This window comes from Photobacterium sp. GB-50, from assembly GCF_003026755.1.
Classification (GTDB): Bacteria; Pseudomonadota; Gammaproteobacteria; order Enterobacterales; family Vibrionaceae; genus Photobacterium.
On sequence record NZ_PYNX01000001.1, the window covers coordinates 115,344 to 173,014 of the forward strand.

The 57,671-nt window shown below is 39.6% G+C and carries 50 protein-coding genes (1 of these 50 only partly in view); 25 read left to right on the plus strand and 25 right to left on the minus strand.

All coding sequences use genetic code 11. The annotated features are described in order from the left end of the window. Positions 1 to 17 precede the first annotated feature (17 nt). Positions 18 to 1,532: a fumarate hydratase gene (locus tag C9J41_RS00525; RefSeq protein ID WP_045083029.1), complete on the minus strand. Its 1,515-nt coding sequence runs from the start codon at positions 1,530 to 1,532 to the stop codon at positions 18 to 20. Positions 1,533 to 1,706: 174 nt separating this feature from the next. On the opposite strand from C9J41_RS00525, the gene pabB reads away from it, so the two are divergent. The 5 genes from pabB (at position 1,707) to C9J41_RS00550 (ending at position 8,077) form a co-directional block, all read left to right on the plus strand. Continuing rightward, positions 1,707 to 3,107: an aminodeoxychorismate synthase component I gene (gene pabB, locus C9J41_RS00530; protein WP_199189312.1), complete on the plus strand. Its 1,401-nt coding sequence runs from the start codon at positions 1,707 to 1,709 to the stop codon at positions 3,105 to 3,107. 81 nt (positions 3,108 to 3,188) lie between these two features. After that, on the plus strand, positions 3,189 to 3,797 hold the full coding sequence (locus tag C9J41_RS00535) for a CoA pyrophosphatase (RefSeq protein WP_107205728.1): 609 nt from the start codon (positions 3,189 to 3,191) through the stop codon (positions 3,795 to 3,797). Positions 3,798 to 3,984: 187 nt separating this feature from the next. Continuing rightward, positions 3,985 to 5,238: an amino acid permease gene (locus C9J41_RS00540; RefSeq protein ID WP_107205727.1), complete on the plus strand. Its 1,254-nt coding sequence runs from the start codon at positions 3,985 to 3,987 to the stop codon at positions 5,236 to 5,238. 237 nt (positions 5,239 to 5,475) lie between these two features. Beyond that, positions 5,476 to 6,837, plus strand: a complete 1,362-nt coding sequence (locus C9J41_RS00545) for an L-serine ammonia-lyase (RefSeq protein WP_107205726.1) — start codon at positions 5,476 to 5,478, stop codon at positions 6,835 to 6,837. A gap of 358 nt (positions 6,838 to 7,195) precedes the next feature. Next, positions 7,196 to 8,077 carry an AraC family transcriptional regulator gene (locus C9J41_RS00550; RefSeq protein WP_107205725.1) on the plus strand — a complete coding sequence of 294 codons (882 nt, stop codon included), beginning with the start codon at positions 7,196 to 7,198 and terminating at the stop codon, positions 8,075 to 8,077. Positions 8,078 to 8,178: 101 nt separating this feature from the next. On the opposite strand, the gene C9J41_RS00555 is transcribed toward C9J41_RS00550, so the two are convergent. Then, entirely contained in the window at positions 8,179 to 8,769 is a 591-nt protein-coding gene (locus C9J41_RS00555) for a GPR1/FUN34/YaaH family transporter (protein WP_107205724.1), read from the minus strand. A gap of 718 nt (positions 8,770 to 9,487) precedes the next feature. Between C9J41_RS00555 and C9J41_RS00560 the strand changes: the two genes are divergently transcribed. From C9J41_RS00560 to C9J41_RS00580, 5 genes are all read left to right on the plus strand, one after another. Further along, positions 9,488 to 10,441: a porin gene (locus C9J41_RS00560; protein ID WP_107205723.1), complete on the plus strand. Its 954-nt coding sequence runs from the start codon at positions 9,488 to 9,490 to the stop codon at positions 10,439 to 10,441. A 176-nt stretch (positions 10,442 to 10,617) separates the two neighbouring features. After that, on the plus strand, positions 10,618 to 10,881 hold the full coding sequence (locus C9J41_RS00565; protein ID WP_008986743.1) for a GrxA family glutaredoxin: 264 nt from the start codon (positions 10,618 to 10,620) through the stop codon (positions 10,879 to 10,881). 266 nt (positions 10,882 to 11,147) lie between these two features. Next, entirely contained in the window at positions 11,148 to 12,830 is a 1,683-nt protein-coding gene (locus C9J41_RS00570) for an aspartate:alanine antiporter (RefSeq protein ID WP_045083035.1), read from the plus strand. 289 nt (positions 12,831 to 13,119) lie between these two features. After that, positions 13,120 to 13,794 (plus strand): response regulator, encoded by a 675-nt coding sequence (locus C9J41_RS00575; protein ID WP_005367047.1) that lies wholly within the window; start codon positions 13,120 to 13,122, stop codon positions 13,792 to 13,794. Beyond that, the gene (locus C9J41_RS00580) at positions 13,791 to 15,140 is read left to right on the plus strand and encodes an ATP-binding protein (RefSeq protein ID WP_107205722.1); all 1,350 of its coding nucleotides are present in this window, start codon (positions 13,791 to 13,793) and stop codon (positions 15,138 to 15,140) included. Before C9J41_RS00575 ends, C9J41_RS00580 begins: the two co-directional genes overlap by 4 nt. Positions 15,141 to 15,486: 346 nt before the next feature. Here the strand turns inward: C9J41_RS00580 and fabV are convergent, their stop codons facing one another. The 3 genes from fabV to C9J41_RS00595 form a co-directional block, all read right to left on the minus strand. Continuing rightward, a complete protein-coding gene (fabV, locus tag C9J41_RS00585) occupies positions 15,487 to 16,689 on the minus strand; it encodes an enoyl-ACP reductase FabV (RefSeq protein WP_107205721.1) in 1,203 nt (400 codons plus the stop codon). Between the two features lie 187 nt (positions 16,690 to 16,876). Then, positions 16,877 to 19,153 (minus strand): acyl-CoA dehydrogenase, encoded by a 2,277-nt coding sequence (locus tag C9J41_RS00590; protein ID WP_107287016.1) that lies wholly within the window; start codon positions 19,151 to 19,153, stop codon positions 16,877 to 16,879. Between the two features lie 66 nt (positions 19,154 to 19,219). Next, on the minus strand, positions 19,220 to 19,879 hold the full coding sequence (locus C9J41_RS00595) for a TetR/AcrR family transcriptional regulator (RefSeq protein ID WP_107205928.1): 660 nt from the start codon (positions 19,877 to 19,879) through the stop codon (positions 19,220 to 19,222). Between the two features lie 845 nt (positions 19,880 to 20,724). On the opposite strand from C9J41_RS00595, the gene C9J41_RS00600 reads away from it, so the two are divergent. Beyond that, positions 20,725 to 21,978 (plus strand): OFA family MFS transporter, encoded by a 1,254-nt coding sequence (locus C9J41_RS00600; protein WP_107205719.1) that lies wholly within the window; start codon positions 20,725 to 20,727, stop codon positions 21,976 to 21,978. Positions 21,979 to 22,709: 731 nt separating this feature from the next. On the opposite strand, the gene C9J41_RS00605 is transcribed toward C9J41_RS00600, so the two are convergent. Next, on the minus strand, positions 22,710 to 23,528 hold the full coding sequence (locus tag C9J41_RS00605; protein ID WP_107205718.1) for a sugar nucleotide-binding protein: 819 nt from the start codon (positions 23,526 to 23,528) through the stop codon (positions 22,710 to 22,712). A 371-nt stretch (positions 23,529 to 23,899) separates the two neighbouring features. Between C9J41_RS00605 and C9J41_RS00610 the strand changes: the two genes are divergently transcribed. Both C9J41_RS00610 and pyk read left to right on the plus strand, forming a co-directional pair. Further along, on the plus strand, positions 23,900 to 24,757 hold the full coding sequence (locus C9J41_RS00610; RefSeq protein ID WP_005367039.1) for a MurR/RpiR family transcriptional regulator: 858 nt from the start codon (positions 23,900 to 23,902) through the stop codon (positions 24,755 to 24,757). Between the two features lie 238 nt (positions 24,758 to 24,995). Next, on the plus strand, positions 24,996 to 26,441 hold the full coding sequence (pyk, locus tag C9J41_RS00615; RefSeq protein ID WP_107205717.1) for a pyruvate kinase: 1,446 nt from the start codon (positions 24,996 to 24,998) through the stop codon (positions 26,439 to 26,441). Between the two features lie 66 nt (positions 26,442 to 26,507). Here pyk and rimJ read toward each other — a convergent pair whose 3' ends face one another. Then, a complete protein-coding gene (gene rimJ / locus C9J41_RS00620) occupies positions 26,508 to 27,104 on the minus strand; it encodes a ribosomal protein S5-alanine N-acetyltransferase (RefSeq protein WP_107205716.1) in 597 nt (198 codons plus the stop codon). Between the two features lie 75 nt (positions 27,105 to 27,179). On the opposite strand from rimJ, the gene C9J41_RS00625 reads away from it, so the two are divergent. After that, entirely contained in the window at positions 27,180 to 27,761 is a 582-nt protein-coding gene (locus tag C9J41_RS00625; protein ID WP_181316921.1) for a methylated-DNA--[protein]-cysteine S-methyltransferase, read from the plus strand. Positions 27,762 to 27,840: 79 nt separating this feature from the next. Here C9J41_RS00625 and tyrR read toward each other — a convergent pair whose 3' ends face one another. From tyrR to C9J41_RS00640, 3 genes are all read right to left on the minus strand, one after another. Then, positions 27,841 to 29,379, minus strand: coding sequence for a transcriptional regulator TyrR (tyrR, locus tag C9J41_RS00630; RefSeq protein ID WP_107205715.1), 1,539 nt, complete (start codon positions 29,377 to 29,379; stop codon positions 27,841 to 27,843). 290 nt (positions 29,380 to 29,669) lie between these two features. Continuing rightward, on the minus strand, positions 29,670 to 30,821 hold the full coding sequence (locus C9J41_RS00635; RefSeq protein WP_107245462.1) for a DUF1501 domain-containing protein: 1,152 nt from the start codon (positions 30,819 to 30,821) through the stop codon (positions 29,670 to 29,672). Between the two features lie 10 nt (positions 30,822 to 30,831). Continuing rightward, positions 30,832 to 32,193: a DUF1800 family protein gene (locus C9J41_RS00640; protein WP_107287018.1), complete on the minus strand. Its 1,362-nt coding sequence runs from the start codon at positions 32,191 to 32,193 to the stop codon at positions 30,832 to 30,834. 189 nt (positions 32,194 to 32,382) lie between these two features. Here C9J41_RS00640 and C9J41_RS00645 point away from each other — a divergent pair, with 189 nt between their 5' ends. Next, positions 32,383 to 32,889 carry a hypothetical protein gene (locus C9J41_RS00645; RefSeq protein WP_107294087.1) on the plus strand — a complete coding sequence of 169 codons (507 nt, stop codon included), beginning with the start codon at positions 32,383 to 32,385 and terminating at the stop codon, positions 32,887 to 32,889. An 80-nt stretch (positions 32,890 to 32,969) separates the two neighbouring features. On the opposite strand, the gene C9J41_RS00650 is transcribed toward C9J41_RS00645, so the two are convergent. The 5 genes from C9J41_RS00650 to pspA all read right to left on the minus strand — a co-directional run bounded on the left by C9J41_RS00650 (position 32,970) and on the right by pspA (position 36,882). After that, positions 32,970 to 33,995 carry a YcjF family protein gene (locus C9J41_RS00650; protein WP_107205711.1) on the minus strand — a complete coding sequence of 342 codons (1,026 nt, stop codon included), beginning with the start codon at positions 33,993 to 33,995 and terminating at the stop codon, positions 32,970 to 32,972. Further along, positions 33,992 to 35,389, minus strand: a complete 1,398-nt coding sequence (locus tag C9J41_RS00655) for a YcjX family protein (RefSeq protein WP_107294088.1) — start codon at positions 35,387 to 35,389, stop codon at positions 33,992 to 33,994. Before C9J41_RS00655 ends, C9J41_RS00650 begins: the two co-directional genes overlap by 4 nt. 157 nt (positions 35,390 to 35,546) lie before the next feature. After that, on the minus strand, positions 35,547 to 35,933 hold the full coding sequence (pspC, locus tag C9J41_RS00660; RefSeq protein ID WP_005367018.1) for an envelope stress response membrane protein PspC: 387 nt from the start codon (positions 35,931 to 35,933) through the stop codon (positions 35,547 to 35,549). Then, positions 35,933 to 36,160 carry an envelope stress response membrane protein PspB gene (pspB, locus tag C9J41_RS00665; protein ID WP_006646015.1) on the minus strand — a complete coding sequence of 76 codons (228 nt, stop codon included), beginning with the start codon at positions 36,158 to 36,160 and terminating at the stop codon, positions 35,933 to 35,935. Before pspB ends, pspC begins: the two co-directional genes overlap by 1 nt. A 56-nt stretch (positions 36,161 to 36,216) precedes the next feature. Further along, complete coding sequence (gene pspA, locus C9J41_RS00670) at positions 36,217 to 36,882, minus strand: phage shock protein PspA (protein ID WP_107205709.1); 666 nt, start codon at positions 36,880 to 36,882, stop codon at positions 36,217 to 36,219. Positions 36,883 to 37,091: 209 nt separating this feature from the next. Here pspA and pspF point away from each other — a divergent pair, with 209 nt between their 5' ends. The 6 genes from pspF (at position 37,092) to C9J41_RS00700 (ending at position 43,538) form a co-directional block, all read left to right on the plus strand. Then, positions 37,092 to 38,117, plus strand: coding sequence for a phage shock protein operon transcriptional activator (gene pspF, locus C9J41_RS00675; protein ID WP_107245471.1), 1,026 nt, complete (start codon positions 37,092 to 37,094; stop codon positions 38,115 to 38,117). A 137-nt stretch (positions 38,118 to 38,254) separates the two neighbouring features. Next, positions 38,255 to 39,874: an ABC transporter substrate-binding protein SapA gene (gene sapA / locus C9J41_RS00680; RefSeq protein WP_107294089.1), complete on the plus strand. Its 1,620-nt coding sequence runs from the start codon at positions 38,255 to 38,257 to the stop codon at positions 39,872 to 39,874. Positions 39,875 to 39,877: 3 nt separating this feature from the next. Further along, entirely contained in the window at positions 39,878 to 40,840 is a 963-nt protein-coding gene (locus C9J41_RS00685) for an ABC transporter permease subunit (RefSeq protein WP_107205706.1), read from the plus strand. Beyond that, positions 40,827 to 41,714 carry a putrescine export ABC transporter permease SapC gene (gene sapC, locus C9J41_RS00690; RefSeq protein ID WP_107205705.1) on the plus strand — a complete coding sequence of 296 codons (888 nt, stop codon included), beginning with the start codon at positions 40,827 to 40,829 and terminating at the stop codon, positions 41,712 to 41,714. The genes C9J41_RS00685 and sapC overlap by 14 nt, the downstream gene beginning before the upstream one ends. Position 41,715: 1 nt before the next feature. After that, complete coding sequence (locus C9J41_RS00695; RefSeq protein WP_107205704.1) at positions 41,716 to 42,717, plus strand: oligopeptide/dipeptide ABC transporter ATP-binding protein; 1,002 nt, start codon at positions 41,716 to 41,718, stop codon at positions 42,715 to 42,717. Beyond that, entirely contained in the window at positions 42,714 to 43,538 is an 825-nt protein-coding gene (locus C9J41_RS00700; RefSeq protein WP_107205703.1) for an ATP-binding cassette domain-containing protein, read from the plus strand. Before C9J41_RS00695 ends, C9J41_RS00700 begins: the two co-directional genes overlap by 4 nt. A 67-nt stretch (positions 43,539 to 43,605) precedes the next feature. Here the strand turns inward: C9J41_RS00700 and pyrF are convergent, their stop codons facing one another. From pyrF to aroA, 7 genes are all read right to left on the minus strand, one after another. Continuing rightward, complete coding sequence (pyrF, locus tag C9J41_RS00705) at positions 43,606 to 44,316, minus strand: orotidine-5'-phosphate decarboxylase (protein ID WP_107245472.1); 711 nt, start codon at positions 44,314 to 44,316, stop codon at positions 43,606 to 43,608. Positions 44,317 to 44,468: 152 nt separating this feature from the next. After that, on the minus strand, positions 44,469 to 45,638 hold the full coding sequence (lapB, locus tag C9J41_RS00710; protein ID WP_107205701.1) for a lipopolysaccharide assembly protein LapB: 1,170 nt from the start codon (positions 45,636 to 45,638) through the stop codon (positions 44,469 to 44,471). Between the two features lie 6 nt (positions 45,639 to 45,644). Beyond that, positions 45,645 to 45,929 (minus strand): LapA family protein, encoded by a 285-nt coding sequence (locus tag C9J41_RS00715; protein WP_107245474.1) that lies wholly within the window; start codon positions 45,927 to 45,929, stop codon positions 45,645 to 45,647. A gap of 129 nt (positions 45,930 to 46,058) precedes the next feature. Then, complete coding sequence (gene ihfB, locus C9J41_RS00720; RefSeq protein WP_008986714.1) at positions 46,059 to 46,349, minus strand: integration host factor subunit beta; 291 nt, start codon at positions 46,347 to 46,349, stop codon at positions 46,059 to 46,061. A gap of 79 nt (positions 46,350 to 46,428) precedes the next feature. Continuing rightward, positions 46,429 to 48,099 carry a 30S ribosomal protein S1 gene (gene rpsA, locus C9J41_RS00725; protein ID WP_005370867.1) on the minus strand — a complete coding sequence of 557 codons (1,671 nt, stop codon included), beginning with the start codon at positions 48,097 to 48,099 and terminating at the stop codon, positions 46,429 to 46,431. Positions 48,100 to 48,222: 123 nt separating this feature from the next. Further along, positions 48,223 to 48,900: a (d)CMP kinase gene (gene cmk / locus C9J41_RS00730; protein WP_107205700.1), complete on the minus strand. Its 678-nt coding sequence runs from the start codon at positions 48,898 to 48,900 to the stop codon at positions 48,223 to 48,225. Between the two features lie 216 nt (positions 48,901 to 49,116). After that, positions 49,117 to 50,397 carry a 3-phosphoshikimate 1-carboxyvinyltransferase gene (gene aroA / locus C9J41_RS00735; protein WP_107205927.1) on the minus strand — a complete coding sequence of 427 codons (1,281 nt, stop codon included), beginning with the start codon at positions 50,395 to 50,397 and terminating at the stop codon, positions 49,117 to 49,119. A 162-nt stretch (positions 50,398 to 50,559) separates the two neighbouring features. On the opposite strand from aroA, the gene C9J41_RS00740 reads away from it, so the two are divergent. Beyond that, positions 50,560 to 50,985, plus strand: a complete 426-nt coding sequence (locus C9J41_RS00740; RefSeq protein WP_107205699.1) for an NUDIX hydrolase — start codon at positions 50,560 to 50,562, stop codon at positions 50,983 to 50,985. A gap of 43 nt (positions 50,986 to 51,028) precedes the next feature. Here C9J41_RS00740 and C9J41_RS00745 read toward each other — a convergent pair whose 3' ends face one another. Continuing rightward, positions 51,029 to 52,168 carry a DUF5666 domain-containing protein gene (locus C9J41_RS00745; protein WP_107287021.1) on the minus strand — a complete coding sequence of 380 codons (1,140 nt, stop codon included), beginning with the start codon at positions 52,166 to 52,168 and terminating at the stop codon, positions 51,029 to 51,031. A gap of 91 nt (positions 52,169 to 52,259) precedes the next feature. Here C9J41_RS00745 and C9J41_RS00750 point away from each other — a divergent pair, with 91 nt between their 5' ends. The 3 genes from C9J41_RS00750 to C9J41_RS00760 are packed head-to-tail and all read left to right on the plus strand — an operon-like array spanning position 52,260 to position 54,685. Beyond that, positions 52,260 to 52,931 carry a response regulator transcription factor gene (locus C9J41_RS00750; RefSeq protein ID WP_005370856.1) on the plus strand — a complete coding sequence of 224 codons (672 nt, stop codon included), beginning with the start codon at positions 52,260 to 52,262 and terminating at the stop codon, positions 52,929 to 52,931. Next, entirely contained in the window at positions 52,900 to 54,150 is a 1,251-nt protein-coding gene (locus C9J41_RS00755; RefSeq protein ID WP_107294090.1) for a HAMP domain-containing sensor histidine kinase, read from the plus strand. Before C9J41_RS00750 ends, C9J41_RS00755 begins: the two co-directional genes overlap by 32 nt. Positions 54,151 to 54,160: 10 nt before the next feature. Beyond that, positions 54,161 to 54,685, plus strand: coding sequence for a lipocalin family protein (locus C9J41_RS00760; protein WP_107259492.1), 525 nt, complete (start codon positions 54,161 to 54,163; stop codon positions 54,683 to 54,685). Between the two features lie 31 nt (positions 54,686 to 54,716). Here C9J41_RS00760 and C9J41_RS00765 read toward each other — a convergent pair whose 3' ends face one another. Both C9J41_RS00765 and serC read right to left on the minus strand, forming a co-directional pair. After that, complete coding sequence (locus tag C9J41_RS00765) at positions 54,717 to 56,732, minus strand: EAL domain-containing protein (protein ID WP_107294091.1); 2,016 nt, start codon at positions 56,730 to 56,732, stop codon at positions 54,717 to 54,719. A gap of 193 nt (positions 56,733 to 56,925) precedes the next feature. Next, positions 56,926 to 57,671: the 3' portion of a 3-phosphoserine/phosphohydroxythreonine transaminase gene (gene serC / locus C9J41_RS00770; protein WP_107287025.1), read on the minus strand. The gene runs 337 nt beyond the window's last position; only the last 746 of its 1,083 coding nucleotides appear in the window; the start codon falls outside the window, past its right edge; it ends in the stop codon at positions 56,926 to 56,928.

Here is a 57,671-nt window from a genome sequence, read left to right on the forward strand (position 1 = left end):
AGATATGCTTATATAGCTTACTTTTCCATTTCAGCGATATTTACACGCCATGTATCAGGGCCTGTTTGATGAGCATTAGTTCCATTAGAATCAACAGCTACTGTTACTGGCATATCTTCGACTTCAAACTCATAAATCGCTTCCATACCCAGATCTTCAAACGCCACGACACGTGATTTTTTAATCGCTTTGGCAACTAAATAAGCAGCGCCACCCACAGCCATTAAGTAAACAGCTTTATGCTGCTTGATTGACTCGATCGCCGCCGGACCACGCTCAGCCTTACCAATCATTCCGGTTAGACCCGTTTCACCTAACATCATGTCGGTAAATTTATCCATACGCGTTGAGGTTGTAGGACCCGCAGGACCCACGACTTCATCCCCTACTGCATCAACAGGACCAACGTAGTAAATGAAACGATTATTAAAATCAACGCCTTCAGGTAAACCTTCACCTTTGGCTAACATTTCTTGAATTCGTTTATGCGCTGCATCACGACCAGTTAAAATCTTACCAGACAGTAAAACAGTCTCACCTGATTTCCACTCTTGCACATCTGCTTTCGTAACCGTATCTAAATTTACACGACGAACGCTATCACCCACTTCCCATGTCACTTCAGGCCAATCTTCTAACTTAGGTGGTGTTAATTCTGCAGGACCAGTACCATCTAAAGTAAAGTGCACGTGACGTGTTGCGGCACAGTTAGGGATCATACAAACAGGCTTCGATGCCGCATGTGTTGGTGCGGATTTAATTTTTATATCAAGAACTGTTGTTAAACCACCTAAGCCTTGTGCACCAATACCGAGTTTGTTAACACGATCAAAGATATCTAAGCGTAATGCTTCTTCTGTTGTTTGTGCCCCACGCTCTTTCAACTCATGAATATCAATTGATTCCATTAATGATTCTTTCGCAAGCACAGCCGCTTTTTCTGCGGTTCCGCCGATACCAATACCCAACATGCCAGGAGGACACCAGCCAGCCCCCATCAGTGGTACTGTTTTTTCAACCCACTCAGCAATATCATCAGATGGGTTTAACATCACCATTTTGGTTTTATTTTCAGAGCCACCACCTTTAGCTGCTAACTGAATTTCAACCTTATCACCTGGCACCATATCAATATGAACAACAGCTGGTGCATTATCTTTCGTATTAATACGACGACCTGCAGGATCCGCAACAACCGATGCACGTAACGGGTTATCTTGGTTGGTATAACCTTGACGCACACCTTCATCAATCATTTGTTGTACAGTAAGATCGCTATCCCACTGTACGTTCATACCAATCTTCACGAAACAGGTAACGATCCCTGTGTCTTGACAGATTGGACGATGCCCTTCGGCAGACATACGAGAGTTTATTAAAATTTGTGCGATCGCATCTTTTGCGGCTTGGCTTTGCTCTTTGTTATAGGCTTTTTCTAAAGCTTGCACAAAATCCAGTGGGTGGTAGTAAGAAATATATTGTAATGCATCTGCCACACTACTAATTACGTCTTCTTTGCGGATGACAGTCATAGTTGCCCTCGTTGAGTTATATCATTCCATAGCGCCCGAAATTTACTTTCAATTTTGTAGGGACGATGTTCACATTAAGTACATGCACATCTTTGGGCGTCGTTATCTGAATATGATACTCTTGCACTTATTATTGCGCTACGCGCCAATCAAACTCTTGTCACAAAAAAGAAAATGATTTGTAAATCACACCCAAAATTAAGCATTACGTCGCTCGCCTACTCAAAAGATGCGGCATTGACATGGTTTGCACCACTCTCTGGTTTGCCATGGGCAATGCTATTACGCTCGGCAGCAGAAAATCATCCAGATAACCGTTTTGACATTATCGTTGCTGATCCTTTAGCCACTATTGAATCAGAAAATGGGATTAGCAAGGTCTGCTATGCAAATGGTGCAGAAGAAACGTACACCGATGATCCATTTGCATTAGTACAAACATTACAAGCGCAGTTATTACCTGCAGTTAGCCCAATGATGACACTGCCATTTATTGGTGGAGCATTAGGCTACTTTAGTTACGATTTAGGTCGTCAGGTTGAAAATATCTCAACAATTGCTGAACATGACATTCCGCTACCTGATTTAGCATTAGGGATCTATGACTGGGCATTAATTGTGGATCATCAAGAACAAACGGTAACGCTAGTAGAGCCAAAAGAGACTAAGCGTCAAACATGGCTTGAACAGCAGCTTACGACATTCTCACAACAACAACCCGCAACAGATTTAAACCTTGTTGATAGCTTTTCTTTAACATCTGATTGGTCATCCAATATGACTAAAGAGGATTACTGTAACAAATTTAACAAAATCCAAGATTATCTATTGTCTGGCGATTGTTATCAAATCAACTTGGCGCAACGTTTTTCTGCCAATTATACCGGCGATGAATGGCAAGCATATCTAACTCTTGAAACAGAAAACGGAGCGCCATTCTCTGGTTTTATTCGTTTAAAACAAGGTGCGATTTTATCGGTATCTCCAGAGCGTTTTTTACAACTTCGTGATGGACTGATTGAAACTAAACCGATTAAAGGGACTCGACCACGTAGCAAAAATACCGCTCAAGACAATGCCAATGCTTTCGCTCTTCAAAATGCTGAAAAAGATCGTGCAGAAAACTTAATGATTGTCGATTTACTGCGTAACGATATTGGTCGCGTTGCCACACCCGGTACCGTACGAGTACCGCATCTTTTTAAAATAGAAAGTTTTCCTGCCGTACATCACTTAGTGAGTACCGTCTCAGGCGAATTACCAGCAGATCACAATGCGACAGATCTATTAAAAGCATGTTTCCCCGGTGGTTCAATAACAGGTGCTCCGAAAGTACGAGCGATGGAAATTATTGAAGAGTTAGAACCGCACCGCCGCAGTATTTATTGTGGCAGCATCGGTTATATCAGCCGTTGTGGCACAATGGATACCAGTATTACGATTCGTACATTGGTGGCTAATGAACAAAAAATTCATGCGTGGGCTGGAGGCGGGATTGTTGCTGATAGTGATCCAGATAGCGAATATCAAGAAACACTCGACAAATTGAGTAAGATTCTGCCAACCTTACAATAGGTACAGATAAATACATCATAATGATATTTAAAATAAAAAGTATTTAAGATGAAAGCACTTTCATTTGACTAACGAGGTTTTATGGTTGGACAGCAGCAAATTTTAAGTCGATTTCTTCTTGCACCAAGTCTTCAATATGATCAAAACCATCAAGATCGAATTCGACAGCACTGGGAAGACGCATCCCTATTTAAACAAGCTGCTGTTTTGATCCCTCTCGTTTATCGCGAAAATGGCTTTAATGTCGTATTAACGCGAAGGGCAAAACACCTTAAACACCACCCAGGACAAATTGCTTTTCCTGGTGGACGATTTGAACCGACAGATGAGGATTTAATCGCAACCGCTATTCGTGAAACATTTGAAGAAACGAATATTACTTGTTCTCGCAATGATGTACACGGTTGTCTTTCTACCTTACCGACCATGAGCGGGTATATGGTCACGCCTTTTATCGCCACAATAGATCCAGATTACATCCCTATCGCAGATCCCAATGAAGTCGATTGCATTTTTGAAGCGCCTCTGAACCATTTGCTTAACCCAAACAATATTCGCCAATATAAATTCCTACTTAATGGCAATAATCACAATGTATATAACATCCCGTTTAAGAATTATTCTGTATGGGGAGCAACCGCTCAAATGATAAAACTACTTTCAGATCAAATTTGGCATGATGATTTATAGGCTATTAGCTGTTTTTTTAGCTTCTACCAAATTTAAAACTGTGAGCTAAGTCTTCTTTATTTGTACAACAAATAAAGACAGCTTACATAACGCGATCTTTATCATTGTAATCCCGCCATAAATAACGAGAATGCACGTGTTCCTAAAACAACGTTCCGTTCCGTTCCTTTTTTTTGGATGACAAAAAATGCAAAACACATCGACCGCAGTACAAACTGATGTAGCAAAATCACGTTGGACTTACAAAGATTTCACATGGGCATTGTCTCTATTCGGCACAGCTGTAGGTGCAGGTGTTCTATTCCTTCCAATTAAAGCAGGTGCGGGCGGTTTCTGGCCGTTAGTTATTTTAGCACTGATTGCAGCACCAATGACTTGGCTTGCACACAAAGGCTTAGCACGTTTTGTTCTTTCAGCTAAAAATCCAAACGCTGACATTACTGATACCGTTGAAGAACACTACGGTAAAACAGGTGCCAACCTTATTACATTCGCTTATTTCTTTGCTATCTACCCTATCGTTCTTATCTATGGTGTAGGTATTACCAACACTGTTGACTCATTCATGGTGAACCAACTAGGTATGGATTCTGTTCCTCGTTGGCTTCTATCAGGCGTCCTTATCTCGCTAATGACAGCTGGCGTTGTATTTGGTAAAGAACTAATGCTTAAGGCAACATCAGCAATGGTTTACCCTCTGGTTATCATTCTGCTTGCTCTGTCTATTTACCTAATTCCTGATTGGAACATGTCAATGGTGTCTGTGGCACCTGATTGGTCATCAATGCCTACTGTTATTTGGCTAGCAATTCCAATCATCGTGTTCTCTTTCAACCACAGCCCAATTATCAGCCAGTTTGCAAAAGAACAACGTCATGTATACGGTGACGATGCAGTAAAGAAAACTGACATGATCACTGGCGGCGCAGCAATGATGCTAATGGGCTTTGTCATGTTCTTTGTATTCTCTGTTGTACTGTCTATGACACCAGAGCAGTTGAACATGGCAAAAGAACAAAATATCTCTGTTCTTTCTTACCTAGCAAACATTAAAGATTCACCAGCAATTTCTTACTTAGGTCCACTGGTTGCATTTGCTGCTATTACTTCAAGCTACTTCGGTCACTTCCTAGGTGCACATGAAGGTCTTGTTGGCCTAACGAAATCTCGTAGCAAAATGCCGGTTGGTAAAATTGAAAAACTATCTCTAGCATTTATTGTTGTGACAACATGGATTGTAGCAATCATCAACCCAAGCATCCTTGGTATGATTGAAACAATGGGCGCACCAATGATTGCAGCAATTCTGTTCCTAATGCCAGTTGTTGCGATGCAGAAAGTACCAGCAATGGCGAAATACAAAACCTCTGTTGCTGCACGTATTTTCACTGCTCTGTGTGGTGTGGCTGCGATTACTTCAGTAATTTACGGCGCTTTTTAATAGCACTTGAACCAGGCGCGATACAAACACAAAAATACTTCTTTTTTGAAGCATAAAGTGCAAGAAAAGGTATAGCGTTCTGGTACAATAAACGCAATCTATACGATAATTAAGAGCAGGATGCTAAGCGCCCTGCTCTTGTTTTTTAAGTACGCTCGCCAAGGAAGGGGCGAGTCATAAAACGCATACAGTCTTGGCCGGAGGCAAGAATCGCTTCCCCCGACTGAGGTAATAAACATGATCAGTGTTTTTGATATTTACAAAATCGGTGTGGGCCCTTCCAGCTCACATACTGTTGGCCCAATGAAAGCAGGTAAAGAGTTCATCGATGATTTACGTGCCATGGGTAAATTACGTGACATAACTAAAATTACCGTTGACGTATACGGCTCTCTTTCTCTTACAGGTAAAGGACACCATACTGATATTGCAATCATTATGGGTCTTGCTGGTAACAGCCCTGAACATGTTGATATCGATAGTATTCCAAGCTTTATTGCCCGTGTTGAAGAAACCGAACGTCTACCTGTTGGTATGCATTGCCACACAGTAGATTTCCCACGTGATGGTGGTATGAATTTCCATACGACTAACCTTTCACTGCACGAAAACGGCATGTCTATTCATGCTTGGATTGGTGATGAGAACGTTTTCTCTAAGACTTACTACTCTATCGGTGGTGGTTTTATTGTTGATGAAGAAAACTTTGGTAAAACGCAAGAATCAAGTGTTGTTATCCCTTACCCTTTCAACTATGCCTCTGAACTTGTTGAACAATGTAAAGAGCACGGTTTATCAATCAGCTCTTTAGTTATGGCTAACGAACGTGCAATGAACGCTGAAGATGAGATTAGTAATTACTTTGCTAACATCTGGAAAACAATGCGTGATTGTATGGAACGTGGTATGAACGAAGAAGGTATCCTACCGGGTCCTCTACGTGTTCCTCGTCGTGCAGCAGCACTTCGTCAACAGCTAATAACATCTGAAAAGCTAAGCAACGATCCAATGACGGTTGTTGACTGGGTTAACATGTTTGCTTTTGCTGTAAACGAAGAAAATGCAGCAGGTGGTCGTGTTGTAACCGCACCGACAAACGGCGCATGTGGCATTATTCCAGCAGTACTTGCTTACTACGATAAGTTTGTTCAGTCAGTTGGCCCTAAAGAATACACCCGCTACTTTGCAGCTTCTGGTGCTGTTGGTGGTCTTTACAAGCGTAATGCTTCTATCTCTGGCGCTGAAGTAGGCTGTCAGGGCGAAGTTGGCGTGGCATGTTCTATGGCTGCTGCTGGTCTTGCAGAACTTATGGGGGGTAGCCCTGAACAAGTATGTATGGCTGCAGAAATTGCAATGGAACATAACCTTGGTCTAACGTGTGATCCTGTTGCTGGCCAAGTTCAGGTTCCATGTATCGAGCGTAACGGCATTGCAGCAGTTAAAGCAATTAATGCTACACGTATGGCACTTCGCCGCTCATCTGATCCCCGTGTTTCACTTGATAAAGTCATTGAGACAATGCTTGAAACAGGTAAAGACATGAATGCTAAATACCGTGAGACATCTCAAGGTGGTCTAGCGATTAAGGTTATTTGCTAATCTTTAAGCGTAAACTTGTTAGAAAAGCTGCTTTCAAAGCAGCTTTTTTTATGCCTTTCATCTATAACAGTAGCGTGATAAATAGCATAATATCCCGTATATAGAGCATAAGACCTAAATTACTTAAATTCACATATCAAGATGTATCCATTTTATATAGATAAACATACTCAATATGATCAATAACAAAAGTTGAGTAGATTTCATCTATTCAACCGTTTCTTTTAGTCCTATACTCACACGCATGTACCTTGGTATCAGCATATTCCAACATAGAATACCGGTACATATAGGACGGCCGCCTAATTATGGTGTGTAATGAAGGATTTATTTCCACTTTTAGAGAAGCAGTACTGGTATGAAATATAAGCGTATCCTCTCTCAGAGCCACGTAGTTCTAAAAGAGTTTTATGTCGACCACCACTTAATTGTAAAATTATCAAATGTTCAAGGTGATGTTCACATCAACGGTCATGCTATTGAATTAAAAAATAATAGTACTTTTGTCGTTCCTAAGTTCAGTCATATCTCTTGTTCTATTAATCAACTTAATAGCCAAGAAAATATTGAATTACAATTGTTGATGATCGATGAAGAATCTATCACTGAAGCATTCAAATATATCAGTGCGTTAAAACAACCCACTTTCCCAACGGCAAGTTGTTCTCCTGTCTACACGATTCCAACCCCTGCAATTGTGGATCAAAACTTCGTTCTATTTAATAAATTACTGCCTTCGATATGTGGCTCTTCCATGGAAAAAACGCTGCTAAGCCAGTGTTTAGTCTTTATTTTAATGGCATTAAATGAAGCAGGTATTGATGTATTCAACGTTTACCGCTTCAACTATGATGAGCCTAAAGAGCGAACTATTGCGCGTTTGATTACCCAAGATCCTCAACGCAAATGGAGTGTCGACGATATGGCGAAAGCGCTCTTTACAACGCAATCTACACTGCGTCGACATTTGGCAAAAGAAGGGGTTTCATTTAGCCAATTATTACTTGATGTTAGAATGGGTTTAGCCTTGAACTACCTTACTTTTTCAAATTATTCTATTTCACAAATAGGTAATCGATCTGGTTTTGGTAGTGCTGCATATTTTTGCGATGCATTTAAACGTAAATATGGCATTACGCCTTCTCAGTTTAGAACAACATCACGTCAAGAAAATGATGTTAGCCCTGAAGGCCACTTTACCTTTAAACCTAACATTCAAATTACTGAATCTTGCATCTAACTATTATTTTTCTCCCATGTGATAACGTTATTTTCATAGATTTCAGATATAAAAAAACCTCGTTAATTAACGAGGTTTTTTTGTCTCAATACTTCGCAAAATTAAGCAGCAGCTTTTAGGCTTACTTGCTCAGTCTTCAGCTCACCAACAGGTAAGATTGTACGACCGTATTCAGCATTTAATACCTGAGCCATTGCAAAGTAAATTGCACTTAGACCACAGAAAATACCTTCTATACCCGCGATGAAACCAATTGTCGTATTCCCCGTAAAATCACGAGCCGCTAATAAGAAGAATAAAATAGTTAGAGAACCAAATACTACTTGTTTAGCACGAGGGTAACGTAAAGAACCGATAAACATAAATGCAGTAAATAGGCCCCAAAGTGTTAGGTACCAAGCCATGAACGGTGCAGGGCTTGCTGCAAACCCCATCTTCGGTAATGCAATAAGACCGACTAGCGTTAACCAAAATAAGCCATAAGAAGTAAACGCTGTTGTTCCAAACGTATCACCACGCTTAAAGCACATCATGCCTACAAGAATTTGACCTAGACCACCATAGAAAATACCCATCGCTAGGATCATTGAATCCAATGGAAAAAACCCAGCATTATGAATGTTTAAAAGAACGGTAGTCATACCAAAACCCATTAAGCCTAAAGGCGCTGGGTTCGCTAATTTCGTAGACATGTATTTCCCCTGCAGGAGTAATTCAACAAAAGTGATAAATTTTAAAATATAGATGCATGCTAAATGCGCCGCGAATTCTAATTGATGGTGCGATCCAGATCAATGGTTAACCACGGAAAAAGGCAATAAAGTGAGAAAAAGTGCGAAAACATTCTATTTTGTAAAGAATTTTAATAATAACATCTAATGAATTTTGTTAGAGAATATGAATTTATGAATAACTATATTCCATAATGGAATAATAATACCTTATGTAAATTCAAGATATTGATTTAATTGAATTAAATAAAGATAAAAAATTAAAAATTTCATTCCATATAATTCAACAAAACAAGCGCCATATAATTTTCCAATGCCAAACATCATCTATTTGTCATACGAATGATCATATTTAACTAGAAATAGATGACTAAATGGCACTTTCATCACGATTTATGCTTAAAAGCGATATAAATCGCATTATTAAACAATGCTTATATTCAACATCATGATGATCATATTGTTAACTTATTTAATAGTGATGAGTCTCCCCTCTCTTTTACTAAATATTACCTTTAACAAAATACGTAGCAGTTCACATAAAACACCTACTCAATTCATTGATATATGTAATAAAAGTAACTTTTTACTTACACATAACTTTAACATTCATGCACTAATCTGCTCTCATTCAAGAGGCAATGAAGCCCAAATAACATTCTTTCTAGGGGATTAGAAAATGAAAAAAGTAGCATTGGCATCGGCAATTTTAGCGTCATTAACAGCAGGAACAGTAAACGCTGCAACTGTTTATCAAGATGATGATAAATCACTTAGTATTGGTGGTCGTGCTGAAGCGCGTTTTAACCTATCTGATGCAAATAAAGGTGCAGATGGCACTGGTAATGCTTTTAAAGATAAGAGCCGTGCCCGTATTAATCTAAAAGGTAAAGCAAAGATTTCTGATCAAGTTATTGCTTTTGGTAAATATGAAGCTGAAATCTCTGATAGTAGTGACTCTACTGTTAAGAGTCGTTACGTATATGCTGGATTTGATACTCAGGCAGGTGCTTTCTCTTATGGTAAGCAAGATTCAGCACAGGTTATGCTGACAGATTACACAGATATTCTTGCTACTTTCGGTGGTGACGGTGTTGATCTTGTTGATGGTAACAAAGATAAGCGTGAAAATAACTTTTTATACGCTGGTGAATTCAATAACTTCACAGTTTCAGCTAACTACATTGCTGAAAACAATAATGCATTAAAAGATTCAGACAGTTATGGTATTGCAGCACAATATGCCTTCCCATTCGGCTTAGCTTTAGGTGCGGGTTATGTACGTGGTCATGACGGTGTTGACGTTGATGCTAACCAATACAACTTAGCAGCAAGCTACGAATTCAATAATTTTTACGCAGCTGGTACTTATGCGAGTGGTAAAAACGGTAATACCGATCTAACTGGCTATGAATTAGCAACGGCTGTTAAAATGGGTAAATTTATTGCTCAAGCAGCATACAACTTTAAGCAATCTAAAGACGGCGGCGTAAAAACTGACAATGTAAATTACTTTGCGTTAGATGGCGTCTATAAGTTCAATAAAAACCTACGTACTTATGCAGGTTACCTATTTAACCGAATTGAAGGTGAAGATAACGAATTACAAGTGGGTATTCGTTACGACTTCTAAGTTAATCTAATCGGTAATACAAGCCAAGCCTCGTGCTTGGCTTTATTCTTTGCCGTCATCACTTCTTGATATATAACCCACCATCGATTTTCTCTATTGCTCTAACAGGCAAATCCCCCTTTCTCTATCAATAAACACACGTTATAGTAACAACATAATTTTGCAGGAGAGATTTTATGTTCGTAGTTATTTTTGGTCGCCCAGGTTGTCCATTCTGTGTACGTGCTAAGGAATTAGCAGAAAAAATTAAAGCAGAGCGCGACGACTTTAACTTCCGTTACGTTGATATTCATGCGGAAGGCATCAGTAAAGCGGATCTGGAAAAAACGGTAGGTAAACCCGTTGAAACAGTACCACAGATCTTTGTTGATCAAGAGCACATTGGTGGCTGTACTGAATTTGAAGCTTACTCTAAAGAACATAATCTACTGTTCCAATAAGAAAAGAATTCAGTTTATGAAAGGTCGATATTGTTCGGCCTTTTTTTATCTCTATTTTTTACTAACTGACAACGTAAATGAACAGTATTTTTAACGTACAGTAATCCGTTATATTTCCGCTTTTATCCCTTCAGATAAAGAATACACACTCAGAAGTTATTAATACTAACTTTCAACATTTTTTTAGAATATACGCTATAACAGTCTGCAAAAATCAGCTAGAATTTGATAACTCTTACTTCTCCACTATTGTCGGAAATTCTGTTGTGAACATTGATGTAGCAGCACTTCTACACCATAATGATATTCTATTACTTTTTGTTGTTCTTGCCGTAGGTTTAAGTATTGGCAAAATACGCTTTGGTAAGATGAGCTTAGGTAATTCTATTGGCGTTTTAGTCACAGCACTGCTGTTTGGTAATGCTGGTTTTACTTTCGATACTGACGCTTTAAATATTGGCTTTATGCTGTTTATTTTTTGTGTGGGTATAGAAGCGGGTCCAAACTTTTTCGGCATCTTTTTTCGAGACGGTAAGCACTACCTTTTACTTGCGCTCGTCGTTTTGCTTTCCTCCATCGCGATAACCATGACAATGGCGCATTATCTACATATGGATATTGGCCTTGCGACAGGTTTAATGGCGGGGTCATTAACTGCAACCCCAGTATTAGTGGGCGCTAAAGACGCATTAAATACTGGGCTTTCAGGTATTACCGATCCAACAATGATTAAACAGCTTACAGAAAGTTTAAGTGTTGGTTATGCGATGTCCTATTTAGTAGGTCTAGTGAGCTTGATATTCCTCGCGAAGCTCATGCCTACACTACAAAAACAAAATCTAGCTGAATCATCACAACAGATCGCACGTGAACGTGGTATTGGTGAAGTGGCACAGCGAAAAGTATATTTACCCATTATTCGCGCATACCGTGTTGGACCTGAACTGATTAATTGGATTGATGGTCGTAACCTTCGTGAGTTAGGTATCTACCGCCAAACAGGATGCTATATCGAACGCGTTCGTCGTAATGGTATTTTAGCTAACCCTGATGGTGATGCAATTTTACAAGAAGGTGATGAAATTGCGCTAGTGGGTTACCCCGACAGCCACGCTCGTCTTGATCCTAGTTTCCGTAATGGTAAAGAAGTGTTTGATCGTGATTTATTAGATCTTCGCATCATTGAAGAAGAAATCGTGGTAAAGAACGATGGTATTGCCGGTAAACGTTTATCTGAATTGAACCTGTCAGAGTACGGCTGTTTTTTAAACCGTGTGGTTCGTGCTCAAATCGAAATGCCGATGGATCACAACATTCTGTTAAACAAAGGTGATATTCTGCAAGTTAGTGGCGAGAAAAGTCGTGTTCATGGTTTAGCTGAACGTATTGGCTTTATTTCAATCCACAGCCAGATTGCAGATTTATTAGCTTTTTGTTGTTTCTTCATCATAGGTTTACTGCTTGGTTTAATTACCATGAAATTTGGTCATATTGCGTTTGGTTTAGGTAGTGCTGCAGGCCTTTTAATTGCAGGTATTACACTTGGATTTTTACGTGCAAACCACCCAACTTTTGGTTATGTCCCTCAAGGGGCGTTAAATATGGCAAAAGATTTAGGCTTAATGGTCTTTATGGTTGGTATCGGCTTAAGTGCAGGTTCTAACCTTTTTGAATCCATTGCTCATATCGGTTTAACTGTTTTTGTCACCAGTTTAATGGTGAGTGTGATCCCTGTCGTATTAGCCTATCTATTCGGTGCTTATGTACTGAAAATGAACCGTGCACTACTTTTTGGTGCCATCATAGGCGCGCGTACTTGTGCCCCAGCTATGGATATGATCAACGCTCATGCGCGTAGTACTATTCCTGCTTTAGGTTATGCAGGTACTTATGCTATCGCCAACGTATTGCTCACTATTGCAGGTACGTTAATTATTATTCTAAAGTAATTATTGGCTTGAATGCTGCTCTTTCTAATAAGGGCTGGCTAATGAGTTCTCTTATGAGTCAGCCCCTATTCAGTCAAGATACCTACACTAAGACCTGTAGCGTTAATTTGTTATTAATCAAACATTTTATTTAGTTAATAGCACACATAGCAATCTGACTTATAAATACCCATTCTGCTATAACGCTCAAATATTAAGTTTATGGCAATGATAAATAATGCGGATAATTGCAATATTTCGTACCATAGATATTTATAACTATAATCAGCAACCTTGGGTGCTTTAATTTATGCGAATTCTTATTGTCGAAGACGATGCAATCCTTAGCCATCACTTAAAATCTCAACTCAGTGAATTAGGCAACCAAGTTCAGTGTGCAAATACGGCAGAAGAAGGTTTATTCTTTGCTGAAAACTACCCCAATGATATTGCGATTGTTGATATTGGTTTACCCGACCGCGATGGGATTAGTTTAATTAAAGACATGCGAAAAAAGGGGCTTCGTCTTCCCATTCTTATTCTTACTGCGCGTTCAAATTGGCAAGACAAAGTAACAGGCCTTGAAGCTGGTGCTGATGACTACCTCGTTAAGCCATTCCAAAAAGAAGAAATGGTTGCTCGCTTAAGTGCACTCGTTCGCCGAAGCGCTGGTTTTGTAAAGCCGGAAATGACCGCAGGTGATATCCGTGTAGATCTCCTCGCGAAACAAGTTTATGTTCATGAAACATTATTAGAGTTAACCGCTTTTGAATATGACTTACTTGAATATCTCATGCGCCATAGCCGTCAGGTTGTATCAAAACAACGCCTACTCGATGTGTTATATGAAGATCAAGAAGGTGATCCAAATACAATCGAAGTTATGATTAGTCGTTTACGTAAAAAATTCACTAAAACAGGTCAAGATAACCCAATATCAACCATTCGTGGTCAAGGGTATATTTTTGAACTTAATGCCCAATGAATAAACTTATACAGCCGCGTTTAAGACGTCGAGTTTTAATCACCTCTGTCGCTATTATTGCTTTAGTCACATCGGCCTTAGCAGGTGTGATTAATAAGCTTTATTCTCAAAGCTATATGGCTTCATACTCTTCAGAGCTTGTCGCTCAAATGCCAATGGTTGTTGCTCAACTTAATCGTGCTGGCTTAATCAAAGATGTTGATAAGTGGATTGACTCTCTTGACCCATCAGACACCGATTATATTGCCGTCGTGTGTGATCAAGCTGATAACACCACATGGTTATCTCATGAAGCCAATAAAGCGAATTTAAAAAATGTTTGTCGTTATTTGCCTGAAAATATACCGACGCCTACCCTTATAAAAATGGGTGATAACAAAGGCTATATCGCTTATAACCTCAGTCGAGATAAAGAAAATGGCAACATTTATCAACTCGTTGTATTACGTTCAGCAAATGATTATGAAAAATCATTAGAAAAACTCCATCAACGTACCGCATTTTATCTCGGTCTTTTTGTACTTATTGCTGTTGCATTTCTCATTGCCGCCTTTCACTGGGGATTTCAGCCGTTACGCAAGTTAGCCTCTCAACTCGATCAAATGGCGGAAGCGAAACGAGAAAAACTCGATAATGATTACCCAATGGAGCTGCAAGAAGTCACTAAAGCAGTTAACCGATTAAACCGTATAAGTAGTGATCAAAAAGGACGTTACCGCCATGCGATGGATGATCTTGCTCATAGTTTAAAAACCCGTTTAGCGGCAACAAATGCATTATTGGATGATAAAACGTTAGAGCGCCACGAGCTAAATCAACGTATTATGGAGCAAATCAGCCAAATGGATGATCTTGTCCAATATCAGTTAAAACGGGCAATGGTAGGTCAACAAGGGCTACAAAAAAGTAATTCTCAATTAATGCCGGTTGTGAATAGCCTTAGCTTAATGCTTGGCAAAATTTATGCGGATAAACAAGCTAAACTGCATTATCACTTCAATGAAGATATTATGTTGCCGCTAAATAAAGATGATTTAATGGAATTATTTGGCAATATGCTTGAGAACTCATTCCGTTTTTGTATCAGCCAAGTGCATATTACTGTGATAGAAACCAACACTCACTTTACCATTAAGATTGAAGATGACGGTCCAGGTGTAAAGCTTGATATGAGAGAAGCGATATTTCAACGAGGGGTACGTTCAGATCAGCTAAACCCAGGCCAAGGTATTGGTTTATCGGTATGTAATGAAATTATCGATAGCTATCAAGGAACGATCTATGTTGAAGATTCGCCATTAGAAGGGGCTGCATTTATTATTACACTGCCAAAACTTAATGACTGATAAATATTAGAAATTTATGGTAAACCGAATAATTGAATGTACATTGCTGAAACGCCAAAAATTTGACAGTCATTGGTAGACATTAATTTTATAATATTTAAAACTATCACTAGTAATTTATTAATAGCTAGGAGAGTTAATAAATGCAGTGCGAAAAATGTGCTAGTTTTGATGTGGGAAGAATAAAGCGAAAACTATGGCATAAGTTTTACATTAGAAGAATTTATCTCTGCAACCAATGTGGTTGGATTCATAAACAAAAAAAATAACAAATAGACTAACTTGATGAATCAAAACAATATAATAAAAAAACCGCCTTTCGGCGGTTTTTTTATTTTGTTGTGAATTAGATGTCTTTCACATCAAATTCAACAACCGGATTCACATCTGCATCATAATCAACAGTGTCAATACCAAAACCAAATAGCTTTAAAAACTCATCTTTATATTGCTGATAGTCAGCGACATCAAATAAGTTTTCATTGGTTACGTTTGGCCATAAATCACGACAATGTTTCTGGATATCTTCGCGAAGTTCCCAATCATCTAGACGTAGACGGTTTTCGCCATCAACTTCAGGTGCCATGCCATCTGCTTTAAATAAGCGTTGATTGAACATACGTAAAATCTGCTGCATACAACCTTCGTGTACACCTTCTTCACGCATCTTCTTAAATACCATCGCAATATAAAGTGGCATAACAGGAATTGCTGCGCTAGCTTGCGTGACCACACTCTTAAGCACAGCAACATTTGCAGAACCGCCAGTTTTCGCTAGCTTCTCGTTTAGCTCTTTTGCTGCACGATCAAGATCCATCTTCGCTTGACCTAGCGCACCGTGCCAATAGATTGGCCAAGTAATTTCAGTACCAATGTAGCTATAAGCAACCGTCTTACAACCATCGGCTAAAACACCTGCATCAGATAGAGCATCAATCCAAAGTTCCCAATCTTGGCCGCCCATTACCGTTACAGTATCTGCAACTTCTTGCTCTGTAGCTGGCTCAATACTTGCTTCGATTAATACATCTTTATTGGTATCTACTGCTGTTGCTGTGTACGTCTCACCCATTGGTTTTAAGCATGAGCGAATAACTTCACCTGTTTCAGGTAATTTACGTACAGGTGATGCAAGTGAGTAAATCACCATATCAACCTGACCAAGATCTTCTTTGATCAAATCAATGGTTTTTTGTTTTGCTTCGTTAGAGAAAGCATCACCATTCAAGCTTTTTGAATAAAGACCTTCTTCTTTCGCAAACTTGTCAAATGCTGCTGAGTTATACCAACCTGCAGTACCTGGTTTTTTCTCTGTACCTGGTTTTTCAAAGAACACACCAATAGTTGCAGCACCACCACCGAATGCCGCAGCAATACGAGACGATAGGCCATAACCACTTGATGAACCAACGACTAGCACACGCTTAGGTGCGTTCGCAATGGGACCTTGTGCTTTTGTGTAAGCAATTTGCTCTTTTACGTTCTCTTCACAACCCACTGGGTGCGTTGTTGTACAAATAAATCCACGAGTTTTAGGTTTGATGATCATCTTCAACTTCCCTTACATAGTTGTTGATAGGATAAAAGGTTAGCGTCAAAATCGCATTAAATTTATGACAGAAAATGATAAAAACCGTAGTGGTTGGAGGTGTTACAGATATTTCTGGTCAAAAAAAGTGCCACGCTAAGCGTGGCACATGGGAGATTCCAGGTTTATATATCACTAACTAAGCTACCTAAGCTGCTTTTCCTGGTAGTATGCGAGCTTTTTTAAAATGGTCTGCACAAAAATGATCAACTTGAACCGCTTTTTGTCTTAGCTGTTCAGCATTTTCTATTTTTTTCTTCTCTGCTTCTGTGATTATTCCCACATCTAATGCAACTTGTAATTTATTTGTTAATGAAGCTTTGCGCGGGATCTCACCTCTACGTGTTGCTTTCATCAGTTTACGCTCTAAAGGTTTGATCTCGTGCATAGCTAAAAAAGCACGTTCCATAATCGCAACAGGATCATCCTCTTTATTACCAACATAGCAAAGGTGTGTTAATCGCTCACGATGTACACCAGGAGTCATTAATGCTTCTGCAATATCGATAGCGATCACATCTGATGGTGCATGGTAATGAATACCTAACGGGAAATTAATGGTACGTAATAGACGTCCAACTCCTTTACGAGGGAAGTTATTAAACACATCATTAAAAGCAATACCACACTGATGTAAACAATGTTCTACGCCATATTTCACCATTGATAAATCTTGCTGTTGACGTCCTTCGTCTTCATAGCGTTTTAATACTGCCGAGGCTAAATAAAGATGACTTAAAACATCGCCTAAACGTGCAGAGACTAATTCACGACGTTTTAACTCACCACCAAGGCTTAACATCGCAAAATCCGCACTCACCGCCAATGCCTTAGACATTCTTGCTAAATGACGATAATAAGGTGCAGTTTCACCACTCACTGGTACTCGATTAAAACGAGATCCAGAAAATGCATTCAGTAATGATTTGCTGACATTACCAATAGCAAAGCCTATATGTTTTGATAGCAACTTATCGAAGTCTTTTTCACCTTGCTGTTCATCTGGATTGGCAGCGGCTTCCATTTCACTCAGTACATAAGGGTGACAACGTGTTGCACCTTGACCAAAAATCATTAGGTTTCGAGTTAGAATATTCGCGCCTTCAACTGTGATTGCAACTGGCATACCAAAGTAGTGATGGCCTAAATAGTTCATTGGACCAAGCTGAATAGCACGACCAGCATGCACATCCATTGAATCATTGAGGATCGTTCGGCCCATTTCAGTCATATGGTATTTGGCAATCGCTGTAACTATCCCAGGGGTTTGCCCCATATCTAATGACGTCGTGGTTAAGGTACGAGCCGCTTCTAGCATATAGGTATAACCACCAATTCGACCTAAAGCTTGTGCAACACCTTCAAAATTACCAATTGAAGTACCAAATTGCTTACGAACAACGGAATATGCGCCTGTCGTTTTCGATGTTAAATGGCCAAAGGCAGCCCCTAATGCTGGAAGGGAAATACCACGACCTGCTGATAAACACTCCACCAGCATGCGCCAACCTTTTCCTGCATATTCTTGACCACCTATTAGCCAATCCATTGGAATGAACACATCATTACCACGTGTAGGTCCATTCATAAAAGCCATATTTAATGGGTCATGGCGTTCACCAATTTCAACACCAGGATGATCGGCGGGAATTAATGCACAGGTGATCCCTAATTCTTTTTTATCACCAAGCAGACCATCAGGATCTTTCATTTTGAAAGCCAGACCTAATACTGTTGCAACGGGTGCCAAGGTAATATAACGCTTGTTCCATGTTAGGCGTAAACCTAATACTTGTTCACCTTCATGCTCGCCATAACAAACAATACCTTCATCAGGAATACTACCGGCATCTGAGCCAGCTTCTGGCCCTGTTAATGCAAAACATGGAATATCTTTCCCGTTAGCTAAACGGGGTAACCAATAATTCTTCTGCTCTTCAGTTCCGTAATGAGTCAATAATTCACCCGGCCCTAGGGAATTAGGAACCATGACGCATACCGCAGCACTCAAACTCCGAGTTGCAATTTTGGCAACTATGGTTGAATTCGCATGCGCTGAAAAATTAAGGCCGCCGTATTCTTTACCAATAATTAACGAGAAAAACTTTTCATCACGTAAGTACTGCCACACCTCTGGCGATAAATCTTTATCTTCTTGAACAATCTGATAATCGTTTATCATGGCCAATAAGGTTTCTAGCTTAGTGTCGATAAACACTTGCTCTTCATCAGTAAGTTTTGGCTTAGGGTAGGTTAATAAGGTATTCCAATTAGGTTGCCCACTAAATAACTCACCGTCCCACCATACACTTCCCGCTTCCATTGCCTCGCGTTCTGTTTCAGATAACGGTGGCAACACTTTTTTAAACACCTTAAAGGCGGGATCGCTGAGATATCGTTTTCGCATTACAGATAAAGTGCTCATAGTTCAGATCCTTTTGCTTCGATTATTTTTATAATGACTACGTAGGTATACATTCGTTATTTAGTTTTAGACTTGCTTAACCAGAGAAATATTCGTTTCTATTGGCGCCCCAACCCCTGCTGCGAGATAAGGAACAAGACGATCAATTAAATCTTCAGTTTTCACATGATTCGAAAAATCGTTTTCTGCTATTTCACATAAAGCAGCGCTTGATGCCATCGTGAATACTGATGCACCTAATGTGAAATGTAAGCGCCAGAAAAGAGTTTCTGGATCTAAGGATGGATTAGCACGGCATACGGCAGTGACAAAAAGAGAGAGGACTTTGTCGTAACGGGTAACAATAAACCACCGTAAATGTCCCTGTACGTCAGTATAACCTCGCCCTAGTAATGACATAAAAACCGTCGCACCATTAGTTCGACAATCATTAAGGCTAACTAACGGTGACTTAGTACAGTGAAAGACATCTTCCATCGTAAAATCATCACGGGTTAAGAGTCTTTCTAATTCACTTTGCAACGCTGGCATAAAAATATCAAGGTAACGGCTGAGTACTGCACGTACCAATGTTTTCTTATCACCATAATGGTAATTAACAGAAGCAAGATTGACTCCAGCTTTACTTGTTATGGTCCGCAGCGACGTTTCGTTAAAACCATGCTCGGCAAATAACAGCTCAGCGGCATCTAGAATGCGACTTTTAGTTTCACCTTTTCCAGCCATTTTCATTCACCCGTATTAAACACATGTTTAAATACTACAACTCGTTAACACTTTTAACAAGTTTGCTATCTCATTTTGAGAGGTGAAATTTCAATAGCTCTTAAAGACAGATAAAGTAAAAATTAGACATTAAATATCAACAAGTTAAAACAAACTACCATAACCAAGGTTAATAATTAATAAAATAGAATCGAAAAAAGCATATATTCGCGGAACTTAAACACATCGATTGAGTCTGACTACATGCCACTACTTTTTTGTTGAAGATTTTCCTTCATAGCCTACTCCTGTTATTGGAGTAGGTTTTATTTCCTTGCTGACTTTTGCTAAGTTGCCCTCTTATTTTTTAAACTCACCTATTAATATCTAGACACATATCATTTATAAAAGCGACGAAACGACTCACTTTTACATACAACTCCACGATACGAATAATAATAACAATTACTTTAGCTACTTATATAAATAACTATCACTAAAAGTAATTAATCAATTAAATTAAAACATAACAGGATATCTAATTATCTTTATTTTTAGTTCTGTTAATTATAATTAAGAATGGTTATAGATTTTGTTTAACGATTAAAATAAACCAACACCCAATTTGTAATACATAATACAAATAGAGGTTTACTCGCTTTTATTTCGCCGAAAATGAAACAAAAAAATCGTTTTAAAACAACACCTTAATTTATTTAATATTTAGTTACATTTTAACTTGCCATCATTATTTTTATCGCTAGAATTCCCACACAGTATTAACGGGTAATATTTAATAAAGATATATATTACTACGATCTATTTATTTGGTTTTTCACCATATAAATATCATTTGAGAGAAATTCATGTTTGATAGAGCAAAGCAAATTCTTATTGCTGGTTTTTGTATTAATTTATGTATTGGTATTCTATTTACTTGGAGTGTATTTAAAAAAGCGCTAGTTGTTGATTTAGGATGGACAAACTCAGAAGCATCTCTTCCTTATACTGTCGCTATTATTACTTTCTCTATAACTCTTCTTTTAGCGGGTATTTTACAAGATAAATTTGGCCCTAAGCGTGTATTAATCGCAGGCACGATTTGTTCTGGTTTAGGTTTAATTGCATCCGGTTACATCACAAACCCGACTCAACTTATTTTTACCTTTGGTATTCTTGCCGGTGGCGGTATTGGTTTTGGTTATGCTTGTTTAAGCCCTGCAGCAATGAAATGGTTCCATCCTTCAAAACGCGGGCTTGTAAATGGCCTTATCGCTGCGGGCTTTGGCCTTGCTGGTGTTTATCTTGCTCCATTAATTACATCATTAATTGGAAGTTACGGTATTAGCTATAGTTTTATTATTTTAGGTATTGCTCTTTTATGTATTGCAACACCATTAGCATTTACCATTACCAATCCACCTTCTCATTACGTACCTATCGCTTCATCTAAACAGACGGATAAGAAAGTAGCGGTGCCACAAAAAGAAATGTGTTGGACTGCTATGCTCAAAACGACGCAGTTTTATAGTATTTGGGTTATGTACCTTTGTGCATCATCAACAGGTTTAATGATCATTGGTAATATTACCTCTATCGCTTCAGCACAAGCAGGTATGACGGATGCCGCTCACCTTGTTGTTATTCTAGCTTTATTTAATACATCAGGCCGTGTGCTTGCTGGCGTGCTATGCGACAAAATTGGTGGTCTTAAAACATTATCGTTATCATTTATGTTATCTATTGCCAATATGATGTTGTTCCCTCATTACACAAGCCATATTAGTCTTATCATCGGTATGGCAACAGCGGGCTTGTGTTATGGAACCTTACCGGCAGTATTTCCATCACTAACAGCAGGTTTCTATGGTTTGAAAAACTACGGTACAAACTATGGTGTCGTATACACAGCATGGGGTGTCAGTGGTTTCATTGGCCCCGTTATCGCCGCAGTTGCTGTTGATACCACAGGTAATTACAACCTCGCTTATTTCTACTCGGCAATTATCATGGGAATTGCATTTGTGTTTTCGCTGCTAACAAAGAATCCAGCAGTCAAAGCTGTGGCATCTGTCAAAAAAGAAGACAATGAAATGCTAAACACAAAAGTGACGGCCTAAACAGAACAAAGCAGTGTGGATATTATTTAAAAATCAATACATTAAGTAATCTCGATATTTTAATACTAAAAATATTCGAAAACTTAGGAACCTTTTTTAAAATCCTGAGTCTTAAATAATGTATTCAGATTGATAAAAGATTTCGCAAAACAAACATGTTTCAACAATTTTTATCATTGTAAATGCCACTACTGCTTTAACTCCTAATTGTAATTTTTAGTTTGCCCACTATTTTTGTGGGCTTTTTTTTGTAAAAAAGGTCTTTGACGGCCACCATAAAAAAAGATGACTTTTTTTTCACTTTTATTGAACTAACCTTAATTTCGTTAGTCTTACTAGTATGATTCATAATAAAACCTACTATGCCTTTGGTTTTGAATCAGTATTTTAAAGTTTTTTATTTATGTTAGATGTCCACTACTGCTGAACTTTTTGTAAAATTTACGGAACTTTTTATCCCATTAAAACATTTTTAATGGGATTTTTTTTATCTATTCAGATGACTTAAGTACTCAAAACGGTATTGTTGTGTGTTTTTTTGCCTGAAAACTATTTTTTTTAAAAAGTTTTGAACCAAACCTAAAATTCAAAGTCTGAATATATAGAATCCATAATATTGGTGAGAATTGTTTAACTGGCCGTCGAACTTCTTCCAATACTCCTTATTGCCACTGCAATTATCCTTTAATTGCATATTTTTACGCTGAACTGTTGTTCAGCGTTTTTTTTATCTATTTAGACAGCATCAAATCTCTATGTTTAAGAACATAACCTAGATTCGTTAATGTCTTCGCAGCATCAATCACTTTTGCAGTACTACTTTCATCATCAGGTAAAAACTCCGGCAATGGCAATGATAATTGCTTCGCCATCTGAGTATAATACTTACTACGTGTAGGGTGAAAATCAGACGCTAAATGTAAGACAGGCATACTATCTTTGATACCAACCAACCTTACTATCGCTGCAACACAGTCTTCTAGGTGAATAAGATTAACGGGATTACTGCCTCCTTTTAAAGCGTTTCTACCCGCTAAAAATTTGACGGGATGACGGTCTTCACCAATCAGCCCCGATAACCGCACTATCGTTAATTGATCACCCCATTGAGTACGCAAACTATTTTCAATCTTCACATGTGTCAAAGCAGAATCGGTTAATGGCATCACATCATCGTCTTCAGCCACACGGCCTTTACGTCCATCATAAACTGACGTTGTACTAATAAATATAATGCGCTGACATCCTGATTGATAAGCCGCGTTAGAAAGGGATAACACATTCTGATAATGCTGCTCTTTATCAATACTATTGCGACCGGCAGCAATATTAATCACCATCACATCACTTGCTAACATCGTTGCTAAAGATGATACTTGAACATCTTCTGTTAATGGTAACTGCATTGGCACCCCATGTATGCCATATGCACTTAAAGCATTCGCCTCTCTCTCATTTCTTTTTGTACCGTAAACGTTATGGCCTTTTTTATATAATGCCTTTGCTAAGGGCAAACCAAGCCAACCACAACCGCATATAGCAATATTCATTTTTCAGCCTCAAATTACATCAAATCCATATAAGAAAAATAACACCAATGGCTTGAAGCTTTAAGTTTCTAATTAAAAATGATAACAAATTACATCAGTATAATTTTTCACTTTGTAAAATAACGCCTTAAATATGAAAGGAATACACACAAAGTTTCTGTATCCGCTCTTTTTTTGTAATTATTCATCGAATAGAGTTTCAAAACTGAAAGCCAAAAGTCGATCCCTGTCAAAAACTAATAAAATTAGCCTTAAAAAAGCGCTGATTAGCTAGGAGATAGTCAAAATTAAGTAGTATAGTTTCATTAAACAAGCATCTTGATGACAAGTTTGCTACAAATGAAATTCAATAACGAAGTGCATTATTAGCTATGAACACCATAGAAAAAATACAAAATAACTTAGAACACTTCAGTAAATCAGAGCGTAAAGTCGCCGAAGTTATTATTGCCTCCCCACAAACAGCTATCCACTCAAGTATCGCAACACTTGCCAAAATGGCGGATGTTAGTGAACCGACCGTTAACCGCTTTTGCCGTCGCTTAGATACTAAAGGATTCCCTGACTTTAAATTACATTTAGCGCAAAGCCTTGCGAATGGTACGCCTTATGTAAATCGTAATGTTGAAGAAACGGATGGGCCAGATGCCTATACCGCTAAAATTTTCGAATCAACAATGGCGTGTTTAGATGTCGCAAAAAATAGTCTCGATACGATGCAGATTAACCGCGCTGTCGATCTGTTAACACAAGCAAAAAAAATCTCTTTCTTTGGTTTAGGCGCTTCTGCATCCGTCGCTCACGATGCGCAAAATAAGTTTTTCCGTTTCAACATTCCTATTGTCTGTTTTGATGATATTGTGATGCAACGCATGAGCGTGATTAACTGCTCTGATGGCGATGTCGTCGTGGTTATATCTCACACAGGTCGCACTAAAAGTTTGGTTGAAATTGCACAAATGGCGCGTGCTAATGGAGCAACGGTTATTGGTATTACGGCAAAAGATTCACCGTTAGAACGTGAATGCTCCTTATCTATTTGCCTAGACGTACCAGAAGACACTGATATTTACATGCCAATGGCGAGCCGTGTTGTACAAATGACCGTTATTGATGTGTTAGCAACAGGGTTTACTCTTCGTCGTGGTGCAGGGTTTAGAGATAACTTAAAGCGCGTAAAAGAATCGCTTAAAGACTCCCGCTTTTCTAAAGACAGTTCAACGCTGTAACACTTTAAAAGCGAAGCCTTAGCTTCGCTTTTTTATTCGCAACGTTTTCATTACATATTTTTTGTTACAACAAAAATGAATAACAAAAGTGACAGTTCATTGTCTTTTGATATACATCATTAAGCAAAATCTGCGAGATATGGTATCAAAACTATCTCATGTTTTATTGCCGACTTGGTAATCATCACTCTCAAACCAAGTGCTCAATAAAGCTCGTTTCTATAAATTGGAGTTTCACATGACTGAACGCCTAAGACGTACAAAAATTGTAACCACTTTAGGTCCTGCAACTGATCGTGATAATAACCTTGAAAAAATCATCGCGGCAGGTGCCAATGTTGTACGTATGAATTTCTCTCACGGCAGCCCAGAAGATCATATCCAACGCACTAAGCAAGTACGTGAAATTGCAGCTAAGCTTGGTAAAAACGTAGCAATTCTAGGTGATTTACAAGGCCCTAAAATTCGCGTATCTACGTTTAAAGAAGATAAAATCCAGCTTGCTATTGGTGATAAATTTACCCTTGATAGTGATCTACCTAAAGGCGAAGGCGATCAGTTTGCTGTCGGTCTCGACTACAAAGAATTACCTAAAGATGTGACAACAGGTGACATCCTGCTATTAGATGATGGCCGTGTACAATTAAAAGTAACAGCTGTTGAAGGTAATAAAGTACACACTGAAGTGACAGTCGCCGGCCCATTATCAAATAACAAAGGCATTAACAAAAAAGGCGGCGGCCTTTCAGCAGAAGCCCTAACAGATAAAGATAAAGCCGACATTTTAACAGCTGCGGCAATGGGCGTTGATTATCTTGCCGTATCATTCCCACGTAATGGCGAAGACATGAAATATGCGCGCCGATTAGCCACTGAAGCAGGCCTAAATGCAAAATTAGTCGCTAAAGTTGAACGTGCTGAAGCGGTAGCAACAACCGAAGCAATGGACGATATCATCCTTGCATCTGACGTTGTTATGGTTGCTCGTGGTGATCTTGGTGTTGAAATCGGCGATCCTGAACTTGTTGGTGTGCAAAAGAAACTGATTCGCCGTGCTCGTAGCTTAAACCGTACGGTGATTACAGCAACACAAATGATGGAATCCATGATCACTAGCCCAATGCCAACACGTGCAGAAGTTATGGATGTTGCTAACGCTGTACTTGATGGTACCGATGCCGTCATGCTTTCCGCGGAAACGGCTGCGGGACAATTTCCTGAAGAAACTGTAAAAGCAATGGCAAGTGTTTGTTTAGGCGCAGAAAAAGAGCCAAGTATTAACGTGTCTAACCACCGTTTAGATCGATTCTTCTCATCGCCTGAAGAAACGATTGCAATGTCAACCATGTATGCTGCAAACCACATGGAAGGCGTAAAAGCGATGGTTGCAATGACTGAATCGGGTCGTACACCGTTGATGATGTCGCGCATTACCTCCGGTTTACCCATTTTCGCACTATCTCGTAACGAAAATACCTTAAACCAAGCTTCATTATACCGTGGCGTAACACCTGTATTTTTCAATCGTGATAGCGATGCTGGTTTAGAAGCGGCAAAACATGCGTTAGATGTACTTCGTGATGCTGGATTTGTTAAAGTGGGCGATCTTGTGATCATCACTCAAGGTGATGTGATGGATACCATTGGTTCAACTAACAATATGCGTATTCTAACTGTCGAGTAATCTATTTATCTCGTACAAAAACGCACTAAAAGGCAACGTTCGCGTTGCCTTTTTTATTACTTATTTTTAAGGCGCTGACCACGTAACTGGCGCAGTCCACTGCTGATTAATCAATGACGTTAGAACATGATCTTGCCACTTTCCATCAATTAATAAGTACGCTTTTGCTAGCCCTTCTTTTTCGAAACCGACGGAGTGTAGTACGCTGGCACTTCTTTTGTTATGTGGCATGTAGGCGGCCATAATGCGATGAAAACCTTTTACTTCGAACATCCAGTTCACCGTCTCTTTTAATGCCCGACGCATAATAGCTCGCCCTTGGTAGTCTTGATCAAGGGAGTAGCCAACATGACACGCATGAAAAGGAAATTTCACTAAATTACTGTAGTTAATCACGCCAATAATATCGTCAGTGCTTCGGTCTTCAATCACAAAATAAAATGCCATTTCATGACGATGTAAGGTAGCTATTTGTTCGACTCTTTTTTGCCAACCCAGCTCTGAATAAAACAATTCATTACGCATCGGCTCCCAGGCTTTGAGAAAATCACGATTTTTTTGATAATACGTTGTTATCTTTGCCACATCCTGACTAGAAATAAGCCTAATTTTTATATCATCAAGCGCAATTGTGGATGAACGGTTTATAATTGAATGGAACAAACTATTACCTCGACACAAGGATGTTAATAAGAGGTGCTGAGCATTGTCGTAAGATTAGCATAACTAATAAACATATTGTTATATGTTATCAAACTGTTATCTGTTAATCTTAGCTTAGCAATGTTATTAATTACTAACGCATTTAGTGAGTTATGGATGTATTACGATTGTATAGAAACTGAACTAGGCAGCATTATGTTGCTAGCCGACCATCAAGGCTTAAGAAGGTTAACTGTCAATAGTCCTGGCTATTACCCTGATGAGTCATGGCAGCATAACCCCTCTTTTATGAGACCCTTCATTAGGCAACTAAAAGAATATCTCTTAGGCTCACGTAAACGCTTTACCTTCCCTCTCGCTCCTCAAGGAACGATGTTTCAACAGCAAATATGGCATGCTATTGCTGATATTCCCTTCGGTGAAACATCCAGTTACGAACAAATCGCGCTTGATATTGGCAATTCAGCTGCAAGCCAAGCTATAGGCATGGCAAAGAATGTAAATCCTATTCCTATCATTATCCCTTGTCACCGTGTACTTAATAGCAATCAAAATCTTTGCGGCTATCGTTATGGTGCTGAAATGGTAGAGCTATTACTTGCATTAGAGTCAGGTAAAGCCATTCTTATTAAAGAACCACAACATGAAATAGCATAACGCCAATACTAGATTGATTTTCGAGTTCACAAAAAAGAGATAATAAATATTATCTCTTTTTCTTTTATATCCACAGTAATTAGCTACGCTTACTTAAACCATATTCTCGTAATTTATTAGCAACGGCAGTATGTGATACGCCTAACCGTTTCGCTAATTTGCGGGTAGATGGGTAACTTCGATAAAGATTCGATAAAATACCAGATTCATAACGTTTCATGATCTCATCAAGAGAACCATCTAATATTTCATCACTGATAATACTACTTGATTCATTTTCAGGTAACTGTACATCATCTGATGTCATGACCGTATTCTCAAGTTGTGTCATCGCACGGAATAGCACATTACGTAATTGGCGAATATTACCAGGCCATGCATATTGCTTTAAGTATTCTGCCAACTCCTCAGATAGCTGAGGTTTAGGCTGATGTAATTCTTGTGATAACTGAGTTAAAAATAATTCAGCTAACGGTACTATATCTGCCGATCTTTCACGTAATGGTGGAACAACCAAAGCAAGAACATTTAAGCGATAATATAAGTCTTCGCGGAAATCACCTGATGCAACTAAATCTGGTAGCTTTTTCTGGGTAGAGCAGATTACGCGAAGATTAACCTTTTTCTCAGCTTCTTCACCCACGCGTCGGAATGTACCATCTTGTAAAAAGCGTAGTAATTTAATTTGTAGGTGTTTTGACATCTCACCAATTTCATACAAGAAAACAGTACCACCATCCGCTTGCTCAAAAATACCTTTTTTACTTGGCTCGGTTGTACTGCCAGCAAAACCAAATAGCTCAGTTTCGGCGGCGTTATCAGGCATAGATACGCAGTTTACAACTAAAAATGGTTTCTCTCGTCGTATAGAACGTTGGTGACATGCGCGGGCTAACATTTCTTTACCTGTTCCCGTTTCACCTTGGATCAATAACGGTGCATCTAATAAAGCCAACTTTTTCGCTTGAGCTAATAAATGCTTAAAACGCGATGATTGCCCGACTAAATGCTCAAAACCACTGTCGCCATCTAACTGGCGAGTCACAATCGGCATGGTTGCTTCAGACAGTGATTTTAGAAGAATAAGAGCACTGGCAAAAACAGGTATATCGGTTTCATCGTTAATATAAACAGGCATGACTTCCATTTGGTAATCTAAACCTGCAATCACCACCATCTCAGTATGTTTTTCAGCCTGTTTTGTTTCTAACCAACGCTGAACATTAAAGCCAAAGAGCGTATGAACATTTTCGTGATAAAGTGATCCCTGATGATGAGCCAATAACCTTTCAGCGGCTTGATTGGCAAAATCAATTTTTCCGTTTAAATCGATGGAAAAAAAGGGATCAGGCAAGGTTTGAAGTAATGCAGAAAGCTCTGTATGTTCACGTTCACTCGGCATGAAATTTATTTTTCTTACATCTGTTACGCCATCTAACTGCCTTATTTGCGACATTAGATGACTAAACTGTTCAAATTCAATTTCAGGACAATTGAGATAAATGATACCAATGCGATCAATTTCAATCCCTCGAAGATCAATCTCCTGACTAGTCAGAATATCGAGTAGCTCGCGAGTCATTCCAACCCGATCTTCACAAAATACCTGTAGTCTCATTCTTTACGCCTTCTCAATATAAACTTTCCATTGTTAAGTTCGAAACATTCGGCTTATCAGAATAACAACAACAAAAAGCAATGACTTAATTCTTCAATTTCAACTCATACCACAAACAAAAATATAGGTATTAATATGAGTTTACACTTAGGTGTCAACAATTCCTGACACTTTTAACAGTGTGCGACTAACGCTAAATTGAGTCAAGTCTCCCGCTCAGAATCAAGCCATTTATAATTAAAAAATAACGTTATGCTTTTAGTATCTATTGAACTAACAGCGCCTTTATTTTAAGTATGACGGATTAAATCATTCATGATAGGTAGCTCACTTGAGCTAGGAAAAACTATATCGAGTTGCTTAGTTGTTGCCCCTAAATGTGAATGCAATACCGTTTTACATATAGAGCGAATATCCGTCGTTGGAGCTAAATCTCTTCCTTTGTATTGCTGAGATTTCGCTAACCCTGGCCATTTTGTTATCACTTGATTTCCACTCACCGCACCTCCCGCTATCAACATTGCGTTAGCCGTACCGTGATCGGTTCCCTTAGTTCCATTTTCAGCAACTGTTCGGCCAAATTCACTCGCGGCTATAACCACCGTTCGCGACCAAGCCTCACCTAACTGTGATTTTAAAGCTGAAAGTCCCTCATCAAGTTTCTTTAATTGGCTCGCTAAACGACCTTTAACCGCGCCTTCTCCTGCGTGTGTATCCCATCCACCTAACTCTAATACCGCAATATTCGGTCCATTTTCCGACGTTAAAAATTTCCCTGCTTGTTGCGCCAAAGCATGAAATTGTTGGCCGCCTTTTACATGACCTGCCATTTTTTCAATGTCTAATGCATTAATAAAGTTGTCAGATAACGTCTGATCGCTTTGATACATATCCTGCAACAATTCAGCTTGTTGCTGCTTAATCTTCAATTTATGTGGATACCAACTATCAGCTTGGGCATTACCTTGAACAATTAAAGGTAAACCAGAATCTATGGCTATCGTATGCTGCTTGTTATCAACAGATAAAAAGCGATTTAGCCAACCATCTCGATGTAACGGATCCTCAGTTCCATTTTCTAATACTTTCTGCCCATCAAAATGTGAGCGCTGACGATAAGGTGATGCACACGCATGAATAAAAGCCATCTCGCCTTGTTGATACCACTGATAACAACTCTTTAGTGCTGGATGTAAACCAAAGAAATCATCGAGTTTATTAAGCTGATTTTTATGTAATCCAATCGACGGTCTTTGCGGTAAATAGTCTTTATCTCCATAGGGTACAACCACATTTAACCCATCCATTGCACCGCGCAATGTAATCCATACAAAAATATTTGCCGACTGTGTTTTCGCAAAAGCGACAGATGGTAATGCACTGCATACCCCAACCGCAGCTAAAGATTTTAAGAACATACGGCGATCAAATATATTATCCATCACGATCTCGCTATCGATACATAAACTGTAGGCTTAGCCATAATAAAACCAACTTCGTTATCGCACCGTTAGCCTTATTCATTGCAAGCTCTGTATGTTGATCAAGATCTTTTCCATAAAGATTATTGACCACTTGTTTTACCAACTGAAGCGGTTTGACTTTTTTCTTCTTCGCTTCTCTTACCGCAAGTACCGCAAATGTATTTGCTACTTGCCAACGTTGTATCAACGCTGAAGAACTATTGAAATCACTATCTTGATCAGACCAACCCGCCGGAGAACCTGCCATAAATGGCTGTTGTCCCAACAACCTCAATTGTTGAGTAATTTTGTGTTCCGATGGGTTGAGATCAGCACTACGTAAAAGCGCAAATAACCATTCTTGCGGCGTTCTAAACCGAAGAGGCGCAGCCGTATTCACTTCAGGCTCTTGCAATAATCTCTTATAAACAGGCTGTAATTCACCGTTATTTTTTAGATAAACACCGGCTAAATCATCCACTAGCTCCTTCTTGGGCTGGCCAATAAAGTGTTGAGCTAATTTAGTTGCCAAATGCCTTGCGGTTTGTTGATGCAATGCAAGATCTTTTAAGCACGCTTCTCCCTGTCCAATCCCTGTTTGTGCGTAACGCTGACCTAATAACATCACATCACCAGGTTGATGCGCCCAAGCTGCAAATTTAAACCCAGGATTTTGCTTATCAAAACTGACCATCCAGCCTGTTATCGCATGTGCTAATTGGATAACATCTTGCTGACTGTAACCGCCATCAACCCCTAAGGTATGTAACTCCATAATTTCACGAGCGAGATTTTCATTGAGTCCCTTATGGCGTTTCTTACCCAATTTAGAATCAGGCCCTATCGATAGATTATTATCGAGAAACATCAACATTGTTGGGTGCTTAATCGTTGCTTGAAGCATATCGGCAAAATTACCATTCCAGTGTTGGCGTATTACCTCATTCTCAATCCCAGCAATAATCGGTTTTACTTTGCGCGTATCGGCAGAGACTGCAAAATGGTTACTCCAAAATTGAATTAAACGTTCTTGAAAACTATTGGAGGAATGCAATGTTTGTAGATTACGTGCAGATACTTGCTGTTCATAACTCAGATTAAAAAATTGATTAACCTGCTTTTGAACGGCACGCTTTTCATTCGGGGATTTTTTTAATTTTTTACGCTGTTGATTAAATTGACCGATCTGAACCAAAATATTATTCGTCGAAGGTAAAGACTGTAGAGCGGTATCAATATATGGTTTAGTTGAGATCTGCTCTGCCAGCGTTAATACATGCTGATCATTCAGTTTGGGGCCAAAGCCAAATCGTTGCTCAGTGATGATGGCTGCCGTTGGATAATAATTCACCTTGTTGTCCTTATCATTAACCCAAGGATACGATAACGACTCTAACGTAAATAAGCTTCAGAGAATGTAAAGTGTTGTAAAGATGCTATCTTGACGACATAACAAGAAAATAAGTATTTAATTTTCAATCTTCTAACACCCCAACTCTTATTTATGTTTAAGCTGATTCTTTTAACAATAGAGTAAATCATGAATAAACTGAGCATATTACTTCCCTTAGTCATCACTCTATTTGGTTGCGATGCACAAAGCTCAGCCAAGCAAGTCGAGACGACGGCAGAAAATCTATGTGGTAACGGTGAATTTGTTTTATCACTGCCAAAAGACATGGATCAGTACCAACAAAAAATGGCAGATTTTATTCAGGCAGGTGGTACAGATCCTTTTGATAAAACTGCCTTTACTGATACTTGTAAAAAACCTCGTAACGGTAAAATAGACTTAAAATACATTGCAGAACAAGCAGCACTTGCAACGCTCCCCTACCCCGATGCAGCTAAAGTGCTTTATTTTAAGCAACAGCAAGGCACACTTTATATTGTGCTATCTGCACAAGAAAACGGATGGGCAGGCGTGTCTACCGCACTCGGAACTTCGATGCCAGTTATAATTCGTAATATTCAACTTAGTAGCACCATTAAAAATATTAAATTTGGCTATGCGCCTGGAGATGAAAGTCTCGCTATCGTTAAATAAGATGAACAAAGTGGTCAAAGAGTCGTATTCTCCCTGACCACTTAACCACTTCAATTTACGCTTAATAGTGGAATATCTAGTTAATCTTTTTCTTTGGTACCAAGCTGTTTAAATAGATCGCTTCGTATTTCAGCTAATTTGGGTTGCTCTCCCGGTAACCATGGTAAAGGACGTACTAAGCTGATCGCTTTTAAGCCTAGTCTTCCGGTCAATAAACCAATACTCACCCCTTGCGCAACGCGGGTAGACATACGACCCGCTAAGTCCATTGAGAGCATATCCATCCCCAAATCAGTGATCACTTCAGATGCACCTGCAAATGCCATATTAGCCAATACCAGCTTAAGTAGCTTAATGCGAGACCAGTAACCTAATTCGACACCATAAACTCGAGAAACTTGTTCAATTAAGCGCAAATTACGCCATGCCACCAGCAACATATCAGCCACTGCTAGTGGGCTTAATGCAACCATCACCGCGGCATCTGAGGAATATTTCGCCACTAATTTTCGAGCTAATTTATCTTGCTGGCTGACCACTAAGCGATCATAAAGCTCAAGTATTTCGCGATCATTGTGCGTCGCGTCTAACGAATTCGTCCAGCGATCATAACCATAGTTATCACTACTAATCTGACTATGCTGTGCCAGTTTGGTACAAAAAGCTTTACCATTACCAATGCCATTACCATCAAGTAAGAGTTGGGCTTCATCACGCTCTGTTTGACGTGATTTTAACCGTCGTAACGTCAAAAGCTCCCGCCCCAATGCACCGATACCAACTACGGCAATACTGGCAACCAATGCACTCCAGCCAAGCGATAACCAATTTGCTGTTTGATAAGCTGTCACAACATGGTCAACCGTCTGCCACCCCACCATTGCCGCGCCTGCAACCACTACCCCTTTTAAAAAGCCATAACGACGTTTTGGTTTCGCTGCTAATACTTGTTTGAGATCTTTTTCAATTTCAGTTTCTTGTTGCTCTATTGCTTCAGGTAAAAAATCGGCTTGTTGAGCAAACTCCAATTTCGACGCAATATTGCGTTGTTCTTGGTTAACTGTTGGATCATCAAAAACAATTTTACTTTTTAACGGTTCACTCATTGCAGTTTATCTCCCAACAAATACTCAAGTGCTTTATCCATTCGGATATGCGGCAAAGGCTCGTCACTTTGCTGTAGCAAGGGACGGAAATTAATAAAATCAAAGCTCTGCTGCTGCCAAAAATCAACGTTTGGTAACCGTTTTGGCACTTCTCCGGGAAAGAGAGTTTGTGCATTACCTAACAAATCGGTCCCCCTTAATGCAGGGACTTGCTGCCCTTTGTGAGTCACAAAGCCAGGCTCAGTCGCTTGAATCGATGCCAAACTAACACAATCCATTTTAATGCCTTCAAAGGAAGCGGTTTGCCATGCTTCATTCACTAGCTGCTGTAATAATCCGACTAAATTCGGGTGCTGCTCAGGCGTAATATGATCGGCTTTGGTTGCAGCGAAGAGTACTTTATCAATACGCGGTGAAAATAGACGACGCAGTAACGAGCTACGCCCATATTTAAAACTTTGCATCAGCTGATCCAACGCTTGACGCATATCATTAAACGATTCAGGTCCCGAATTAAGAGGCTGTAAGCAATCAACTAATATGATTTGGCGATCAAATTTTGAAAAATGATCATTATAGAACGCCTTCACAACATGCTGTTGATAATACTTATAGCGATTTCTAAGCATCCCAATATTGGTGTTTTCATCTGCATCCATCAGCTGTTTTTCTGTGTACTTTTTATTCCACAGGAGCGGGAAAAATTGTAAAACAGGTGCACCAGCTAATTCACCGGGAAGAACAAAACGTCCGGGTTGAACCCAATGTAATCCCCCTTCTGCCTTACATTGATGCAAATACTCGGTGAACGCCTTCGATATTTCTTCAATTTGCTTTTCATCTGCGGGTGCAAAAGGATCAAACATCTCGGTTTTAGCAAGCCAATCTTGAGCTAATTCAAGACGTTTACCTTTTAGTACTTGGCTTTGTTGTGCCGACCATTGAGTAAAATCTAAATCAAGTAACGGTAAATCTAATAACCACTCGCCGGGATAATCAATAATATCCAAATACAACGTGGCGGTATCTTGAAATAGTTTCAATGCCCCTTTCTGAGGCTTATAACGAAGTGCTAAACGCGTTTGACTCACATCCCTTGTTGGCTCTGGCCATTCAGGAGGCGTCGACATAATTGATTGCATTCCTTCATCATAGCCAAATTTAGGCACATGCAGATCTAACTGAGGAACACGCTTTGCACCTAATAAATGGCCGTCACGCATCGCACTAAACATAGGTAGGCGAGCATTCGTACTTACATGCAGTAATTGATTAATAAGAGAAGTAATAAAGGCCGTTTTACCCGCTCGAGACAATCCTGTAACGGCAAGTCGAACGTGTCGATCCAAACTTCTATTAACGAGCTTATTCAACTCATTACTGATTCGATTCATGATTAACCCTAGTTGTTTTCATTTTTGTTTTAGGTTTAACAACTTTATTCTAATAATTATCAATAAAGTGATTTAACTATATTACGCCTTTATAACGGAAAAAAGCAGGCCTGACATTGATCAGCACCTGCTTCATTAGGCTAAATTTTACGGGTAATTAAAGCTTATTGAATTCGCGATCCACTTTGAATGCAGAAGATGTAACATACGCTTCCATCTGTTGTACTTTCTTTTCGGCGGTATCAAATTCTGATTCCACTTTTTGTAAAATTTGATGCGCAGAGCGACCCGCCTGCCACGGTTTCTGTTTTACGTTGTGCTCGGTATAAGTATCTTGTTGCTCTTTTCGCTGTGGTGGCATTTTATCTAAAATTAACCATGCGGCGATATAAGCAATCGTGGCAAAAAAGCCCAAACCAAGTAAGAAGGCTGAAACAGCAAGAATACGTACCAACCAAATTTCAACACCGAAATATTCAGCTAAACCAGCGCACACACCGCCCAATTTTCCTTTTTTAGGATCACGGTATAAGGTTTTACTCATTATTTTTGCCTCCATCTTGGTACTTCTGCATCAAGAATACGCTCTAACGTCACAATACGTTCTTGCATATCTTCTGCGCGTGCCACCAAGGTCTCTAACTTTTTCTGATCTTCACCTGACAGCCCTTCACCGGCTTGACGTTTACTACGATAGTGAAGGATTAACCATAGCGGTGCGACAATAATCATGAACACCACTAATGGAACGCTAATAAAACCCATTGACATTATTTGTTCTCCTTTCGCGCAGAATCAATGAAACAACGACGATAACTTAGTTGTACTTACTCTTTATCCTTGATGTTCGCTTTTAAGCGCTCAAGTTCTTTTTCAATTTCATCTTGTGCTTGTAAATCAGCAAATTCTGACTCTAAGCTTTTGCCACGACCAAAGCTATAACTATCTGCTTCTGCTTCCATTTCATCGATGCGACGTTCATATTGCTCAAACTTAGACATCGCCTCATCAACTTTACTTGTATCTAGCTGACGACGAACATCACGGCGAGTGCCTGCAGCTTTATGACGCGTCACTAATGCTTGTTGACGAGCGCGTGTTTCTTGCAACTTACGCTCAAGTTCAGCGACTTCTAATGACAATTTTTCAATCGTCTCTTCTACTAGTTTGTATTCTTCATTGAGCGTTAATGCGACATCAGCCAGTTTTTGCTTTTCGATCAGTGCTGCACGGGCTAAATCTTCACGACCTTTTTGCAGTGCAAGGCTCGCCTTTTCCTGCCAATCTGTAATTTGTGATTCAATCGCTTGAATACGACGTTGTAACTCTTTTTTATCCGCTAATGCACGCGCTGAAGATGTACGTACCTCAACTAATGTATCTTCCATCTCTTGGATGATAAGACGGATCAGTTTTTGTGGATCTTCAGCCTTATCCAGTAACGAGTTCACGTTAGCATTTACGATATCAGCAAAACGAGAAAAAATACCCATCATTAAACTCCTTGATTAAACCCATTTCACAGTAATCACGCTTACAGGTTTATATAGTGATACTAACTTAATGTTCTTGTGTTACCACTTAGATATTTCAAGTACTGTGCCAACTTTTAACGTATTAAATATCAACAACTTAATTTTCAACCCACTTTTAAGCAAGCTATGATATAGTTAATTTAACCAATTAATAGTGAGATTAACCAATGCGTAAAACGGAAAACTTAATCGGTGAATCTGATGCTTTTTTAAGTGTCCTAGACCAAGCATCACGCCTCGCTTCACTCAATCGCCCAATTCTTATTCTTGGTGAACGAGGCACAGGTAAGGAGTTAATCGCCCAACGCGTTCACTATTTATCAAAACGTTGGGATCAACCTTTAGTGACACTGAACTGTGCCGCACTAAGCGAAGGCGTCATTGATTCTGAACTATTTGGCCATGAGGCGGGCTCCTTTACAGGCGCGAAAGGTCGCCACCAAGGGCGCTTTGAACGCGCAGAAAATGGCACGCTTTTTTTAGATGAATTAGCAACCGCCCCGATGGGGGTTCAAGAAAAATTATTACGCGTGATTGAATACGGTGAGTACGAACGCGTGGGCGGTAATAAACCTTGCCAAGCGAATGTACGCTTAGTTTGTGCAACTAATGAAAATTTACCCGAACTCGTTGCTGAAGGAAAATTTCGAGCAGATTTACTTGATAGACTCGCCTTTGAAATCATCCACCTTCCACCATTACGTGAACGACTAGACGATATTTTACCATTGGCAGAACACTATGCTGTGCGTATGTGTCGCGAATTAGGATATAGCTATTTTGCAGGTTTTTCACAACACGCTAAACAACAACTACTCGACTATCAATGGCCAGGGAATATTCGAGAGTTAAAAAATGTTGTCGAACGGTCTGTATTTCGTCATAGCAATGAAGGTGAAGCTATTGACGAAATTTATACCGACCCTTTCGCTACAGCTTGGCAATCTTGTGAGCCAGCACCATCACAGTCTTTATCCATTGTAGACACCCCAGCAGTCAAACAAGAAAACTCTAGCATTCAACTTCCCGTTGATCTTCGCCACTACTTACAAGATCAAGAAATCATGTTGATCAACAAAGCACTTAAACACGCTCGCTTTAATCAAACAAAAGCCGCCGAACTTTTAAGCTTAAGTTATCACCAGTTAAGAGGACTCATTCGAAAGTATGACATTAACGTTAACGGTGATTAATCAACCAAATTCACGCGATAATTAAAGATATATAACGGTTTTAGACTAATTACTTATAAATAAAGCAGGATAGCTTGGTGACGTTAAAAGAAAAATGTTAAATTTAACGACTTAATTTCATTTAACGCCTATTAAATATGAGCGCTTACAGTCGTCTTTTGATTGCCGGCTTCACTTTACTTGGCCTTTTAGGTTGTAAAGAGCCGTCACATAATACCGCTAAGCAAAGCAATGGCTTTGTTTACTGCGGTCAAGATACTCCGACAACATTAAATCCACAGCTAACGGATGGCGGATTAACAGCAGAAACACTCTCGGCGCAAATTTTCGATCGCCTGCTGTTACTCGATCCTATCAGCCACAAACCTCTTCCTGATCTAGCAAAAAGCTGGACTGTCAGTGACGATGGCTTGGTATATACCTTTAAGCTGCGAGATAACGTTAAATTCCAACATACTGATTGGTTTACTCCAACACGTCCGCTTAATGCCGATGACGTTATTTTTAGCTTTGAGCGTATCATTAATCCACACCACCCTTTTCATAATATTTCTGGTGGTCGTTACCCATGGTTTGAAAGCCTTGGGTTTGCTGATTTAATTGAGACCATCAAAGCTAAAGACCCTCTCACCGTACAATTTACCTTAAATCGACCAGATAATTCTTTCTTATCTAACTTAGCAACCAGTTATGCGGTGATTTATTCTCAGCAGTATGGTCAGCAACTGTTAAAATCAGGCCGTATCGGTCTTATTGATACACAACCAATCGGTACTGGGCCTTTTTACGTTGATCAATTTATACCCAATGATCTTATTCGCTTAAAACGTAATAAGGATTATTGGCAAGGTGCCGCACCAATGGAGCAAGTGGTATTTGATATCTCAGCCCGTGGCATGGGTAATCTTGCTAAGTTGCTAAGCTCTGAATGTGATGTTCTCTCATCTCCTGTTGCGAGCCAGTTGCCTGTTATTTCAAATAACGATAACTATAAATTACTTGCACAAACGGGGATGAATGTATCCTTTCTGGCATTAAATACGGAACGTCCACCATTAAATAAATTAGAAATCCGTGAAGCTATTAATTATGCAATAAACCGTAAAACACTGCTCAATTCTGTTTATTACGGTACGGCAACAGAGGCAAAAAGCTTGTTACCCCCAATGTCTTGGGCTTATAACCACGACAGCAAAGCACTTTCTTATAATCCTAAATTAGCCAAACAACTGCTTGATGCCGCTGGCTATGATTATAACCAAGTCCTGACGATGTGGGTCCCACTTGAGCCTCGACCTTATAACCCGAGTCCTCGAAAAACAGCGGAATTAATCCAAGCTAATTTGAAAGCCGTTGGTATCAATGTGTCTTTACATCATCAAGAAACGATTGGTCGTGTTGGTTTAACTGATACTACTCAATACGATATGGTTCTTGCTGGTTGGATCGCAGATAACGGCGACCCTGATAATTTCTTAAGACCATTATTGTCATGCAATGCTAAAAAAGCAGGGCTTAATGTCGCTAACTGGTGTGATCTTGGTTTTGATAATTTACTTGAAATTGCACTACGCACAAATAAGCAACAACAACGTCAAGTATATTACCAGCAAGCGCAAAATATTTTGGATCAACAAGTACCTGTGATCCCATTGGCTCATGGTGTCCATTTCCAAGCCCACAGTAAAACGTTAGGGGGGTTACAGATGGACCCATTTGGTTCGCGATCTTTTTCCAGTGTTTATCGAATTGAGTAAAGCATGTTTATTTATACGATACGTCGCCTAAATTTGTTTGTAATTACGCTATTAATACTGACCATAATTGGTTTTAGTATTTTGCGTTTAGATACCCAATTACAGTGGGCGCATCAGAGCTTTTTTAGTGGTTGGATTTTATATTTAGAGAACTTACTTTCAGGTAATCTCGGTATCACTCCCAATGGTACACCTATTAGTAGCGAAATATTAACCGTATTTCCTGCAACGTTAGAGCTGTGCTTTTTTGCTTTTATACTCTCGTTAGTCGTTGGTATTCCGCTTGGCACTATCGCAGGCGTACATCGAGGACAACCCCTTGATACCATCATTTCCTCAATAACCTTACTGGGCTACTCCATCCCCCTATTTTGGTTAGCGATGTTATTAATTCTGTTGTTTTCGCTGAATTTAGGCTGGCTACCTGTTTCTGGTCGTTACAGTTTGTTATATCAATTTGATCATGTCACTGGCTTTGCTCTGATTGATATTTTGCTGTCAAATAAACCATACCGTATGGAAGCATTTCTTAACGCACTACAGCATTTAGTCTTGCCAACCATTGTATTAGCGATGGCACCTACAACGGAAGTGATACGTTTAACCCGTGCCTCAATTTCAGACGTAATGACGAAAAACTACATCAAAGTAGCCCAAACGAAAGGCTTATCTACCTTTGAAATCGTCCGCCGTCATGCGATGAAAAATGCCCTTCCCCCCATTATTCCTAAATTAGGGATGCAGTTTGCAGCAATGATGACCTTTGCCATGCTTACAGAATCTATTTTTAATTGGCCGGGTATTGGTCGTTGGTTACTTAATGCGATTGCAGATCAAAATTATGTTGCCATTCAAGCTGGTGTAATCACAGTAGGTAGTTTCATCTTATTGGCTAACATTTTATCTGATTTAGCTGGTGCTATGGTGAACCCATTAGTAAGGAAAGAATGGTATGCCATCAAATAGTGTTTACCAAGAAGAAACAATCCCAACCCAATGGGAGCGCGCTTGGCAAAACTTCAGGGAAAACTCACTGGCCATGTTTGGCCTATGGTGTTTACTGTTTTTGCTCATTGTCACCCTAACAGCACAATGGCTGGCTCCCTATTCGCCGATAAAACAAGTTGGTGAGCTGCTCATGCCACCATCATGGGACAACTCTGGTCATGTAAACTTTTTCTTTGGTACTGATGATTTAGGTCGTGATATTTTATCTCGCTTGATCATAGGTTCACAGCTAACCTTTGGCTATGCCTTATTAGTCGCCTTTGCATCCAGCGTTATTGGCTTGCTGATCGGTATTCTTGCCGGAATGAGCCAAGGCTTAAAATCGAGCTTTTTAAATCATATTTTAGATACCGTGTTATCTATCCCTTCGCTTTTATTGGCCATCATAGTGGTCGCCTATATGGGGCCGGGAGAAACACATATCTTACTCGCAATTTGGCTAGCTTTGATCCCTCGTTTTATTCGAGCGGTGTACACAGCCGTTCATACTGAAGTTGCTAAAGATTACGTTATTGCAGCACGATTAGATGGTGCTAATAATTTTTACCTCTTATGGAATTCAATCTTACCCAATATTTTATCAACCATCATTACTGAGATGACGCGCGCAATCTCTATTGCTATTTTAGATATTGCTGCATTAGGTTTCCTAGGGTTAGGCGCGCAAACACCACTACCAGAATGGGGGGCTATGCTAGGTGATTCTGTTGAACTGATTTACCTTGCACCATGGACAGTCACATTACCGGGTCTTGCCATTATGTTTAGTGTTCTAGTAATTAATTTAGTCGGTGATGGTCTTCGCCAAGCTCTTAATGCAGGGATTGATTAATATGCCATTACTCGATATACGCAACCTCACTATCGAAATCGACACACCACAAGGCATGGTGAAAGCGGTTGATAGAATGAGCATAACCATTAATGAAAGCGAAATTCGTGGTTTAGTGGGCGAATCAGGTTCAGGTAAAAGCCTTGTCGCGAAAGCGATTGCAGGCGTGTCTAAAGATAATTGGCGCGTCAGTGCCGATCGCATGCGCTTAGGTGATATTGACTTACTCACTCTATCTCATCGTGAGCGACGAAAAATTGTTGGCCGTGAAATGGCAATGATCTTCCAAGAACCATCAACCTGTCTTGATCCCTCTGAGACAGTTGGGGAACAATTGGAAGAAGCCATTCCCTCTTCATCATTTACTGGGCATTTTTGGCAGCGCTTTCACTGGCGTCAAAAACAAGCTATCGCACTTTTGCATAAAGTCGGTATCAAAGAGCACAAACGCGTAATGCGAAGTTACCCTTATGAATTAACCGATGGCGAATGTCAAAAAGTCATGATCGCAATGGCGATTGCAAACCGTCCACGATTATTGATTGCCGATGAGCCCACAAACGACTTAGACCCAATTACCCAAGCTCAAATTTTTCGCTTATTAAGCAGGATGAATCAATTAGGTAACACCACTATTTTATTAGTCAGCCATGATCTTACGACGGTTACCCAGTGGGCTGATAGAATTACGGTCATGTATTGTGGACAATCGGTTGAATCCGGCACCTCTAAGCAGTTATTAGAGTCACCGCATCACCCTTATACCGCTGCGTTAATGCGTGCTATGCCTGATTTTAGCTTAGAAAATATTAGCCATAAGACGAAACTAGAAACGTTACCGGGATCTATTCCTCCACTTCAGCACTTACCGATTGGTTGTCGATTAGGCCCTCGTTGTCCTCATGCCCAGCGTAAATGTGTAGAAGTGCCAAAACGTAGAAAAATTAAAAACCATAAGTTTAGCTGTCACTTCCCGCTAAACATGGAGGAAGACAGTAAATGAGTTCGTTATTGGAAGTAGAAAATCTAAAGAAAGATTACCACTATCGTTCAAGTCTTTTCCGTAGACGCACAATTGAAGCCGTGAAACCGGTCTCTTTTCATCTGGAAGCAGGTGAAACAATTGCATTACTGGGTGAAAATGGGTCAGGTAAATCAACCTTAGCAAAAATGCTATCAGGTGTTGTCGAACCAACCAGTGGCATTATTCGCGTAAATGGTGACACCTTATCAAGCGGTGATTACCAAACGCGCTGTAAGCTGATCCGAATGATTTTCCAAGATCCGAATACGTCGCTTAATCCTCGTATTCAAATTGGTCGTATTCTGGAAGGCCCATTAAAACGTAATACCAATATGACGCCGCAAGCGCGTGAAAAACGTATTATGGATACACTAAAACGAGTTGGCTTACTTCCTGAACATGCCTATTTCTATCCACAAATGCTGGCTACGGGTCAAAAACAGCGTGTTTCATTAGCTCGTGCTCTCATTCTTCAGCCCTGTATTATCGTTGCTGATGAAGCACTAAACGGGCTTGATATGTCCATGCGTTCTCAGATGATAAACCTGTTATTAGAACTGCAAGAAGAAATGGGATTGTCCTATATCTATGTGTCGCAGCACATGGGGGTGATAAAACACTTCAGTGACAAAGTAATGGTGATGCAAGATGGTGAAGTGGTAGAGAAAGGCCGTACCGCGAATGTATTTAACAATCCCAAACATCCATTAACGCAAAAATTATTAGATAGTCACTTTAGCTCACCAAAGAAAGATAAAAGCACACGAATTAATAACTCAACACCCAAAATAAGTACATAACGCAAAATATAAAAATGAAAAAGCCCGCTTTTACGCGGGCTTCTCATTTACATCTATATCGCGGATGCTACACAAGCGATTTGTTTATCTGTGCCAAGACACTTGCAGGATCTTCTGCTTGTGTTATTGGGCGACCTATCACGAGATAATCAGAACCAGCAGAAATTGCCTCTACGGGTGTCATGATTCGACGCTGATCGCCTGCATCACTCCCCGCAGGGCGAATACCTGGTGTTACTAGCTTAAAACCCTGACCTAGACTTTGTTTCAACGTATGAGCTTCATGAGCTGAACAAACCACACCATCTAAACCACTATTCTTTGCCAGTGATGCAAGGTTAAGTACTTGCTGATGAGGCTCGCAGTTAATACCAATACCCGCTAAGTCTGATGCTTCCATACTGGTTAGCACCGTTACACCAATCAATAGCGGGCGGTCTTTACCATACGGCTCTAAAATTTCACGTGAAGCTGTCATCATACGCTCGCCACCACTCGCATGAACGTTAACCATCCATACACCAAGTTCTGCTGCCGCTTTTACCGCCTTTGAACAGGTATTTGGAATATCGTGAAATTTAAGGTCTAAAAATACAGAATGACCCCGATCATGCAGTTGACGCACGAAATCAGGACCAAAAAAAGTGAACATCTCTTTACCGACTTTTAATCGGCAACTTCCCGGCTCAATACGATCGACGAAAGCGAGTGCCTCATTCTGATTATCATAATCAAGGGCTACGATTACTTTAGGGTCTATTACTTTAGCGTCTAGCATTGAGTCTCCTGTGATATCTCATTTTTCCTACTGCAGCAATCCAGCCGCACGCAAATTCTACATCAAACGCAAACGTTTACGAATAAAATTCACGCTTTATTAGGCATAAAAAAACCAGATCACAATGTCTGGTTTCTTTATTTTTTAATGCATTATTCGCCATCTAATCCACGAATTGGCTTAACTTGTCCCCAATTCTTACAAGATGGACATTGCCAATACAATGAGTGGGTAGCAAAACCACACTGGCGACAACGATAACGCGGTTTAATTTTTAATTGCTCACCAACAAGATGACGTAAGCTGGTTAAACTTTCTTTCGCACGGCCTTCTTCCGCTTCATCTAAATGGTAATCCATTAGCTGGTAAAAGCCTCTCATAGTCGGGTTCTTTTGTAGCTGACGAGTCATGAATGCTTGAGCAGACACAGCCCCTTCATTTTTCGCAATTTCGTCTGCTAACATCAGTTCTGCTGAAGCCCCCGCTTTGGCTTCTACACATTGCTGTAGATATTTCAGCCAGCCCGATTCATTATGTAATGCATCGTAACATTCTAATAATAAAGGTAAAGCTTCACCAATAAATTCAGCATCTTGCTCTAGAACACGTTCAAGCGTTTTGGCTGCCTGCTTAAAATCTTTATCTTTAATCTGAATCTTAGCCATAGTGATCGAGGCTCGGACACACTGCTTATCTGCTGAGAGCGCCTTTTTCAAACATTGAATCGCTTTATCCTGATTTTGCGCACTCATTTCAAGCATGGCAAGTTCACACCAATAGTGTGCAATATCATGCTTTAATTTTGTTTTACCTAATTTAACGAGTTGAGAAGCCATATCTATCGCATTTTCCCACTCTCGTGTTTGCTGATAGATAGACAATAACTGTTGTAGCGCAGGCTTTTTATATTCAGGTTCATCCAACAATTGTTCAAAGATACGTTCAGCACGATCTAAAAAACCCGCAACCATATAATCTTTTGCTAACTGCTGAAGCGCCAAATTACGTTGCTCTATCGTCAAGTTAGGACGAGCAATCAAGTTTTGGTGAATACGAATAGCACGATCGACCTCCCCTCGGCTTCGGAATAAGTTACCCAAAGCAAGGTGAGTATCGATAGTTTCGCTATCAACTTGAAGCAGCTCAATAAACAGATCGACGGCTTTATCTGATTGATCAGATAACAGCAAATTAAGACCTGTTACATATTGACGAGATAAGCGGTGAGACTGCTCTTGTCGATTGTTACTTGCGCTCCTGTTACCCATATACCAGCCATAAGCTGCCGCAATAGGTAATAGTAGGAACAACAGTTCAAGCATTAATACTTATTCCTTTACAGGCTGTGCGCGTAGAGAATCTAGTTCTTGTTGCTGTTTTGCCACTTTCTTCGCTAAGCGGTTTTTAGCAAAACGTGCTTTTAGATATAGCGTGCCACAGATTAACCAGCCAATGATAAAGCCAGAACCAAATGCAATACCTAATAGCGTTGATAATTGGAATTCGCCTTGAGCAACTAAATAGTCAAAGTTTACTAAAATTTGGTTTTGCGCACCGAGAGCCAGTGTTATTAAGAATGCAGCAACTAAAACAATAATACCCAAAATTTTCATCGTGAATCCTCTCACTAAATCAACAATATGATAGATTGATTATGCAGTAATTTTACTCATCAGACCATGATCAAAAGACATAAAAAAACGGCATACTGAGAGTATGCCGTTTTTTTGTTCTATTCGCGGTTAAGCAGCAATTGATGCATTAACACGGTCACGTAATTCTTTACCTGGCTTGAAGTGAGGAACGTATTTACCGTCCAACTCAACTTTATCACCAGTTTTAGGGTTACGACCTACGCGAGGAGCACGGTAATGCAATGAGAAGCTACCAAAGCCACGGATCTCAATGCGATCGCCTTCAGCAAGCGTGTTCGCCATATTTTCAAGGATATCCTTGATTGCATCTTCCACTTGTTTAGCTGAAAGATGTGTTTGTTGACTACATAGTCTTTCAATTAACTCAGACTTTGTCATAAACACTCCGTTTTAGTAAGTTTCTCAATAGTATAGCCGTTTAGAGGGAAAAAGCTAAGCCTATTCCCTCTATGCTCAATTATTCGCCTTTAGCAGCTTTGAAAGCGTCAGCCATAGCATTACCGAACGCAGCATCATCTTGCTTGTTCAGAGTAGCCATTGCTTCTTGCTCTTCAGCAACGTCTTTAGCACGTACAGATAGGTTGATTACGCGGTTCTTACGATCAACGCCTGTGAATTTAGCTTCAACAGAATCGCCAACAGAAAGAACTAGAGTTGCGTCTTCAACACGGTCTACAGATGCTTCAGAAGCGCGTAGGTAACCTTCGATGCCTTCGCCTAGCTCAACAGTTGCGCCTTTAGCGTCAACAGCAGTAACTTTACCAGTTACTAGAGCACCTTTCTTAGTATCAGCAACGAAAGAGTTGAATGGGTCTTCTTCGATTTGCTTAACACCTAGAGAGATACGCTCACGCTCAGCGTCTACTGCTAGAACTACTGCAGAGATTTCGTCGCCTTTCTTGAAGTCACGAACTGCGTCTTCACCAGAAACATTCCAAGAAATGTCAGATAGGTGAACTAGACCGTCGATGCCGCCTTCAAGACCGATGAAGATACCGAAATCAGTGATAGACTTGATCTTACCAGTAACTTTGTCGCCCTTAGCTTGCATTTCTGCAAATGACTGCCATGGGTTAGCTTTACACTGCTTAAGACCTAGAGAGATACGACGACGCTCTTCGTCGATATCAAGAACCATAACTTCAACTTCGTCGCCCACGTTAACAACTTTAGATGGGTGGATGTTTTTGTTAGTCCAATCCATTTCAGAAACGTGTACTAGACCTTCAACGCCTTCTTCGATTTCAACGAAGCAGCCGTAGTCAGTTAGGTTAGTTACGCGGCCAGTAAGCTTAGTGCTTTCTGGGTAACGCTTAGCGATTGCAACCCATGGATCTTCGCCAAGTTGCTTAAGACCTAGTGATACGCGAGTACGCTCACGGTCAAACTTAAGAACTTTAACGTTGATTTCATCGCCAACATTAACGATTTCAGAAGGGTGCTTAACACGCTTCCAAGCCATGTCAGTGATGTGTAGAAGACCGTCAACACCGCCAAGATCAACGAATGCGCCGTAGTCAGTAAGGTTCTTAACGATACCTTTAACTTCCATACCTTCTTGTAGAGAAGCAAGTAGTTCATCACGCTCAACGCTGTTCTCAGATTCGATAACTGCGCGACGAGAAACAACAACGTTGTTACGCTTCTGGTCTAGCTTGATTACTTTGAACTCAAGTTCTTTGTTTTCTAGGTGAGCAGTGTCACGAACTGGACGTACGTCTACTAGTGAACCTGGTAGGAACGCACGGATGCCGTTAAGTTCAACTGTGAAGCCGCCCTTAACTTTACCGTTGATGATACCAACAACTGTTTCAGCATCTTCGTAAGCTTTTTCAAGCTGGATCCAAGCTTCGTGGCGCTTAGCTTTCTCACGAGAAAGTTTAGTTTCACCGAAACCGTCTTCGATCGCGTCAAGAGCAACGTCTACCTGAGCACCAACTTCGATTTCTAGTTCGCCAGCAGCGTTCTTGAATTCTTCAGCAGGAATAGATGACTCAGATTTTAGACCAGCGTCAACTAGTACGTAACCGTTTTCGATAGCTACTACAGTACCTTTAACGATTGCACCTGGGCGAGTTTCAACTTGGTTTAGCGACTCTTCAAAGAGTTGAGCAAAAGATTCAGTCATTTAATTAATCTTCAATATGATAAACAACCATGGGTATCCTACCGCATGGGGTTGATAATAAAGTCAGTTATCATCCATGACACTGACGTTATTTAGCTGTTCACACAACTAAATATGGATTCGTTATTTTAGCTTAGCATCAACATATGCTAAGACTTTCTCAAGTACCTGTTCAATCGATAATTCGGTTGAATCCAGTACTAATGCGTCATCAGCAGGACGTAAAGGCGCTACAGCACGATTACGATCGCGGTAGTCTCGTTCCTGAATTTCGCTTAAAAGGCTGGCAAAGTTAACATCTAAGCCTTTTTTTTGCAACTGATTCATACGTCGAGTTGCGCGTTCTTCTGCACTTGCATCAAGAAAGATTTTTACTTCTGCGCCTTGAAAAACAACGGTTCCCATATCGCGACCATCTGCCACAAGGCCTGGTTGCTCATTAAAGGCGCGTTGACGACGTAGTAATGCTTCTCGAACGCGAGGTAAAGCAGCCACTTTTGATGCTGTATTACCTACTTCTTCAGTGCGAAGCGTGCCAGAAACATCTTCACCTTCAAGAATAACCTTAACCAACTCACCTTCTGCAATAAACTGAACATCTAAGTGCGCAGCAAGAGGAACTAAAGCGTCTTCTGATTCGATATCAACACCATGATGAATAGCCGCTAATGCTAAAACACGGTAAATTGCACCAGAATCTAATAAATTCCAGCCCAGTTTTTCTGCTAATAGCATACATAGCGTCCCCTTTCCGGCGCCGCTTGGACCATCAACAGTGATGACTGGAGCATGAGTAGACATAGGTTTTCTCCGATGTAGTTTCCGTAACAGATGAAAGACAGAACCAAAGGTTTCTCTGTACCTTCAAACGGTGGCACATTATACGGAAAAAAAATCTCAATTTATAGTGTAATGTCCTAACCTTATGTTTCTTTTTACGCCAATAAAAAAGCCTGATGCAAGAAGATCAGGCTTGTAAAAATGTAATCTCAGTTATCAGAAAAATTTATTACAGTCTTAACAACTCAATCCCTTTAATTTATCAAAATAGTCAGGGAATGTTTTTGAGGTACACTTTGGATCATTAATCGTCACTGGTGTATCGCTCAATGCCACCAGCGAGAAACACATCGCCATTCTATGGTCATCATAAGTATCAATCGCCGCATGCTGTAAGATGGTTGGTGGCACGATAGTGATATAATCCTCACCCTCTTCGACTTCTGCGCCAACTTTACGAAGCTCTGTCGCCATTGCAGCTAAACGATCAGTCTCTTTTACACGCCAGTTATAAACATTACGAATCGATGTTGTACCTTTGGCAAACAATGCAGTTGTTGCAATAGTCATTGCCGCATCAGGAATATGGTTAAAATCCATATCTACTGCGCTTAATTCTCCACAACGAGCAATAACATAATCATCGCCCCACTCGATATCCGCCCCCATCGCAGCAAGCGCATCTGCAAATTGAATATCACCCTGAATACTCTTTTTACCAATACCAGTGACTTTTACTTCGCCACCTTTAATCGCAGCAGCCGCTAAGAAATATGAGGCTGAAGATGCATCGCCTTCAACAAGTAATTCACCAGGTGAAACATAGGTTTGATTACCTCGAACAACGAACTCTTGATAATTACGGTTTTCAACTTCAACACCAAACTGCGCCATAATATGTAGCGTAATATCAATGTAAGGTTTTGATACCAAATCACCCTTAATGCGTATAACAGTGTCTGCTTGTGCTAAAGGTGCAGCCATTAAGAAAGCGGTCAAAAACTGGCTTGAAATAGAGCCATCAATCTCAACCTCGCCACCTTTTAAGCCAGTACCCATAATCTTTAGTGGTGGATAGTTTTCATTTTCGAGATAAGTAATGTCCGCGCCAGCACTACGCAACGCGTCAACAAGATGACCAATAGGACGCTCTTTCATTCGCGGCTCACCCGTTAGTACAAATTCACCGCCGCCTAAACACAATGCAGCTGCAAGCGGACGCATCGCTGTACCCGCATTGCCTAAATATAATTCAAGGGGCTCATTAGGTGAAAATGCGCGGCCCAAGCCTTCAACTTCACAAACTGTTTTATCTTCAGATAATTGGTAATTCACACCTAACTGCTTTAATCCGTTAAGCATATGGCGAATATCATCACTATCTAATAAATTAGTGAGGCGTGTAGTACCTGTTGCTAACGCTGCCAATAATAGGGCGCGATTCGAAACACTCTTTGAGCCCGGTAAATTTACTTCACCATTGATCTTAGCTATCGGCTGTAACGTTATACTTTCCATTTGATTATTCATCCAATCCTAATTCTTTAACCTTTAAGAAGATTAACGAATATTGCATCAGTTAGCTAGTACCCGTTCCTTGCTCACTATAACAATCACGATATTTGATTTATTATTTGGTAAAATCAATAGGATGCAACAGCGGATTAAAGGACAGTAGTAATGACGACAACTCCTATGGTCGGGATCGGTATCATCATTGTGAATGAGCAAAACCAGATTTTGATAGGAAAACGAAAAAACAGTCACGCTCCCTACTATTCCATTCCAGGCGGTCATATGGAGGTTGGTGAAACATTTCGTCAATGCGCGATTCGTGAAGTTAAAGAAGAAACAAATTTAACGATTTATGATCCCGAGGTTATAGCTGTAACTAACAACCTAGAAACTTATGATGAATGTGGAAAGCATTATATTAGTGTTACTTTGTTAGCAACATCATTTACAGGTGAAGTCCAACTAAAAGAGCCTGATAAATGTGAGCATTGGTTATGGGTCGATCCTCATCATGTTCCATCACCACAATTTGATGCTAGCGAACAAGCTATTCGCTGCTATTTAGGAAATCGATTTTGTGTCAGTGAATAAACTAAAAGCACCCTTAGGTGCTCTTAGTTATTAAAATGGCTAATTAGTCATCTTCACGCTCAATTTCACGTGCAACTTTCTTACCGTTAATAATGACACCTTCAACCTCAACGTATTGTCCATGTAACGTCTCTAATGTTAAAAAGTCTTCAAACTCGGTATAAGCATCAACATAGAATGTTTCACCAGCCATCCTAAAATGCTCATCCCCTACTGAGGTTACATAGCCTTCACGATCAAATTCACGCCAGTTGCCTGTTTCACCGCCAAAGCCACGTTCAAATTCAATCTCTTTAGCAACACCATTAAACGCTGTAACTTCAACCAGTTCGCCTGCAGCTAAATGTGCTTTAGTTCCGTCTTCAAAGCGCGTTAGTGCATTAACAATAAAGCGCCCACGTGCATTTAATTCAAATTGGGATTTATCACTATTTACCCAAGTGACAATACCTTCAATTTCATGATCATCATCAAAGTCATCATACGTTTCTACTTCCACTTCACTTGCATGAAACTCATCATTAATCATTTGGCCTTTAACTTCGACCCACTGACCATTCATCAATTTGGCATTATCTTCGATGACGTAAGGGGTAAAGAAAACTTTTGTAGTAGCGCCTAGTTTAAAGGTTTGCGTGTTTTGATCTAAACCGCTCAAACGACCTTCAATTTCATATTGACCCGCAACATCTTCTTGTTCGATTTTTACAACCGACAATACTTTATATCCAAGACCATCCGCAGTGGCTTGTGGCAGTGAAGACACCATAACCCAATCATGTAATTCAATGTGGCGATCTAATGCAAAAGATAACGTCACACCATTCACTACAAATGTTTTACGATCTGCACTAATTGTTGTGACTACACCCACCATTGTCGGCTCAACAGAAACAACAGCACCGCTTCTGGATAACATTGAAACTTCAACCATCATATCAGGTTTAAGGCTAGTGATAGGTAGCACTTGAGAGCCATACTTAACTTGCTCTACCTTGTAACTATGACCATTCACATTAATAGTGTTGTAATCATAGTCCACACTCTTAATAGTACCTTGTGCTGCTGTAGGCTTAATATCAACAACAGGTGGTGGAGTCGGTTTACTCTCATCACTACCACCGCCGCCGCCGCAACCAGAAAGAGCAACACCAATCACTACCGCTAAGAGCAATTTTTTCATCAACTAACCTTTATAATTATGAATGTTGTTTTATTGAAAACTATATTAATATTACCTCTGTGAAATATTCGTGAAAAACATAAGGCCAAACGTGAAAATACTCATTGCTGATGATAATGACCAAATCGTTGAAACAATCTCTGACTATCTAGAGCTTGAAGGCAATATTGTTGACTGTGCTTACCACGGTGAAAGTGCGCTTAAATTAATTAAAGATAATTATTATGACGTGATTATCATGGATATCATGATGCCTAAATTGGATGGTATTTCGACCGTTGCTAAAATTCGGAATGAGCTTTTTTGCGGCGCGCCAATTCTTTTCCTTACGGCGAAAGATACACTCGACGATAAAATCGCAGCCTTTAAAGCCGGTGGCGATGATTACCTTCTAAAGCCATTTGCGATGGAAGAGCTGTCTCTTCGAATAAAGGCACTCGCTAATCGTGGTCAGCGTAAAGATATTGGATTGCTAAGCTATGCAGATATTCAAATAAACAACCAAACAGATGAAGTACGTAGAGAAAACCACATAATAAAATTAAATCGTACTCAACTAAAGATATTAAAATTATTGGTTCAACATGCACCTAATGTTGTCACTAGACAGCAAATAATAGAAACCATTTGGGGAGAAGAATCGCCCTGTAGTGATGCATTACGAAGTCATATTTATGGTTTACGCAACGCCATTGACAAAGGTTTTTCTGAATCACGATTAGAGACAATTCATGGACAAGGCTACCGTATCAAAGCTGCATAAATATCCAAGTCTTTACCAAAAGGTTGGACTTAGTGTCAGTGTCATGGCATTCAGTATGTTCGTACTCTTTTGGATCGTCATTTATATTGCAGAAAATCGATTAGAAGTAATTAGTCTTCATCACTGGTTAGATAAGGAATCTTCCCAGTACCAAATTGATTATAAGAAAATGGGCGAAAAAGCCCCTCTTCCCAACAATAGTGAATTTAAAAGTTATTGGAGCCAAAATTCGTTACCCGATTGGCTTAAACCATACCGTAGACCCGGATTTTATGAACACCTCCGCGGTACTGAAGATAAACACTTTATTGTCTTTAAACACCCATCAGGAAAAGGCTTTATGTATGTTGTGTACCAAGATGATGCTGATGATTACTTAGATGAGTTTGAAAATAGCTTACACTACTTCACTTTTATTTTCGGCGTATTGTTATCACTATTAATGGGCGGATATAGTTTTTATTTTATTCGTTCGCTATCGCATCCATTTGAACAAATTAAACATAAGATCGGTCAAATGCAGCCAGATCATACTGAGTTTACTATTGATACCCAATACAATGAAACACGCGCAATTGAACAAGCGTTATTAGATAGTAAACGTGAGATCTCACATTACTTTCAGCGAGAGCAAGAATTCAGCCGGTTTGCATCGCATGAGTTACGTACGCCTATTATGATTATTCAGGGCTCGGCAGAGCTGCTTGATAAGGTTCCTAATCAACCCATGATTGCAAAAAAGGCGATCAACCGTTTACACCAAGCCAGTGAGGATATGAAAATTCTCACAGAAACTTTTTTGTTATTAGGAAAGCAGCATATAGAGCCGCAACATTTTGTCGTTTGTGATATAGAAGACGAATTAAGTAAGCAGCTTACGGTTATGAAACCTTTATTTGCTAAACAAGATACCAATTATCAGCTGACGCTTTCATGTAACACCCCGATCAGTGCACCACTCAGTTTCATCACCATTATTATTAACAATCTAATAAAAAATGCATTTAGTTATAGCGTTGGTGACATTATTATTAAGTTAAACAAAAATACGCTAATGATTACTAACCGTCATGATGGTAATGAGATCTATAATCAAGGCTATGGGTGTGGTTTAGTTATTGTGCAACGGATCTGTGAAAGGATGAATTGGCCTTACCATATAACCAATGACAATGTCAGCTTTACCGTTAGCGTCATATTTTTACCGCCAAATAATTAAGGAATAATTAATGGCAAAATATATCAAATCGCTAAGTTTTATCATGTTAATCGCAACCATGTTTGGATGCACAACAGGTAAACCCAACAATATTGAAGCAGTAACACCTTTTGTGCTTAATAAATACTTGGGAACGTGGCATGAAATAGCAAGAATGGATCATAGCTTTGAGCGTGATTTAGACTATGTCACTGCAACTTACAGTATGAATGAAGATGGCAGCGTAAAAGTCGTTAATCGTGGATTTAACACTCAGTTAAAAGAATGGAAAGAAGCCATTGGTAAAGCCAAATTTGTAGAAGATGATAATGTTGGCTACCTTAAAGTCTCTTTCTTTGGCCCTTTTTATGGCAGCTATATTATTTTTTATTTAGAGCCAGACTATTCAACCGCGCTGATCAGCAGTTACAACTACGATTACTTCTGGTTATTATCTCGTCACAAGCAAATAAGCCCACAGCAATTAGAACGTTATATCAACATTGCTAAAAAAGCAGGTTTCGATACAGATAAGCTGATATATCCAAAACAATAAACAAAAAGCCACATAATGCTGTGGCTTTTTGTTAAATCCGGATCTTACTGTTAGCCCAAACCTGTGCCTCATCTAATGGCATAGGTTTAGCAAAATAATAGCCTTGGCAAATATCGATACCACACTGTTCAACAAACTGTTTTTCTTGTTCCGTCTCAATGCCTTCTGCAACCAGAACACAGCCCGTTACTTCACTGATCTTAGCTAACAATTGGTAAAGGTTCTTTTCTCGCTCATTTTGCGTATTCAATAACAACGATCTATCAAGTTTTACCTTATCGAAGTTAAATTTAAGTAAATGCGGGAACGACGCGTAACCCGAGCCAAAGTCATCGATAGCAACAGTGATCCCTAATGCTTGTAGTGCATCTATATTTTTAGAAATCTGCTTATCTTCAGTGATAATAGCTTCTTCTGTGATCTCAACTTCTAAATTTTCTGGGTCAATATTATAAAAGCGTAAGCGCTCCATGATCAGATAAATAATTGCAGGATCAGCAATACTCTCAGCTGAAATATTCACCGATACTTTACAGCCATTAGCTAGAGGCATACTTTGCATATCATTTAAAACGAGATCGATAACCATCTGATCCAATTGTTTAATTGCACCAAGCTGATAAAAATCATTAATAAAGATTGGCGGATTTAGTTTACCCGTTTTATCTTTATAACGAACTAGCGCCTCAAAAGATAATTTCGTCGCATTAGTTACGTTTACCTGTGGCTGATAATGCATCAAAAACTCACCGTTATTAAGCATATGATTAACCCGACGGCTTATATCATGCTTACTCACATAACTACCCATCATTTTGTTTATATCACCTAAGAAGGTTTTAAATGTTGAGCTTTCTAATTCTGACTGTCGGCTCATCGTCATGTTATTTTGACGACTTCGCCCAACATAATTCAAATAAAACGGACGATAAATCATCACGCCAAGTGTTATCACCACAAACTGTAGAACAACGCCACCAATACTATTTTGGGTCGCAATATAGCCACTTAACAATGGCGGTGTCATCCAGTCAACAATCGTACCAACATGATTTACCAAGCCTAATGATATCGCGCTATAAACCACAACAAAACTAGCTAACGGTACACACACAAAAGGCACAATTAATATTGGATTAAATATAATAGGCAAACCAAACAGTAATAACTCATTAATATTAAAGATCACTAATGGTATCGCAGATATTGCTAACGTGATGTGGCGACGATCTTTTGAAAACAATAAAATACATAGCAAAAGGCTGATCGTGTTTCCAGAGCCCCCCATTGATAAAAATGCATCATAAAAACCTTGCCCTAAGACATTTAACGGTGCATCTCCAGCTTGCCATGCTGCAATGTTTAATTGTGTGTTTTCAAAAAGTTGCTGCTTTGCGCGAAATAAAAAGTTATGCCCATTAATACCAACAGCACCCAATAACCCCAAGATAAATTGGTATGCAAGACCGCCTAAAAAAGTTAATGGATTTAACGTTATAAATTGGCTCGCACCTGTACTAAAAGCGAGGAAACTTTCCATTAACTTTGCGAGTGCAAGTGTCATCAATAGAAAAGCAAAAAAGTGAGCCACTTGTATATAAAGTGTTTTCACAAAATCTAAACGAGACGGATCAAGTGGAAATAAACGAAACGACACGCAACAGATTGCTGAAATAATAGCCGTCAGTAACGCAATCAGAGGATTATTAGGTAATCCTGTATTTGCCGCAACAAGATCATTAGGCACCGAAATCGCAATGTACATAAGCAATGAATACGGCACAACAACCATAGCATTGACACCATGTTTCGTTGAAATGTAATAGCTTGTGATAATACACAACGTAATAGGATAAATACCTATTAGTAAATCTGAGAAATAGAAAAACGTACTCGCAGCTTGTGTTAATCCTGCAATATTTAAGGAGTGACCAACAAATATGGTTATTGCGTTACAAATCGTTAATGGCAATAACAATAAAAAGACAATCGATATATCTTTAATATAGTTGTTGTAATATGACTTAATTGACGCCATTTTCCACATAACGATAAAAGCTATTCTAGGGGGGATAATCGCGCGATTATATATATGAAAAGCTTTTCATCAATAATAAAACTGTTAAAAATAGTAACAGAAATTAGCGTCTCTATTTATATCATTACACTACTATTTTTAAACATTATAAAAATAAAAAAAGCCATAATATCGACTACTATGGCTTTAATTTTATTTGATTTTACGCGTATTCTTTTTCAAATTTAGCCATAAAATCAACTAATGCTTGAACACCTTCTAATGGCATCGCATTGTAGATTGATGCACGCATCCCCCCCACTGCACGATGTCCTTTCAATGCTTTTAAACCAGCCAAATCTGCTTGCTCTAAAAATAAGTTATCCAACTCAGCATTTTGTAATTGAAACGGCACATTCATAATTGAACGATTATCACTGTGTACTTCGTTGATATAAAAGTCAGAGTGATCAACAAAGTCATACAGTAATTTAGCTTTAGCGAGATTACGCTCTTCCATCGCTTCTACCCCACCAACAGCTTTTAGCCATTTAAAGACTTCAGCAGCTAAGTACCATGCAAATGTTGGGGGTGTATTAAACATTGACTCTTTTTCTACCAAAACCGTGTAATCAAGAATACTTGGTAGAATAGATTTAGCTTTACCAAGCAAATCATCACGTACAATAACAATCGTTAAGCCAGCAGGGCCAATGTTCTTTTGCGCACCGGCGTAAATTACACCGTATTTTGATACATCAATCTTACGCGATAAAATTGTTGATGACATATCAGCCACAATGGGTTTATCCGTCTGAGGTAAATCACGGATTTCAATGCCATCAATCGTTTCATTTGGACAAAAATGCACAAATGCCGCATCGTCAGAGAGTGGCCATTGTGAAGCTGGTAGTACTGCCTTTTTTCCGTCTTTTTCACAGGTAATATCAATCGCATTTGGCTGGCAAT

Bases quoted from the DNA above. Each gene is read 5' to 3' on its own strand.
- C9J41_RS00525 (WP_045083029.1), bottom strand. From the start codon at position 1,532: ATGACTGTCATCCGCAAAGAAGACGTAATTAGTAGTGTGGCAGATGCA.
- pabB (WP_199189312.1), top strand. From the start codon at position 1,707: ATGATTTGTAAATCACACCCAAAATTAAGCATTACGTCGCTCGCCTAC.
- C9J41_RS00535 (WP_107205728.1), top strand. From the start codon at position 3,189: ATGGTTGGACAGCAGCAAATTTTAAGTCGATTTCTTCTTGCACCAAGT.
- C9J41_RS00540 (WP_107205727.1), top strand. From the start codon at position 3,985: ATGCAAAACACATCGACCGCAGTACAAACTGATGTAGCAAAATCACGT.
- C9J41_RS00545 (WP_107205726.1), top strand. From the start codon at position 5,476: ATGATCAGTGTTTTTGATATTTACAAAATCGGTGTGGGCCCTTCCAGC.
- C9J41_RS00550 (WP_107205725.1), top strand. From the start codon at position 7,196: ATGAAATATAAGCGTATCCTCTCTCAGAGCCACGTAGTTCTAAAAGAG.
- C9J41_RS00555 (WP_107205724.1), bottom strand. From the start codon at position 8,769: ATGTCTACGAAATTAGCGAACCCAGCGCCTTTAGGCTTAATGGGTTTT.
- C9J41_RS00560 (WP_107205723.1), top strand. From the start codon at position 9,488: ATGAAAAAAGTAGCATTGGCATCGGCAATTTTAGCGTCATTAACAGCA.
- C9J41_RS00565 (WP_008986743.1), top strand. From the start codon at position 10,618: ATGTTCGTAGTTATTTTTGGTCGCCCAGGTTGTCCATTCTGTGTACGT.
- C9J41_RS00575 (WP_005367047.1), top strand. From the start codon at position 13,120: ATGCGAATTCTTATTGTCGAAGACGATGCAATCCTTAGCCATCACTTA.
- C9J41_RS00580 (WP_107205722.1), top strand. From the start codon at position 13,791: ATGAATAAACTTATACAGCCGCGTTTAAGACGTCGAGTTTTAATCACC.
- fabV (WP_107205721.1), bottom strand. From the start codon at position 16,689: ATGATCATCAAACCTAAAACTCGTGGATTTATTTGTACAACAACGCAC.
- C9J41_RS00590 (WP_107287016.1), bottom strand. From the start codon at position 19,153: ATGAGCACTTTATCTGTAATGCGAAAACGATATCTCAGCGATCCCGCC.
- C9J41_RS00595 (WP_107205928.1), bottom strand. From the start codon at position 19,879: ATGGCTGGAAAAGGTGAAACTAAAAGTCGCATTCTAGATGCCGCTGAG.
- C9J41_RS00600 (WP_107205719.1), top strand. From the start codon at position 20,725: ATGTTTGATAGAGCAAAGCAAATTCTTATTGCTGGTTTTTGTATTAAT.
- C9J41_RS00605 (WP_107205718.1), bottom strand. From the start codon at position 23,528: ATGAATATTGCTATATGCGGTTGTGGTTGGCTTGGTTTGCCCTTAGCA.
- C9J41_RS00610 (WP_005367039.1), top strand. From the start codon at position 23,900: ATGAACACCATAGAAAAAATACAAAATAACTTAGAACACTTCAGTAAA.
- pyk (WP_107205717.1), top strand. From the start codon at position 24,996: ATGACTGAACGCCTAAGACGTACAAAAATTGTAACCACTTTAGGTCCT.
- tyrR (WP_107205715.1), bottom strand. From the start codon at position 29,379: ATGAGACTACAGGTATTTTGTGAAGATCGGGTTGGAATGACTCGCGAG.
- C9J41_RS00635 (WP_107245462.1), bottom strand. From the start codon at position 30,821: ATGGATAATATATTTGATCGCCGTATGTTCTTAAAATCTTTAGCTGCG.
- C9J41_RS00645 (WP_107294087.1), top strand. From the start codon at position 32,383: ATGAATAAACTGAGCATATTACTTCCCTTAGTCATCACTCTATTTGGT.
- C9J41_RS00650 (WP_107205711.1), bottom strand. From the start codon at position 33,995: ATGAGTGAACCGTTAAAAAGTAAAATTGTTTTTGATGATCCAACAGTT.
- C9J41_RS00655 (WP_107294088.1), bottom strand. From the start codon at position 35,389: ATGAATCGAATCAGTAATGAGTTGAATAAGCTCGTTAATAGAAGTTTG.
- pspC (WP_005367018.1), bottom strand. From the start codon at position 35,933: ATGAGTAAAACCTTATACCGTGATCCTAAAAAAGGAAAATTGGGCGGT.
- pspB (WP_006646015.1), bottom strand. From the start codon at position 36,160: ATGTCAATGGGTTTTATTAGCGTTCCATTAGTGGTGTTCATGATTATT.
- pspA (WP_107205709.1), bottom strand. From the start codon at position 36,882: ATGGGTATTTTTTCTCGTTTTGCTGATATCGTAAATGCTAACGTGAAC.
- pspF (WP_107245471.1), top strand. From the start codon at position 37,092: ATGCGTAAAACGGAAAACTTAATCGGTGAATCTGATGCTTTTTTAAGT.
- sapA (WP_107294089.1), top strand. From the start codon at position 38,255: ATGAGCGCTTACAGTCGTCTTTTGATTGCCGGCTTCACTTTACTTGGC.
- C9J41_RS00685 (WP_107205706.1), top strand. From the start codon at position 39,878: ATGTTTATTTATACGATACGTCGCCTAAATTTGTTTGTAATTACGCTA.
- sapC (WP_107205705.1), top strand. From the start codon at position 40,827: ATGCCATCAAATAGTGTTTACCAAGAAGAAACAATCCCAACCCAATGG.
- C9J41_RS00695 (WP_107205704.1), top strand. From the start codon at position 41,716: ATGCCATTACTCGATATACGCAACCTCACTATCGAAATCGACACACCA.
- C9J41_RS00700 (WP_107205703.1), top strand. From the start codon at position 42,714: ATGAGTTCGTTATTGGAAGTAGAAAATCTAAAGAAAGATTACCACTAT.
- pyrF (WP_107245472.1), bottom strand. From the start codon at position 44,316: ATGCTAGACGCTAAAGTAATAGACCCTAAAGTAATCGTAGCCCTTGAT.
- lapB (WP_107205701.1), bottom strand. From the start codon at position 45,638: ATGCTTGAACTGTTGTTCCTACTATTACCTATTGCGGCAGCTTATGGC.
- C9J41_RS00715 (WP_107245474.1), bottom strand. From the start codon at position 45,929: ATGAAAATTTTGGGTATTATTGTTTTAGTTGCTGCATTCTTAATAACA.
- ihfB (WP_008986714.1), bottom strand. From the start codon at position 46,349: ATGACAAAGTCTGAGTTAATTGAAAGACTATGTAGTCAACAAACACAT.
- rpsA (WP_005370867.1), bottom strand. From the start codon at position 48,099: ATGACTGAATCTTTTGCTCAACTCTTTGAAGAGTCGCTAAACCAAGTT.
- cmk (WP_107205700.1), bottom strand. From the start codon at position 48,900: ATGTCTACTCATGCTCCAGTCATCACTGTTGATGGTCCAAGCGGCGCC.
- aroA (WP_107205927.1), bottom strand. From the start codon at position 50,397: ATGGAAAGTATAACGTTACAGCCGATAGCTAAGATCAATGGTGAAGTA.
- C9J41_RS00740 (WP_107205699.1), top strand. From the start codon at position 50,560: ATGACGACAACTCCTATGGTCGGGATCGGTATCATCATTGTGAATGAG.
- C9J41_RS00745 (WP_107287021.1), bottom strand. From the start codon at position 52,168: ATGAAAAAATTGCTCTTAGCGGTAGTGATTGGTGTTGCTCTTTCTGGT.
- C9J41_RS00755 (WP_107294090.1), top strand. From the start codon at position 52,900: ATGGACAAGGCTACCGTATCAAAGCTGCATAAATATCCAAGTCTTTAC.
- C9J41_RS00760 (WP_107259492.1), top strand. From the start codon at position 54,161: ATGGCAAAATATATCAAATCGCTAAGTTTTATCATGTTAATCGCAACC.
- C9J41_RS00765 (WP_107294091.1), bottom strand. From the start codon at position 56,732: ATGTGGAAAATGGCGTCAATTAAGTCATATTACAACAACTATATTAAA.